Source organism: Micromonospora sp. NPDC049274 (assembly GCF_040678875.1).
Classification (GTDB): Bacteria; Actinomycetota; Actinomycetes; order Mycobacteriales; family Micromonosporaceae; genus Micromonospora.
Genome location: NZ_JBFAQS010000031.1, coordinates 1 through 45,965, shown reverse-complemented (window position 1 = coordinate 45,965; position 45,965 = coordinate 1). Strand labels below are relative to the sequence as shown.

Genomic DNA, 45,965 nt, shown 5'->3' with positions numbered 1-45,965 from the left:
GGCGGCTGCCACGCAGGGCCGGCCAGTGGTGCTCGGCCGTGCGGGGGATGTAACCGTGGCGGCCGGTCGGGTGTTCCCGGCGGCTGCCGTGCGCCGCGGCCCGGGGGTCGCGGCGGTCTGCCAGGTATAACGACCCCGCCCGGCCCACGATTCCGCCGCCCGGGTGGCACCGACCACGGGACACGACGGCCGATACCGGACAAATCACCCAGCCGGAAACGGGCATCCGCCCCCCGGCCGGGGTGATCGACTCGGCTTCCGTGAAGTCGGGGTGTCCGGGCGCGTTGGACACCGCGACTTCACGGAACCCGAGTCGATCATGTCCGCGCAGCCCGTGCCGTGGCGAGGTGCGTCGGGGTGCGTCGGGTGTGGGCCCTGTGGTGGCTGTCTGGCGACTGGCCACAGGGGAGGTTTGACCGGCCGGATGGTCAGGCGGGGTCGGCGGGCTTCGCGGCGTCGCCGGCCTGGGCGTGCCGTTCCAGCAGCCGCTGCCTGATCTCCTCCGGCGTGTACGCGCGCCGGCGCCGCTCGGCCCGGGCGATCACCACGCCGGACGCCGCGACCCCGGCCAGGCCGGCGAGCCCGAGGACCTTCCACCACCGCATTCCTTGCCGCATCGGCCTAGGCTAGTCCCTCATGAGCATCAGCCTGGATGAGGCCGTCGAGTTGACCCGCACCGGTGACGTGTGGGTGTTCCGGGGTCGCAGCGTGCCGGACCGGGCGATCCAGTTCACCACGAACAGCCCGGTCAACCACGTCGGGATGGCGGTGGTGCTGGACGACATGCCGCCGCTGATGTGGCACGCGGAGTTGGGCAGGTCGCTGCCGGACCTGTGGTCGGGCACGCACCAGCGCGGTGTGCAGTTGCACGACCTGCGGGACGCGGTCTGCGTGTGGGCCAACCGGTACGGGCAGCGGGCCTGGCTGCGGCAGCTCGACCCGCCGGCGGCCGGGGAAATGGAGCGGGCGGTGCTGCGGACGGTCGCGCGGTTGGACGGCACACCGTTCCCGTCGACCGCGCAGTTGGCGTGGCGGTGGGTACGCGGACGGGTGCCGTCGCTGCCGGGTCCCGGCCGGGCCGCGCTGCGAGCCGTCTCGCGGGCCGCCCAGGCAACCCGGGGCGACTCTGCCGCTCCGGCCAGCGCTGCTGCGCGGGAGCGGGCGTTGGAGACGGCGTACTGCGCCGAGGTGGTGGCGGTGACCTACGAGGCGATGGGCCTGCTGCCCGCCGGTAAGCGTCCGAACTGGTACGACCCGGGGCGGTTCTGGAGTGGTGACGATCTGGGGTTGACCGGTGGCGCCCGGTTGGGTGCGGAGATCGAGGTCCGGGTTCCGCCCCGCTGAGGTTTGGCCCGACGGGTGAGCGGCAATTGCTGTGGTCGTGAACGCCTCCACGGATCTCGACACGCTTACCGGCTTCTTCGACCGGTACGGCGCCGCGATGACCTCGGGCGACCTGCCGTCCCTCGCTGGTTGTTACGCCCTGCCCGGGTTGGTGGTGGCCGACACGTACAGCTTCTCGTTCACGTCGTTGGCAGCGGTCGCGCTGTCCTTCGTGGGCGCGGCACCCGACTACCAGGACCGGGAGCTGATCGCCGCGCACGCCCGTATCGAGGACGTGCAGCCGGTGTCGGCGCTGCTGACGATGGTGTCGGTGGAGTGGGAGTTCCTGGACAGCCGGGGGCACTCGGTGCCGGGGGAGCGGTACCGCTACCTGCTGCGTACGTCGGGTGAGGGTCCGCTCATCTGCACGGTCATCCGGACGGCCTGATCGCGGGCGGACCGTCCACGGGGGTGAGCCGTTTTCCGCATCATGTGGGCCGGTCGGTCCGATCCGTACCCGCCAGGTTTTCGTTCTGGCCGCCGCTGGCTACGCTGTCGCGTCGGTGGGACGAGGGGAGACCTGATGGCGGTGGAGCCGGACGGCGCGGCGGGTCCGCGGACGGCGCGGGTGCTGCTGTCGGTGCCGTGGATCGTGGTGCTGCTCGGCAGCGGGGCGCTTGTGGTGCTGCTGGTGGTGGCGCTGTTGTCGTTCCGCACCCGGGAGCGGGAGAGCGCGCCCCAGGCCGCGCCACCGGTGTTCCTGCCGACCACGCCGGCCACGGCGTCGGCGGCGCCGACGCCGGGCGGGCTGGAGCGGCGCACGGCGTCGCCGCGGCCGTCGCGCAGCAGCCGGACGCCGTCACCGCGCGCCACCACGGGTTCGCCGTCGGCGGCCCGGACGAGCGCCCCGGCGGTCGCGGCGGCGAACGGGGCGGTCACCGCCCGGTACCAGGCCGGTACGGACGGCTGGAACGCGACCGAGGCTGTGCTGTCGCTGACGAACGAGTCGGCCCGGTCGACGGACTGGCGGGTGGAGTTGGCGTTCGAGGACGACATGCGGGGCCTGCGGGTCAGCGGTGAGGCGGGGATCTCGGTGTCGGCGCGGGGTGACGGTGAGTTCGTGCTGAGCGGCGGGGCGGCGCTGGATCCGGGCGACACGCAGACGGTGCGGTTGCGCCTGGCGTGGGACGGGTCGGCGCAGCGGCCGGTGCGGTGCACCGTCAACGGGGTCGACTGCCGCTTCGGCTGAACGGGCCCCGGTGCCGGCGGTGGGCGCTTCCGAGCCGCGCCGTCGGTCGCTACGCTGCCCGGACGGCCCGCTGAGGGAGGTACATGTCCGGCATGCGTCGCGCGCCGCGACCGTCGCGCGGTCCGGCCGCCATCGCGTCGTCGCCGTGGATCGTGGCGTGCGCCGGCCTGGTCGTGATGCTGGTTCTGCTCTTCGTGGCGCTGGGCGCGTACCGGGGGCGTAGTCCGGCTCCCGACGACGGGCCGCCGCCGGCGGGGTTGCCGTTGCCGCAGGTGCCGGTCGTGCCGTCGGATCCGGCGTCGACGCCGCTGGCGGAGCGCTCGCCGGTGCTGCCGGGGCTGTCGCCACGGGCGAGCGGGCTGCCGCTGAACACGCCGGCCATGTCGCGGCCACCGGTTGTCGGTCCGACGGTGGCGCCGACCTCGGCGCGGGCGTCGACCCGGGCGCCGCAGCGGCCGTCCGCGGTGAGCGGGCGGTACCGGGTCGTGCAGAGCTTCGACGGGGGTTTCATCGGCGAGGTGCTGATCGTCAACGCGTCGGGTGCGGCGCACGGCTGGACGGTGCGGTTCGACTTCACCGGCGGGCGGCTGGTGACCGTGTGGGTCGAGGGGGCACCACAGGGGACGCTGCGACAGTCCGACGGGAGCTTCACGTACGTCAGTGGGGTGGACGTGCCGGCCGGTGGGTCGGTGCCGCTGCGGTTCCACCTGGAGCGGGCGTCCACGACACCGCGTGGGTGCACTGTCGACGGGGTGCGCTGCGGCGGGTTCTGAGCTGTGCTTCCGCAAGGATGCTGCTCGGTTACGACTATGTTTGCAAGGTATTGCAGATTGTTTCGGCAAGGGTTAGCGTGCGGCCAATCACGACCAGAGGAAGGCCGTCGATGAAACCCCCGCCGATCCCGCGTACCGCCCTGCTCGCGTTCGTCTGCCTGCTCACCTTCACCCTCGTCGGTACGCCGGATGGCGTGCACCTCGTCGGCGCCGACGCCGACCCCCGACCGTCCGGTGTCGACTCCCTCGCCGCGGCCGGTGCTGTGCAGTGGCGCGACGAGCCCACCGCCGAGGCGCTGCTGTCCGCCGGCGCGGACACCGCGCGTGCCGAGCAGTTCTACTTCGTCCTGCCGGACCGTTTCGCCAACGGTGACCGGCGTAACGACTCCGGTGGCCTGACCGGCGACCGGCTGCGCACCGGACTCGACCCGACCGACAAGGGCTTCTACCACGGCGGTGACCTCAAGGGCGTCATCGACAAGCTGGCCTACATCCAGGGTCTGGGCACCACCGCCATCTGGCTCGCCCCGATCTTCAAGAACCGGCCGGTGCAGGGCACTGGGAATGACGTCTCGGCCGGATACCACGGCTACTGGATCACCGACTTCACCCAGGTCGACCCGCACTTCGGCACCAACGCGCAGCTCAAGGAGCTGGTCTCGCTCGCGCACCGACGCGGCATCAAGATCTACCTCGATGTGATCGTCAACCACACCGCCGACGTGATCAAGTACGCCGAGAACACGTACGCGTACGTGGACAAGGCGACCTCGCCGTACACGGACGCGCAGGGGCGGGCCTTCGAGGACCGCAACTACGCCGACGGCAGCCGGGACTTCCCGACTGTCGACCGGAACTCCGGCCCGTACACGCCGGTCCTTCCCGAGCCGGGTGACGCCACCGTGAAGGTGCCCGCCTGGCTGAACGACGCGACCATGTACCACAACCGGGGTGACTCCACCTTTGCCGGCGAGAACAGCGAGTACGGCGACTTCTTCGGCCTCGACGACCTGTGGACCGAGCGCCCCGAGGTGGTGCGGGGGATGACGAAGGCGTACGGCGACTGGATCGGCGCGACAGGCGTCGACGGGTTCCGGTTGGACACCGTCAAGCACGTCAACATGGACTTCTGGCCGCAGTTCACCCGGGGCGTCGAGCGGGCCGCCGAGAAGGCCGGCAAGAAGGACTTCTTCCTGTTCGGCGAGGTGTACAGCGCCGATCCGGAGATCAGCTCCAGCTACGTCCGTCGGGGCGGCCTGCCGGCCACCCTCGACTTCGCGTTCCAAGAGGCCGCGCGGGGTTACACGGCGGGCGCCGGCTCGGCGAAGGCTCTCGCCGACGTGTACGCCCGCGACGACCTCTACGCCGCCCGGGACACCGACGCGGGCCGGCTGACCACCTTCCTCGGTAACCACGACATGGGCCGGATCGGGTCGTTCATCGCCGGCGGCGGCACCGACCCGACCAGTCACCTGCGCCGCGATCAGCTCGCCCACCAACTGATGTTCCTCACCCGGGGCCAGCCGGTGGTCTACTCCGGTGACGAGCAGGGCTTCACCGGCCCCGGCGGCGACAAGGACGCCCGGCAGGACATGTTCGCGTCCAAGGTCGCCGACTATCTTGACGACGACCTGCTCGGCACCGACCGTACCCACGCCAGCGACCAGTTCGACACCGGCCACCCGCTGTACCGGACGATCGCCGAGCTGGGCCGACTGCGTCAGGCGCACCCGGCGCTGCGCGACGGCATCCAGGTCACCCGGTACGCCGCCGACGGCCCCGGCGTGTTCGCGGCCTCCCGGATCGCCCCCGCCGACCGGACCGAGTACGTGGTGGCGGTGAACAACGCCGCGACCGCGCAGACTGTCACAGTGGACACCTGGTCGGCCGGCGCCACCTTCACCGGCATCTACGGCGGATCGAACCTTGAACAGGCCGGCGGCGACGGCAGGCTCACCGTGACCGTGCCGCCGCTCTCGGCGGCCGTGTACCGGGCGGGCACCCCCATCGCCCGGCCGACCGGCAACCCGGCCGTCACCATCACCACTCCCGCACCGGACGCGTCGGTGGCCACCCGCGCGGCGGTCACCGCGAAGGTGACAGGCGACCCGCTGGCCACCGTCACCGTGGCGGCCCGGGTGGCCGGCGGCAGGTGGACGTTGCTGGGCAGCGCCGACCACGCGCCGTACACCGTGCACCACGACCTCAACGGGTTGGCAGGCGGCACCCGGATCGAGTACCGCGCCGTCGTCCGCGACGGTCGTGGCCGCACCGCGACCGCGCGGTCCGTCGCCGTGGTCGGAACACCCGAGCGGGGCGGGTCCCGGGAGTGGGCGGTGGTGCACTACGAGCGTCCGGCCGGGGGGTACGACGACTGGGGCCTGTACGCGTGGGGTGACATCGACCCGGCGTACGTCACCGAGTGGCCGAAGGGGCAGCCGTTCGCCGGTGAGGACTCCTACGGCCGGTTCGCCTGGGTGAAGCTCAAGCCGGGCGCGAGGTCGGTCGGCTTCGTGGTGGTCGACTCCGACGGCACGAAGGACATCGCCCAGGATCGCAGTATCGACGTCACGGCCACCGGTGAGGTCTGGCTCAAGCAGGGCGACCCGGCGGTCTACCCGACCAGGCAGGCGGCCACCGGTCAACCGGACCCGCCGGTCGAGGAGGGCACCGCGGTCATCCACTACCGGCGGGCCGACGGCAACTACGACGGGTGGGGCCTGCACCTGTGGGACGGGGCGGCCAACCCGACCGAGTGGGCCACCCCGCTCAAACCGACCTCCACCGACGCGTTCGGCGCGGTGTTCCGGGTGCCACTGGCGGCCGGGGCCACCGGGCTGAACTACATCATCCACAACGGCGACACCAAGGATCTGCCCGACGACCAGCGGCTCGACCTCGCCGCCGGCCGGGAGATGTGGTTGCTCGCCGCCACCCCGGGGCGGCTGCTGCCGTCGACCGCGACCAGTGCAGGCGGGGACACCGACATCGGCAAACAGAAGGCGCACTGGATCGACAGGTCCACGGTGGCCTGGCAGACCCCACCGACCGACGGCCGGGTGTACGCCCTGGTGGCCGCCCCGACCGGCGGGGTGAGCGTCGTCGACGGCGAGCTGTCCGGGACGTACACCAGCCTGCCGTTGCGGGCGCAGCGCAACGGGCTCACCGAGGCCCAGCGCGCGGCGTTCCCGCATCTGTGGTCCTACCGGGCCTTCACCCTGGACCGGGGTGACCTGGCGAAGGTGCCGGCGGCGCTGCGGGGGCAGCTGCTGGTCACCGAGCGCGACGCGTCGGGGGCCCTGCTCGCCGCGACCGGCGTGCAGATCCCCGGCGTGCTCGACGACGTGTACTCCCGGGCCACCCAGGTCGCCCTCGGCCCGACCTTCGCCGGTCGGACGCCGAGCCTCGCGCTCTGGGCGCCGACCGCCCGGACGGTGGCGCTGCAACTGTTCGACTCGCCGACCGCCACGCCGAAGACGGTGCCGATGCGCCGCGACGACCGCACCGGCGTCTGGTCGGTGCGCGGCAGCCACGCCTGGACGGGGAAGTACTACCGCTACCAGGTGCAGGCGTGGCAGCCGGCCGCGCAGCGGATGGTCACCGCGTCGGTGACCGACCCGTACTCCGTGGCCCTCGCCGCGGACTCCACGCACAGTCAACTGGTCGACCTGAACGACCCGGCGCTGGCCCCGCCGGGCTGGCGGACGCTGCGCAAACCGGCGGCCGTGCCGGCGTCGAAGGCGCAGATCTCCGAGCTGTCGGTACGCGACTTCTCCATCGCCGACGACACCGTGCCTGCCGAACGCCGGGGCACCTTCCTGGCCTTCACCGACCCCCGAACCGCCGGGATGACCCACCTGCGGGCGTTGGGCGACGCCGGTGTCACCCACCTGCACCTGCTGCCGGCGTTCGACTTCGCGACGATCCCCGAGAGGCGGGCCGACCAGCGCCAGCCGGCCTGCGATCTGGCGGCGCTCCCGCCGGACTCCGAGGAACAGCAGAAGTGCGTCGCGGCGGTCGCGGAGACCGACGGCTACAACTGGGGGTACGACCCGCTGCACTACACAGTCCCGGAGGGCGGGTACGCCGTCGACCCGGTCGGCGCGGCGCGGACCACCGAGTTCCGGCGGATGGTCGCCGGCGTGAACGAGGCCGGCCTGCGGGTGGTCATGGACGTGGTCTACAACCACACCTCGGCGGCAGGCGTCGACGACACGTCCGTGCTCGACCAGGTCGTGCCCGGCTACTACCACCGGCTGTTGGAGGACGGCACGGTCGCCAACTCCACCTGCTGCGCCAACACCGCCCCGGAACACGCGATGATGGGCAAGCTGGTCGTCGACTCGCTTGTCACCTGGGCGAAGCAGTACCGGGTGGACGGCTTCCGCTTCGACCTCATGGGTCACCACCCGAAGGCGAACATCCTGGCCGTACGCGCCGCGCTGGACCGGCTGACCGTCGCCCGCGACGGGGTGGACGGCAAGGCGATCATGCTCTACGGCGAGGGCTGGAACTTCGGCGAGGTCGCCAATGACGCTCGGTTCGTGCAGGCCACCCAGGCCAACATGGCCGGCACCGGCATCGGCACGTTCAACGACCGGCTGCGCGACGCCGTGCGCGGCGGCGGACCGTTCGACGCCAACCCCCGCGTGCAGGGCTTCGCCTCCGGGCTCTACACCGACCCCAACGGCGACCCGGTGAACGGGTCGGCGGCCGAGCAGAAGGCCCGCCTGCTGCACGCCCACGACCTGATCAAGGTGGGTCTCACCGGCAACCTGCGGGACTACCGGTTCACCGACACCGCCGGGCGGCAGGTCACCGGCGCGCAGGTGGACTACAACGGCCTCCCCGGCCGGCTACACGGCGGCGCCCGGGGAGGCCGTCACCTACGTCGACGCGCACGACAACGAGATCCTGTACGACGCGCTGGCGTACAAGCTGCAGCAGGCCACCACCGCTGCGGACCGTGCCCGGATGCAGGTGCTGGCGCTGAGCACCGTGGCGCTGGGGCAGGGCACCGGGTTCGTCACCGCCGGCACCGAACGGCTGCGGTCGAAGTCGTTGGACCGCAACTCGTTCAACTCCGGTGACTGGTTCAACCAGATCCGCTGGGACTGCGCGCGGGGCAACGGGTTCGGTGCCGGCCTGCCGCCGGCGCCTGACAACCAGGACAAGTGGCCGTACGCCAAGCCGCTGCTCGCCGACGCGGCCCTGGTGCCCGACTGCGCGGCAATCACCACCACCGACGCCCGGTACGCCGAACTGCTGCGCATCCGGGCGTCCTCACCGGTGTTCGGGTTGAGCACCGCCGAGCAGGTGCAGCGGCGGGTGGCGTTCCCGCTGTCCGGGGAGCAGGAGACCCCGGGTGTGCTGACCATGACCCTGGACGCCCGTGGCCTGGGCGGGGCGTGGACGTCGCTGACAGTGGTCTTCAACGGCACGCCGGAGACGGCGACGCAGACCGTTACCGGTCTGCGGGGTGCGGACGTGGTGCTGCACCCGGTGCTGGTGAACTCGGCCGATCCGGCGCTGCGGAAGGCGTCGTTCGACCGGGCGGCCGGCACCTTCACCGTACCGGCGCGCGGCGTGGCGGTGTTCGTCCAGAAGTAGCGACGTGAACCGGCCCCCTTCCGCCTGGTGCGGAAGGGGGCCGGCCCGTCGTGCTGGCGCTGCGCCTTGATCAGGCGAAGCAGTTTTCGATGGTGCCGCCCGGGATGGCCAGGCAGTTCGTCGGACGGTTCGCGGTGATCGCGGACTTGTCGTCCACGTTCACCTCGCCGAAGAAGCTGAAGACCCCGCCCGGCTCGAGCGTGGAGAAGTTGTAGGCGACCTTCGACTTCGACAGGTTGACCTCGCCGAAGATGTTGAAGATGCCGCCACCGACCCCGATCGGACCGATCGCCCGGTTGCCGACGACCTCGGTGTCGCGCAGCGTGGTGAGGCTGCCGGCGTTGAAGAGCCCGCCGCCGAAGAAGCCGGCGGTGTTGTCCTTGATGGCACCCTTCTCGAACGTGACAGCGCTGTCGAACGCGATGGCCACGCCGCCGCCGACACCGGCGGTGCTGTTCTTCTCGACCGTGCTGTTGTAGAGGTTGAGCTGGCTGTCCGCCGCAGCGAGACCGCCACCGGCGAGGACTGCGGTGTTCGAGGCGAACTTCGTCTCGTACGCCGTGGTGTTGCCCTCGATGTCGAGGTAGCCACCGCCGAAGCCCAGCGTCTCGTTGTCGGTGATCTCAGCCTTCTTCAGCTCGACGGTCCCGCCGTCGACGTCGTCGGTGAAGATCTCCGCGGCGCCGTTGGAGATACCGCCACCACCGATGACCGCGGTGTTGTCGGTGATCTTCGACTCCTCGACCTTGAGCAGTCCGGCGTTGAAGACACCGCCACCGAAGAAGAAGGCCGTGTTGCGGGTGACGGTGCTGTGCCAGATCTTCGTGGTGCCGAAGTTGGCCACGCCACCGCCGTTGCCGCCCGACTGGTTGAGGACGACCTCGGACTCGAGGATCTCGGCCGTGCCACCCGGCTGGACCAGGATGCCGGCACCGTCGTTCTCGTCCGGCTCCTCGACCAGCGGCGTGACAACGCCAGGCGCCGCCTTCGGCGCGGCCTTCGGCGTCACCTTCGGCGCGGCCTTCAGGCCCGCCTTCGGGTTGGCCTGCCGCGTCGCGAGCGCCTGGTTCAGCGGAACGCCCGCCTTCACCTGCGCCGCGATCGCCTCGGAGTCCGAGTAGGACGCCCAGACGGCCGCCGGCTCGACGGCGTTGTCCAATTCGAGGGTCTGGCCACCCTTGATGGTCAGGCCCTTGATGGTGAGGTGCCCACCGCTGCCGACGTTCAGGATCCGGAAGTAGTCTGCCGTGGCTTCCCGGACGATCGTCGTGTGCTCACCCTTGAGCGTGATGTTCTCGGTGATGATCGGCAGGCCGTTGCCCTCGTAGTCGTTGCGGCTCAGGTTGTAGGTGCAGCCCTTGGCCAGCTCCAGCACACCGCCGTGCTTGTTGTTGGCGAACACGATCGCCTGAATCAGCTTGTCGGTGTCGCAGGGCACCTCCTTCCCGCGCTCGTGGTCCTTGTCGCGGTCCTTGCCCTTGTCCTGGTCCTTGTCCTTGTCCCAGTCGCGGCCCTCGTCGCCGTGCTGGTCGCCGTCCTTGCTGACCTGCGCGGTGTTCCAGTTCAGGCCAACCGCTCCGGCGCTGCCCGCGACGCCTACCGCCGCGAGGCTGATCACGCCCGTCAGACCGGCCACGCCGCTGGCGAGCCAGAGCTTGCGGCGGCTCTTGGCCGTCGCCCGCCCGGAGGCTTCGTTGTTCGTTAGGTAGTTGGACATCGGAGCTCTCTGCCCTCTCCTCGTACCAGACAGGGTCGCCGCCCCCAGGCGGTCGTCCCCTGCTACAAATCGGTTGTAGCTCCCAAAAACACCGTATGAGAATGTTCCTCGCCTCGCGGGCGTATCCGAAACAACCCCACATTAGGTTCATGTTCGCGTTCGCCGGCCGGGAAACCCCGGCCGGACACGCCGCCCCCAAGCCGGGCCGCCGACCCTCTGACCAGCCCAAATGGGTACGCCCCTCCGTGCCGTGACCGGCTCGGAGGGGCGCGCCCTCTATGTGGTTCAGCCCCACCCGATCAGGCGAAGCAGTCCGAAACGTTGAAACAGTTGGTCGGTCGGTTGGCAGTGACCGCGGACTCGTCGTCCAGCAGCACCGTGCCGCCGATGCTGTTGAAGATGCCCCCCGGCTCAAGGGTGGAGAAGTTGTACGCCACAGTCGTCCGGTGGAGTCTGACCTCGCTCCCGTCGGCGTTGACGATGCCGCCGCCGCGGGCGGACGAACCGACGGCCCGGTTGCCCACCACTTCGCTGTCGCGCAGCGTGGTGACGCCGTCGTCGTTGTAGAGGCCGGCGCCCCACAAGACCGAGGTGTTGTCCTTGATCCTGCTGCTCTCGATCGTCGCGACGCTGTCGGAGCTCACGAACAGGCCGCCACCCTCGCGAGCGGTGCTGTTCCTGACCACCGTGGCGTCCTTGAGGGTGAGCTGGCTGTCCGCCACCGCGATGCCACCGCCCTCGAGCACCGCGGTGTTGTCACCAACCGTCGTCTGGTGCAGCGTCGTGGTGCCCTCGACATCCAGCACGCCGCCGCCGAAGCCGAGCGTCTCGTTGTCGGTGACCTCGCTCTTGTAGACCCAGACCGAACCGCCCACAACGCCCTCGCTGCGAATCGCCGGCGCGCCGTTGGAGATGCCACCGCCACCGATGATTCCGGTGTTGTCCTTGACCTTCGACTCGTCGACCTGGAGTACGCCGGCGTTGAAGATGCCGCCGCCGACGAAGAACGCGGTGTTGTGCGCAACCGTCGTCTTGCTGAGCCTGGTGCTGCCGAAGTTGGCCAGCCCGCCGCCGCTGCCGCCGGACTGGTTGTAGAGCAGCTCACTGTCCAGGATCTCCGCCCGGCCCCCGGGCTGTACGAGCACCCCGGCACCGTCGTTGAACCCGGGCTCCTCGACCAGCGGCACGACCGCCGCCGTGCTCGCCGCGGCCGGCGGGGCCTTGGCGATTGTCGCTCCCTGCTGGGCCGGTGCGGTCGCTGACTTGGCCGCTGCCTGCTTGGCGGTTGCCTGCCTGGCTGCCGCTGCCTGCTGGGCCGCCGCCTGCTGGGCCGCCGCCTGCTTGGTCGCTGCCTGCTTGGTCGCTGCCTGCTGGGCCGCCGCCTGCTGGGCCGCCGCCTGCTGGGCCGCCGCCTGCTGGGCCGCCGCCTGCTGGGCCGCCGCCTGCTTGGTCGCTGCCGTGGCCTGGCCGGTTGCCGCCGTCGGCTTGGTTGCCGCTGCCGCTGCCGCTGCCGGTGCCGTCGGCTTGGCTGCCGCTGCCGTGGCCGGGGCGGTTGTCGCCGCGGGCTTCGCTGCCGTGGCCGTTGCCGGCTTGGCTGCGGTGCCGGATGCGGTGGCCGTCGCCGGCTTGGCCGTCGCAGCGGCGGCCCGGACCGAGGCCGAGTACGGCCCCCACACCGTCGCCGGCTCCACGGCCATCGCCTGCTGGATGGTCTGCCCACCCTTGATGCTCAGGCCCTTGAGGGTGAGTTGCCCGCCCGCGCCGACGTTCAGGATGCGGAAGTAGTCGGCGGTGGCCTCACGTCCGATTGTCGTGTGCTCGCCCTTGAGGGTGATGGGCTCGGTGATCACCGGGAGGCCGTTGCCGTCCTGGCTGCGGGTCAGGGTGTACGTGCAACCCTTGGCCAGCTCCAGCACACCGCCGTCGCCGCTGTTGGCGAAGGTGATCGCCTGGATCAGCTTGTCCGAGTCGCAGGGCACCTGCTTGGTGCGGTCCTTCTCGTCCCGTTTGTCGTCCGTGCCGGCGCGGTCCTCGAAGCCGCTCCACTCGCCGTCGCTCCACTCGTCGCCGTTGCCGGCGCTCTCCTTGCCGCTGCTCTCCTTGCCGCCGCCGGTGTTTCCGCCGGCGTCGCTGACGTTCTGCCGATTGGTCGACGGCTGGGCGTCGGACACCCGGTCGGGGGTGGGCTTGTCGTCTCGGGCGGCCACACCACCGAGGGCGGCCAGTCCGACCACCCCGGTCAGGCCGGCGACGCCGGCAACCCACAGGGCCCGTCGTCGTCGTGTCGGCGGAGCCGTCGAGGCTCCGCCGTCGGTACTCGTTACGTCGTTTGACATCAGAGCCTTCCGCCCTTCCTGCTACCAGACGGGGTCGCACCGCCCGCAGCGCCACGACCAGCCACAAATAGGTTGTAGCCTCCGATGCTCACCGTATGAGAACTATCTTCGCGAGGCGGACGTATCCGAGAAAACCCCGCATACGCCTCACGTTAGGTCAGGGACCCGGTAACCGTCCGGGGTGACAGGAAGGGGTGTGAGCAGCCCAAACGCGGGGTCGCGACACTCGTCGCGGGCGGAGCGTGAGGCGCGAGGCACTGTCGCTGCCACCAAGCTGCCACGCGCTGCCGCGGAGCGCCGCCGCGGAGCGCTGCCGCCGAGCGTGATCGACTCGGGTTCCTGGAAAGCGCGCTGTCCGAGCGGGTCGGAGGCCCCGGATTCAAGGAACCCGAGTGGATCTAGGCGAATGCGAGGCGTGACCCACTCCGTTGCGCCGATATCGCGGTATCCCGGCGCCCGGACACCGCAACGTCGGCGATCTGGAGTGGATCAATGCGCCCAGCCGACGTCGGTGGGTCCCGGGCCCGCCAGGCAGGCGCGACCAGATGTGCTGGCGACCCAGGTTCAGCCCGGTCAGCCCAGCACTGGCCGATGGGGCCGGTGCTGGTCCGGCGGGGCCGAGGGCTGGCCGGTGGGGCGGCGCCGTTCTCGGGCGTGATCGACTCGGGTTCCTTGGAAGCGCGCTGTCCGAGCGGGTCGGAAGCCCCGGATTCAAGGAACCCGAGTGGATCTAGGCGAGTGCCTGGGGTGGGGGCAACGCCGCGCCCCTCCCGCCGACGCCCGGAGGTCGGGGTCGAGGGAGGGGCGCGGCTGGCGGCAGGAGGTCAGGCGGGCAGGCGGGGACCTGCTTCGCGCTGCTCGGCCAGCCACGTCTCCACCTCGTCGGCGGTACGCGGCAGGCCGGCGGACAGGTTCACGGCGCCGGTGGCGGTGACGAGTACGTCGTCCTCGATGCGGATGCCGATGCCGCGCAGCTCGGCGGGGACCAGCTCGTCCTCCGGCTGGAAGTACAGGCCCGGCTCGACGGTGAGCACGTAGCCCTCGCCCAGCGCGCCGTCGCGGTACGTCTCCTTGCGGGCGTTCGAGCAGTCGTGCACGTCGATGCCGAGCATGTGGCCGAAGCCGTGCAGCGTCCACCGCCGGTAGACCGAGGACTTCTCGTCCATGGCCTCGTCCACGCTCACCGGCAGCAGGCCCAGGTCGGCCAGGCCCTCGGCGAGCACCCGCATGCAGGTCAGGTGGACGTCCTTGAACTTGACGCCGGGGCGGATGGCGTCGATGCCGGCCTGCTGCGAGGCGTACACGATGTCGTAGACCTGGCGTTGCAGGGCGGTGAACCGGCCGGTGACCGGCAGCACCCGCGTCACGTCGGCGGTGTAGAGGTTGCGGCCCTCGACGCCCATGTCCATCAGCAGCAGGTCACCCGGACGGGTGGCGCCGTGGTTGTGCACCCAGTGCAGGATCGTGGCGTGTTCGCCCGCGCCGACGATCGAGCCGTACCCGACGTCGTTGCCGTCGTGGCGGGCGCGCAGCGCGAAGATTCCCTCCAGCAGACGCTCCGAGACGGCGCGGTCGGCCGGCAGGATCCGGGCCACGTCCTCGAAGCCGCGCACCGTGGCGTCGATGGCGTCCTGGAGCTGGCCGATCTCCCACTCGTCCTTGACCAGCTTCTGCTCCGAGATGGCGATCGCCAGCTCCCGGTCGCGGGGCGGCTGCCCCTCGGCGCGGACCCCGTCGTACGGGCGGACGGCAGCGTCGACCTGGGCGTCGAAGCCGCGCAGCACCCGCGTGCGGCCGGGCGCCAGGTCGGCGAGCGTCGCCTCCAGGCCGGTCAGGTCGGCGGTGGGCAGGCCCAGCTCGGTGGACTTCTCGCCGAGGGTGTGCCGGCGGCCGACCCACAGCTCGCCGTGCCGGCTGCGGAAGAACTCGTCGGTCTCACGGGACGATCGGGGCCGCATGTACAGCGTCGCGTCGTGCCCCGAGCCGTTGGGGCGCAGCACCAGCACGCTGTCCGGGTCGTGGTCACCGGTCAGGTAGGCGAAGTCGCTGCCCGGCCGGAACGGGTAGGCGGTGTCGTTGGCGCGGACCTTCTCGCCGCCGGTCGGGATGACAAGTGTCTCGCCGGGGAAGGCCGCCGACAGCGCGGCGCGGCGCTTGGCGTAGTTGGGCGCCTCGGGACGGGGCGTGACCGGGAGGTCGGTGTCCCGCCAGCCCTGCCGCATGAAGGACAGGAACGCTTCCGGAAAGTCCGGATCGTGCGATTCCGTGCCGTCTGTCGGCGTACCGTCGGTGCGTTCCTCGGTCATTGCGCCGCTCCCTCCGCGTCGTTGCTGGTCCCGACGGTACCGCGTGGCCGGTTCGTGTTGGTGGCGGCCGGGAGCGCTCCGGATCGACGGACGGCTGCGACGGGCCGACGGACCGCGTGGAAAGATGACCACCATGTGCGGACTCCTGGCCTTCTTCAGCGCGAACGGTAACGCCGCCGCGCACCGCGACCACATCGCCGGAGCATTGGAATGCCTGCACCACCGCGGCCCCGACGAGACAGGGGTCGAGGTGGTCGGTGACGCCTCCGGCCGGTACGCGGACGGCGTGTTCGCCCACAAGCGGCTCGCCATCATCGACGTCGCGTCGAGTCACGAGCCGCTGCCCTACGCGAACGGCCGTTACCTGCTCACCTTCAACGGTGAGATCTACAACTACATCGAGCTGCGCGACGAGCTCGTCCGGAACTTCGGCGCGCAGTTCGCCACCGCCGGTGACGGCGAGGTGATCGTCGCCGGCTACCACTTCTGGGGCGAGCAGGTGCTCACCCGCCTGCGCGGCATGTTCGCCTTCGTCATCTGGGACCGGCAGGAACGGCGCGCGTTCGGCGCCCGCGACTACTTCGGCATCAAGCCGCTGCACTACCTGGAGACCGCCGACGGCCTGTACCTGGCGTCGGAGAAGAAGGCGCTGCTGCCGTTCGCGCACAGCAACTACCAGGGCGACGCGGGTGTCGACGCGGCGAACCTGAGCCACTACCTGACCCTGCAGTACGTTCCGGAGCCCGGCACCCTGCACAAGGGCATCAGCCGTATCGGTTCGGGGGAGTACCTGAGCTGGACCCCGGGTGGGCGCATCGACGTACGCCGGTGGTACCGGCCGGTGTTCCGGCCCGCGCCTGTCGACGACGAGCAGAAGCTGTACCACGAGATCCGGGAGACGCTGCGCGAGAGCGTCCGCATGCACATGCGCTCCGACGTGCCGGTCGGCTCGTTCCTGTCCAGCGGCATCGACTCGACGGCTGTCGTCGCGCTGGCCCGCGAGTTCAACCCGAACATCCTCACCTTCACTGTCGGCTACGACGTGCCGGGCTATTCGGAGATCGACGTCGCGCAGGAGTCGGCCCGGCACCTGGACGTCACCACCATCCCCACCAAGATCGGTCCGCAGGACATGATCGACGCGCTGCCGAAGATCGTCTGGCACCTGGACGACCCGGTGGCGGACCCGGCGCTGGTGCCGCTCTACTTCGTGGCGAAGAAGGCCGCCGAGCACGTCACCGTGGTGCTCTCCGGTGAGGGCGCGGACGAGTTCTTCGGCGGTTACACGATCTACCGGGAGCCGTTGTCGCTCGGCACCGTCAACGGCCTGCCCGGTGGGGTGCAGAAGGGGCTGCGCGCCGTCTCCAAGGCGATCCCGCAGGGGGTCAAGGGCAAGAGCTTCCTGGAGCGCGGCACCACCCCGATCGAGGAGCGCTACTACGGCAACGCGCGGATGTTCACCGAGGAGGAGAAGCAGCACCTGATGCGGCGCTACGACCCCTCGGTGCGCTACACCGACGTGACCGCCCCGATCTACGCCGAGTGCACCGAGCTGGACGACGTCACCAAGATGCAGTACGTCGACCTCTACACCTGGTTGCGCGGTGACATCCTGGTCAAGGCCGACCGGATCTCGATGTCGCACTCGCTGGAGGTGCGGGTGCCGTTCCTCGACCGTGAGGTCTTCGACGTCGCGGCGAAGATCCCGGTGGACCTGAAGCTGCCGCCGCGCTCGGACGCCACCAAGTACGCCATGCGTCAGGCGTTGCAGGGTGTCGTGCCGCCGGCGATCGTCAACCGCAAGAAGCTGGGCTTCCCGACGCCCACCCGGGTCTGGCTGCGCGGCGAGATGTACGAGTGGGCCCGGCACGTGCTGAGCACCTCAGGCGCGGGCGACCTGCTCGACCTGTCGTACGCGCTGCGGTTGCTCGACGAGCACAAGCGGGAGGAGGCCGACCACTCCCGCAAGGTGTGGACGGTGCTGATCTTCTGCATCTGGCACGCCATCTTCGTGGCCAAGACGCTCGACCCGGGCATCCAGCGCAACCAGTCCGCCCTGCTGACGAAGCCGGTGGTCGGTTCCATGGTCCGCTGACCCCGTCCCACCCTGTCGATCAAGAGGTTTGCGTCACCCGGAATCGCTCGGGTGACGCAAACCTCTTGATCATTTCAGGGAAACCTCAGCGGCGAGCGCAGCTGACGGTCGGAATGCCGTTCGTTCCTGTGCTGCTCGCCAGGAAGCCGAACGTGGTGGTGCCCTCCGGTGCGATGGTGCCGTTGTACCCGACGTTCGTCGCCGTCACCGAAGCGCCGGACGTCGTCTGGGTGGCGCTCCAGATCTGATTGATCGCCTGCCCGTTGGGCCAGGTCCAGCTCGCGGTCCAGCCGGCGAACGGCGTACTGCCGTGGTTCATGATCGTGACTTCCCCCTGGAAGCCGCCCTGCCAGGCGCTTGTCACCTTGTAGACGGCCATGCAGTCGCTGCCACCCGGCGGCGGGGTGGTCGGCGGCGCGGTGGTCGGTGGCGCCGTCGTCGGCGGAGCGGTCGTCGGCGGAGCGGTCGTCGGCGGCGCCGTGGTCGGGGGCGCGGTGGTGGGCGGCGGAGTGGTCGGGTTCGAGCCGCCCGGACCCACGCCTGTCACCTGACCGCTGCCGCCGTCGAAGGTCACGTCGGAGCAGCCGAAGAAGTTCTCCTGCGAGTCCGAGCGCACCCAGCGGGAGTAGATGATGTGCCGGCCGCTCTTGCCCGACGGGAGGTTGCCGCTGAAGTAGTAGTGCCCGTCGTTGGTGCCGACGCTGCCGCGCTGCGGCGGGTTGGTCACCGTCAGGAACGGCTCCTCCAGGTCACTCCAGGCCAGCGCCCGGGTCGGGCTCCAGCTGTCCTTGGTGACGTAGAAGTAGAAGGTGCCCGGGTGGTGCGCCCAGTTGCTGTACCGGAAGTCCAGCCGCGCGCCGGAGGTCAGGTGGGTCAGCGGCCAGTCGGTGCGCGCCAGGTCGTAGCCCTTGTAACCGGGGTTGCCGCCACTGCACAGTTGCCCGTCCGGAATGAAGCCGGTGGTCCGACCGCCGGCGTCCGAGCGCAGCACGCTGAACCAGTTGTAGAGCGAGTTCGCCCCGCTCTGCGCCACCGCGGCGGAGCACGCCGGGTTGTTCGGCCTGACCTCGCCGGTCTGGCTCAGGCCGTCCTGCCAGCAGAGGTAGGTACGGCTGCCCGGTGTCATCGCCGCGCCGTGCGCGGCTGCCGGTTGCGGACTGGACGCCAGGGCGACGGCGCCCAGAGCGAAGGTTAGGGCCGCGGTGAGCACTGCGGCCGTACGGGAACGGTTCACGGGTTCTCCTGACTCGCGAGGCGTGCCGCCCAGGCCGCCCCGCCGCAATCGGGTGGGGTGTGGTGTCGTCGCAGCGCCGTGGGGGCGGGTACGACGATCACCGTGACGTGCCCCGGCAGAAGATCGGCCAGCGGACACACGCCATCAACGGTCCTGTCCTGGACCGGTGCCCTCGCGTTGAACTCAACCCGGCAACCGGCGGCGCGGCAGCCCTCGCACCGCCCGGTACGCGTCATCCCATCACGCCACCGCCGTCAGCGCAATAGTCGATCCTCGATGTGTCAAACACGGCTGGTGCGGCCCGCGGGCTCGCCCGTCTCCCGATCGGATCGACGGGTTCTCTCCTATAGTGATGATCTGCATCCCCACGGCGACGAGGACCGTCCGGGCAGATCTCCCGCCTCGGCGCGGCGCACCTCGCCCCGTCGGTCGTACGACGGGACCGGCCGGCGGCGAGACGAAGGAGGCGGCAGCGCGTGCCCGACGTGTTCGACGAGCTGCACCGCCGCTGCCGCGCCGGCGAGACGGTGGCCCTGGCTACCGTCGTGGCCACCTGGCGGTCCGCGCCGCAGCCGCCCGGCGCCGCCATGCTCGTGGCCGCCGACGGCACGGTCACCGGCAGCGTCTCCGGCGGCTGCGTCGAGGCCGACCTCTACGAGCGCGCCCGCCACGTGCTCGACACCGGCGTACCTGAGTTCGTCCACTACGGCGTCAGCGACGACGAGGCGTACGCCGTGGGGCTGACCTGCGGCGGGATGCTCGACGTGTTCGTGGAGCGGATCGACGACGGCGCCCTCGCGCAGCTCGACGCGGTCGCCGCCGCGCGGCGGGCCGGCGAACCCGCCGCGGTCGTCACCTGCGTGGCGGCCGACGCCGGCGACTCCCCGGGCGGGACGCCTACCGACCCGGCGGGGCGACTGGGTCGACGGCTGGCGCTCACCGGGGGGCAGGTGACCGGCTCGCTCGGCGACGACCGGCTGGACGACGCCGCGGCCGACGACGCGCTCGGGCTGCTCGCCGCCGGGCACAGCGGCGTGCTCCGGTACGGCTACCACGGGCAGCGCCGGGGCGCCGGCCTCAGCCTCTTCGTGGCCGCGTACGCCACCGCGCCCCGGATGATCGTCTTCGGGGCGATCGACTTCGCGGCCGCGGTGGCCCGGATCGGCGCGTTCCTCGGCTACCGGGTGACCGTCTGCGACGCCCGGGCCGTCTTCGCCACCGGCCGGCGCTTCCCGGACGCGCACGAGGTGGTGGTGCAGTGGCCGCACCGCTACCTGCGGGCCGAGGTCGACGCCGGCCGGATCGACGCGCGCACAGTCGTCTGCGTGCTCACCCACGACCCGAAGTTCGACGTGCCGCTGCTGGCGCTGGCCCTGCGCCAGCAGGTGGCGTACGTCGGTGCGATGGGGTCGCGGCGCACCCACGACGAGCGGCACAAGCTGCTGCGCGAGGCAGGGCTCAGCCCGGAGCAGCTCGATCGGCTCGCCTCACCGATCGGGTTGGACCTCGGTGGGCGTACACCCGAGGAGACCGCGGTGAGCGTAGCCGCGCAGATCGTCGCGGCCCGCTGGGGTGGCAGCGGCCGGCCCCTGTCCGCGCTCGACGGGCCGATCCACCACGCCGGCTGATCGCGGCGCCGCGTCTTCGCCGCTCACCGGGCCGCGCGCTGTGCCAGCCTGGTTCCAGGCGGCCGTCGTGGCCGGCGGCGGGCGACGACGAGGGGGCTCCGATGGGGTACGCGGTGGTGCTCGGCGAGGCGCTCGTCGACCTGCTCGACACCGAACGTGACGGGGAACGGGTCTACCGGCAGGCGATCGGCGGTGGGCCGCTCAACGTCGCCGTCGGGGTGACCCGGCTCGGCGGTGCGGCGCAGTTCGTCGGCTCGCTCGGCGACGACGTGCTGAGCGGGCGCATCCGCGGCTTCCTGACCGAGGTCGGCGTCGGTGTCGCCGGTGCGGTCACGGTGCCGGCGCCGACCACGCTCGCGGTGGTCACCTACGCCGGGCCGGAACCCGACTTCCGCTTCTACGGCGAGCCGCCCTCCTACGGCCTGCTCGGCCCCGACGACCTGGACGTGACGCTGGTCCAGGGCGCGGACGTGCTCTACTGCGGCTCCGTCGTGCTGCTGCGACCCGACACCCTGGCCGCCGCGCGCCGGGCCTGGTCGCTCGCCGCCGGGCTGCGCGTCTTCGACCCGAACGTACGCCCCCGCCTGCTGGACGGGCCGGCCGCGCTGGACGGGCTGCGCGAGGTGGTGGCCGAGTTCGCCGCGGGCGCGCACCTGGTCAAGCTGAGTACCGCCGACGCCGAGCTGCTCTACCCGGGCGAGCCGGTCGAGGGGGTGGCCGCGTACCTGCGGGAGCTGGGCGCGGCCACGGTGGTGGTGACGCTCGGCGCGGCCGGCGCGGTGCTGGCCGCCGCCGGCGCCGACCCGGTACGGGTGCCCGCCCCCAAGGTCAACGCGATCGACGCCACAGGCGCCGGCGACTCGGTCATGGCCGCGCTGATCGCCGACCTGCTCCTCGACGGCGAGCCGGACGACCCGGCGGCCTGGGTCGAGCGGGTGGCCTTCGCGCTGCGGGTGGCGGGCCTGGTCTGCGAGTCCCCGGGCGGTGCCACCGCCATGCCCACCCGCACCGACGTCACCCGCCGCTTCGGTCGTTAGGACGTGCCGTTGAGTTCGATGTAGCCGCGGCGGGCGGCGATCAGGGCCGCGCGGGCGCCGAAGGGCGCCTCGGCGGCCACCCGCTCCGGCGGCGCGTCGCCGGTGTGCGCGGCCCGGATCAGCCAGGCCAGTCGCACCAGCTCGGCGTGCTGGGCGTGGACGAACCCGACGTCCACCGGGTCGCCGTGGCCCGGCACGACCACGGTGCGCGCTGTCGTCAGCCGCAGCAGGTCCGCGACCGCGTCCGGCCACTGCAGGGGGTACGAGTCCTCGAAGGCGGGCGGGCCGCTCTGCTCCACCAGATCACCGGCGACCAGCACGTCCGCGTCGGGCACGTGCACCACCAGGTCGGCGTCGGTGTGCCCGCGCCCCGGGTGCCGCAGCAGCACCCGCCGGCCGCCCAGGTCGAGCGTCGTCTCGGTGTGCACCGGGTGCGTCGGAGCGAGCAGCGGGGTGTCGGCCAGCTCGGCAGCCAGCTCCGGGTGCTCCGTACGCACCTCCTCGTACGCCTCCCGGCGCAGCCGCTCCGGCTCCTCGCGCAGGGCCGCGGCGGCCCGCTCGTGGGCGTACACCGGGCGGGGTGGGTCCCCGGCCAGGACGGCGTTGCCGAAGCAGTGGTCGTAGTGGTGGTGGGTGTTGACAAGCGTCAGCGGGCGATCGGTGACCCGCCCGACGGCGGCGGCCAGCTCCGTGGCCTGCCGGGCGGAGGAGAGCGTGTCCACCAGCAGCGCCTCGTCGTCGCCGACGACCAGTGTGACGTTGACCCGCAGCAGGGGTTCGCGCAGCACGTACACCCGGTCGGCGACCTCGGCGAACCCGGCGCTCATGACGACCGCCCGGCCCGGTCGACGAAGCGTTGCCGATCCACCACGATCCGGTCGACCCGGCCCCGGGCCACCGTCTGGTCGCCGTCGGCGACGGTGACCTCGAACGACAACCGGCGACCGTCGACAGTCGCCAGCAGCGCCTGCGCCCGCACCGTGCGCCCGACCACTGTCGGCGCGAGGTGCTCCAACTCGACCCGGGTGCCCACCGTGGTCGACCCGGCCGGCAGGGTGGCCGCCGTGGCCGCGACGGTGGCCGCCTCGGCCAGCGCGAGCACCCGGGGTGTGCCCAGCACCGGTACGTCCCCCGAACCGACCGCCTGGGCGGTGTCCGTTTCGGTGACTGTCAGTTCGACCTGGGCGGTCAGACCCGGCGCGAGGGCCGGCTCGGGCTGCTCCTGCATGGTCGTCAGCCTAGGTGTTCGCCGGATGCGTCGGGCACGCGCCCGGCGATCCGGGCGCACCCGTGGACAGCCGCTGCGGGTGGTCCCCGTCGGTCGATGCCGTACCCGTCGTTAACCTTGACCGCGATGGCCGTCGTGACTGACCCCCAGCCCCCCGCCCGGACCGACCCGCCCGCGTCCCCGGACGGGGGCCGTCGGCGCATCGTCGCCATGACGGTCTGGGCGGTCGCCTTCGTCGCCGCCTGGCTCGCGATCGGGCTGCCCACCGACCCGGCGTACGCCTTCGTCTGGATCTGGTTGGCGACGATCGCCTGGAACAGCGAGCGGCCGTGGCGCAGCCACCTGCGCTTCGCCCGGGACTGGGTGCCTGTGGTCCTGCTGTTCGTCGTCTACAACCTGTCGCGCGGGTTCGCCGACAACGGCTCCACCCCGCACGCGATGGAGTTGATCGTCGCCGACCGGTTCATGTTCGGCTGGGCCACCGGCGGGGAGGTGCCCACCGTCTGGTTGCAGGAGCACCTCTACTTCCCGCAGGTGCACTGGTGGGACGTCGCCGCGAGCTGGGTGTACTTCTCCCACTTCGTGGTGACGCTGGCCGCCGCCGCGGTGCTGTGGCTGCGGGACCGGCACCGCTGGGCCGCGTACATGCGTCGCTGGGGTTTCCTGTGCGCCGCCGGCCTGGCCACGTACTTCCTCTACCCGGCCGCCCCGCCCTGGTGGGCCGCGCAGAACGGCCTGCTCACCGAGGTCGCCCGGATCTCCACCCGGGGCTGGAAGGCGTTCGGCATGCACGGCGCCGGCAACGTGCTCAACGCCGGCCAGATCGCTTCGAACCCGGTCGCCGCGATGCCGTCGCTGCACACCGCCTGGGCGCTGTTCGTGGTGCTGTTCTTCCTGCGCACCACCCGCCGCCGCTGGTGGCCGCTGCTGCTCGCGTACCCCCTGGCGATGACCTTCACCCTGGTCTACTCCGGTGAGCACTACGTGATCGACGTGCTGGTGGGCTGGACGTACGTCGGGCTCACCTACCTGGTAGTCGGCCTAGCCGAGCGAGCCTGGCGCGCCCGCCACCCCCGCCACCCCGAACCCCCCACCCACGACCCCGTCGATCATGAAGTTATTGCCGTCCCGACCGGCGTGTCGAGGCAATAACTTCATGATCGACGCGGTCTAGGGGGTTGCGCGGGCCGCGTGCGCGCGGGTTGTCAGCTCGGCTGCCAGGGCCCATGCCTCGGACAGGTCGCGGTCCTGGGCTGTCGCGCCCGAACCGCCCGCCGTGTCCGCGTGTACGGTCGCCAGGCCCAGCCGGCGCTGCACCGGCCCCTGCACCACCCGCACGCTCTGGATCCGCGCGTACGGCACGATCGCCACCTGCCGGGTGAGAAGTCCGGACCGGGTGGCGAAGACCCGGTCGAACAGGCCCGCACCGAGCGCGCCGCGCCCGAGTGGATGCAGCCAGCGCGTCCGGGGCGGTGGTGGGCTCAGCGCCAACGCGTCCAGGCGTACGCCCGGCAGCACCTCGGCGACGATCATCGTGGCGGTCGGCAGGTCGCCGACCGGCAGCAGTCGGTCCGGCCGGTTGCGGTCGTCGGCCTCCGCCACGGAGTAGCCGGCCACCTCCAACCGCAGGCGCAGCCAGTCGTTGACCCGCCACAGCAGCGGCCAGGTGGCCCGCACGGTCTGGACGCGGTCCAGTGGCACGGTCTGCGCGCGCGTCTCCAGCAGGCCGTTGTGCACCCGCAGGATGCCGCCGTCGCGGGCCAGTCGGAAGTTCCAGTCGTCGAGGACCCGGCGGATCGGTTGCAGCAGCACGCCGGCCATCGCGGTCAGCGTGCTCGCCACCGCGACGAACGACCACGAGCCGGCGGTGACGAACTGCAGCACGACGAAGGCCAGGCCGAACGGCAGCAGGAACGCCTGCGGGGTGAGCAACTGACTGACCAGCAGGTTCCTGTTGCGTACCGCGTGCAGCGGCCGGCCCGGCGCGGCCGCCGCTGTCCCGGGTTCCGTCGGGACGGCGGTGACGCCGGGCGGGGGTGGCGGCGTCGTCCGCCCGGCGAGCGCCAGCAGGCGCTCGCGCAGGCGGGCCGCGTCGGCCACCAGAAGGTACGCCAGCGGCGCCTCGGTCTTGCCCCCACCGACCACCTCCAGGCGCAGCTCGGCCAGGCCGGTGAGCTGGGCGAGCAGGGGCCGGACCACCTCCACGGCCTGCAACCGCTCCAGCGGGATGGCCCGGGTACGCCGCCAGAGCAGCCCCTCGTGCACCCGCAGTTCGCGGCCCACCACGTGGTAGCCGGTGTTGTACCAGCTGATCACCGACAGCACTGTCGCGCCGATCGCCAGCACCGCCACCATCGCCGCGAACCAGCCGAAGCCCACCCGCGACAGTGTCGACCAGGACAGGCCCGCGATCACCACGACAAGCGACTTGGCACCGTGCAGCAGGGGGCTGAGCGGGTGCAGTCGCTGCCGTGGCTCGCCGTCACCTCCGCCCGGCGACGCCGGCCAGCTGTGTGCCGCCCCGGGCGGTCCGGCGGGGTGCGGTGGGCCAAGCGGTCCTGCCGGTAGCGGCGGCCGGGTGCCCGGCTCGGCGGGGCCGTCGCTCATCGGGCCGGCTCTCGTCGGCGCCGACGGTCGCCCGCGCGGGCGGTCACAGGCCCTCCGCCCGGTCCTCGCCGAGCGCGGTGAGCCGGTCGCGAAGCCGGGACGCCTCCGCCGGACGCAGGCCCGGCACCCGCGCGTCGCTGGCGGCCGCCGCCGTGTGCAACTGCACGGTGGCTAGGTCGAAGGCACGCTCCAGCGGGCCGGCGCTCACGTCGACGAACTGCATGCGGGAGTACGGGACGATGGACAACCGCCGGACCAGCAGCCCGTGCCGCACCAGCAGGTCGTTGTCGCGCTCGGCGTAACCCCAGGCGCGTACGGCGCGGACGACGGCCGTGGCCCGCCACACGCCGAGCACCACCACGAGAGCCAGGGCGAGCCCGAACAGCCAGTGGCCGCTCAGCGCCCAGCCGACCGCGGTCACCGCCAGACCGACGGCCACCACGACGGCGAGCCGGATCAGCTCCACCCAGATCAGGTCGGTGGAGATCGGCTGCCACTGGACGGTGTCCGGCCAGGGCTCCAGCGGCCCCCGCCCCGACGACTGGGGGCCGGAACGGGTCAGCATGCCGGGGTCGGGCGGCAGCAGACCGGGGGACGGCAGGTCGGGCGGGGGTGATCCGGCGGCGGTTCCGCCGGGCGGGGGCAGGGCGCTCGGCGGCAGCGGGGCCGGCGACGACACGTCCGGCGGGGAAGGGTCCGGGCCGAGCGTGCCGGGCGCCGGGAACGCGCCGGGCGGCGGTGCGGGGGCCGGGGTGGGTGGCCAGGGCGGGGAGGCGTCCCCGGGGAACGTCGCCGGGTCGACGCGGTCCTCCGCGCTCACCGACGGCCGCCGTTCCGCGCGCTGCTGTGCCGCGCGCGGTGTGCACCGTGCGTCGCGGCCCTGCCCTGCCCGTCGGCGGCGCGAAGCGCCACGCTGCCGTGCGTCATCGGTCGCTCGCTGCGCTCGCTCACGTGTCGAGGGTAGGCGATCCGGGCACCGCGGTGACGGCACGAAGGAAGCCGCGAGCCTCCAGGAATTCGCCGAGACTGCCGCGGTGCTGGGCGCAGGCCAGCCAGGTCTTGCGCCGATCGGCGGCGTGCAGGCGGGGATTGTTCCACTCCAGCGCCCAGACGGCCGGGGCGCGACAACCACGGGCCGAACAGACCAGGGGCTCGTCGGCAGGGGAGGGAAGGCTCATCCGGGCCAGTCTAGGGCGGCCGGGCGGAGAGCTTGAGCGCCGGGCGGCCACGGGGGGAGCCGCCCGGCGACGGGGTGAATCGTACACACGGCGGGCCGGTTCCTGTCCACCCGTGATGCGCGATTCGGCTGCCGGGACGGCGCGACGAAAATCGGCTTCTCCCCCCCTCGACACTCAGGAAGGCATGCGAGTCTTGATACCGCACCAGCCGCGACGACCGACAAACGCTGTGGAGGACCGGTGGCCCAGCCGACCATGCCCGACGCTCCGACGCCGAACGGGGCGGCACCGGAGACTCCCGCGCCGGTGACCACACCGGCGCAGGACGCCACCCTGCTGGAGAAGGCGCTGTTCGAGATCAAACGGGTGATCGTCGGGCAGGACCGGATGGTCGAGCGGATGTTCGTCGCGCTGCTCGCCCGCGGCCACTGCCTGCTCGAAGGCGTGCCCGGCGTGGCCAAGACCCTGGCCGTGGAGACCCTCGCCAAGGTCGTCGGCGGCTCCTTCGCCCGGGTGCAGTTCACCCCGGACCTGGTGCCTGCCGACATCATGGGCACCCGGATCTACCGGCAGTCGAGTGAGAAGTTCGACGTCGAGTTGGGCCCGGTCTTCGTCAACTTCCTGCTCGCCGACGAGATCAACCGCGCTCCGGCCAAGGTGCAGTCGGCGCTGCTGGAGGTCATGAGCGAGCGTCAGGTGTCCATCGGCGGCGAGAGCCACCGGGTGCCCGATCCGTTCCTGGTGATGGCCACCCAGAACCCGATCGAGCAGGAGGGCGTCTACCCCCTTCCGGAGGCGCAGCGGGACCGGTTCCTCATGAAGATCGTCGTGGGCTACCCGACCGACGCCGAGGAGCGGGAGATCGTCTACCGGATGGGGGTGACCGCCCCGGAGCCGACGGCGGTCTTCGACACCCCCGAGCTGATCGCCCTGCAACGCAAGGCCGACCAGGTATTCGTGCACAACGCGCTCGTCGACTACGCGGTGCGTCTGGTGCTGGCCACGCGCGCGCCCGCCGAGCACGGCATGCCGGACGTCGCCCAGCTGATCCAGTACGGGGCCAGCCCGCGCGCCTCGCTCGGTCTGGTCCGGGCAACCCGCGCGCTGGCGCTGCTGCGCGGGCGCGACTACGCCCTGCCGCAGGACGTGCAGGACATCGCCCCGGACATCCTGCGCCACCGGCTGGTGCTCAGCTACGACGCGCTCGCCGACGACGTACCGGCCGACCACATCGTGCACCGGGTGATGTCGACCATCCCGCTTCCGGCGGTCGCGCCCCGGCAGCAGGCCACCCCACCGTCGAGCACCCCGCCGCCGGGCGCCGGCTGGCCCGGGCAGCGGCCGTGACCTCACCCACCCCTCGTCCCGCCCCCGACCGCAGCGAGGCCGTGCTGTCCCGACTCCAGTTGCTTGTCACCCGCAAGCTCGACGGTCTGCTCCAGGGTGACTACGCTGGCCTGCTCCCAGGGCCGGGCAGCGAGGCGGGCGAGTCGCGGGAGTACCGCCCCGGCGACGACGTACGCCGGATGGACTGGCCGGTGACCGCACGGACCACGACCCCGCACGTGCGGCGGACGGTCGCGGACCGGGAGTTGGAGACGTGGCTGGCTCTGGACCTCTCGGCCAGCCTGGACTTCGGCACCGGGCAGTGGCTCAAGCGGGAGGTCGTGGTGGCAGCCGCGGCCGCCATCACCCATCTGACCGTCCGCGGCGGCAACCGGATCGGCGCGGTGATCGGCACCGGTGGTGGCGCGTCCGCGCCGGCGCGACGCTTCAGGGGTGGCCCGCCGCCGGTCGGCCCGGGGGTGCTCACCCGGCTGCCGGCCCGCTCCGGACGCAAGGAGGCGCAGGGCCTGTTGCGGGCCGTCGCCGGTACCGCGATCCAACCCGGCCGGGGCGATCTGGGCGCGCTTGTCGAGATGCTCAACCGCCCGCCCCGGCGGCGCGGTGTGGCGGTCGTGGTCTCGGACTTCCTGGCACCGACCGAGCAGTGGGCACGGCCGATGCGCAAGCTGCGCGTCCGGCACGACCTGCTGGCGATCGAGGTGGTCGACCCGCGCGAGCTGGAGCTGCCCGACGTGGGGGTGCTGCCGGTGGTCGACCCGGAGAGCGGTGAGCTGCACGAGGTGCAGACCGCCGACCCGCGGCTGCGGCAGCGCTACGCCGAGGCCGCCACCGCCCAACGGGCCGCGATCGCCGCTGCGCTGCGTGGCGCCGGGGCGGCCCACCTGCGTCTGCGTACCGACCGAGACTGGCTGCTGGACATGGTGCGTTTCGTGGCCGCGCAGCGGCACGCGCGCACCCGGGGGACGACACGATGATCCGTTTTCTGCAACCGTGGTGGCTGCTGGCCGTGCTGCCGGTGTTCGCCCTCGCCGCGTTCTACGTGTGGCGGCAGCTGCACCGCCGGGCGTACGCGATGCGGTTCACCAATGTGGACCTGTTGCGGACCGTCGCGCCAAAGGGTCTGGGCTGGCGGCGGCACGTGCCGGCGACCGCGTTCCTGCTCTGCCTGCTGGTGCTGGCGACGGCGCTGGCCCGTCCGGCGGTGGACACGAAGGAGCCGTTGGAGCGGGCGACGGTGATGCTCGCCATCGACGTGTCGCTGTCCATGCAGGCCGACGACGTGGCGCCGAACCGGCTGGAGGCCGCGCAGGAGGCGGCCAAGCAGTTCGTCGGTGAGCTTCCGGAGAGCTACAACCTGGGCCTCGTCTCGTTCGCGAAGGCGGCCAACGTGCTGGTGCCGCCGGGCAAGGACCGGGACGCGGTGACCACGGCCATCGACGGGCTGGTGCTGGCCGAGGCGACCGCGACGGGTGAGGCGGTGTTCACCTGTCTGGAGGCGATCCGGTCGGTGCCGGCCGACGGCGCGGCGGGCATCCCACCGGCGCGGATCGTGCTGCTGTCCGACGGGTTCCGCACCTCCGGCCGTTCGGTGGAGGAGGCCGCGGCCGCCGCGCAGGCGGCAAACGTGCCGGTGTCCACCATCGCGTTCGGCACCGACACCGGTCAGGTCGACATCGGCGGGCAGCTCCAGCGGGTGCCGGTGGACCGGTTGGCCCTCGCCGAGCTGGCCGAGACCACCGAGGGCTACTTCTACGAGGCGGCCTCGGTGAGCGAGCTGAAGCAGGTCTACCAGGACATGGGCAGCTCGATCGGGTTCCGCACCGAGCCGCGCGAGGTGACCCAGTGGTACGCGGGGTTGGCGCTGCTGCTGGCGCTCTGTGCCGGCGCGCTCAGTCTGCTCTGGTCGTCGCGGATCGTCTGAAGCCGGCTCAGGGTTTCATCAATGGGTCCAGGGCCAGGCGGGCGGGCAGGCTGAGCGCGGCGCGGGCCAGGACGGGTGGCGTGGGCCGGCGGGTAACCAGGTGAAGCATGAGCCGACCGGCCACCGCTACGGCCCCGACCCGTTCCTGCGGTTCGGCGTAGGCGAGGCCCATTCCCCGGGGCAGGACGACCGGGCACCGCAGCAGACGGCCCATTCGTACGGCTGTTTCGGCAGTGGCTGCCGCGCGTGGTCGAGCACCCAGTTCGGAGAGCCGCCGGTGCAGCGCAGCCGTGGACATGTCGTAGGTGTACGCGATGACGTCGAGTCCGGCGAACGGCCGACGTCCGGCACGGAGCGTCAAGTCCGGCGGGGTGAGTACGGCCAGCCTGTCGGCGCCGACAGGCAGCGCGCTCACGGTGCCGGGCAGCCGCATCTGATTGGCGATCGCGACGAAGGCCGCATCCAGTGAGCCCTCGCCGACCCAGTCGACCAGTCGGTCGCCATGGTCGGTGACCTGGTGCACGTTTCTTCCGGCCAACAACTCCTCCAGCGCCGGAAACAGCCAGGGAGCGAGGCTGCCGAAGGTGCCGATCGTGAGCGTCCCGGTGTGCGCTGCCACTCGGGTGCGATCGAAGATCTCTTCCAGATGGGCGAGGACGTGTGCCGCCTCTGCCGCGAGGGCCCTGCCGGCCGGGGTGGGCCGCGCCCCGGTGGTGTCCCGATCGAAGAGCCGTTCGCCGATCCGCCGTTCCAGCGCCGCCAGCCGGTTGCTGGCGGCCGGCTGGCTGATCAGCAGTTCCCGCCCCGCCGCTCCGAGCGAGCCGTGTCGGGCGAGTGCCTCGACGAGCCGCAGGTCCTCGACCGATGGGGATGAGTTCATAAGCCAAGATTATGAGCTACTCGGCCGATCCGCGATCTACCCGACGGTCCCAGGCAAGATCAGGATTGGTTCCATGACCGCTCGACGTGACATCGCCGTCATGCTGACGACGACATTCCTGACCTGGATGGGGCAGCGCACGACAGCCCTCGCGCTGCCCCTCGTGGCGCTCGCCGAGACCGACTCCACCTGGGCCACCGGGCTGGTCGGCGGGGCGGTCGGGTTACCCATGCTCACCTCGGCCTGGTGGGCTCGCCGTATCCGGCAGCGGTTGACAACCGGCCGTGCGCTGGCCGGCGTGCTCGCCGTCCAGGTGATCGGGTTGTTGGTCGTGCCCGTCGGCGCCGTGCTCGGCACCGTCGGCCCGATCCACCTGATCGCCGCGGGCTTGATCACCGGCTGTGGCACCGCGCTCAGCGGCCCGGCCCAGCGGGCGTTGCTCGCCGACATCTGCGACGGACTGGGCACCGAACTCGCCGCCCGGATGCTCGCCTGGCAGGACTTCGCCCATCGCGCCACGATGATCCTGGCACCGCCGCTGGCCGGCTGGGCGATCACGCTCGACGGTCCGTTCCGGCTGCTCTGGGCCGAGGCGCTCGGCGTCGGGCTTGGTGTGGTCGCGCTGCTGACCGTACGGGGCCGTGCCCCCGTCGCCCCGGGTGGGGCAACGAGCGACGCTCCTGCCCTGCGACACGTCCTGTCCCGACATCCCGATGTGCGTCGCGCTGTGGTCATGGGTGGGATCGGAGGGCTGGCCTGGTTCGCCTTCACGCTCGGCCTGGCGATCCTCGGCGCCGAGACAGGCCGGCCGGGTCTGCTCATCGCGGCCGGTATGACCGGGTACGGTGCGGGCTCCGTCGTCGGCGCACTGCTCGCGCCGATGCTCGTACCCCGGCTGCCGCCACTGGCGACCATCGCCGCCGGTTGGGCCGTTCTTGGTGCGACCTTCATGGTTCTGCCGCTGTTCACCGCGTCGCTGGCGTCGATCGCCTACCTGGCGGCGGTCGGCGGCTTCGCCATGCCCCTCGGTATCGCGGCGGTGAACCGGTTGATCAGTGTTCGCACCGACGGCGCGGAACGACGAGCGGCCTTCGCCGCAGAGAGCTTGGTGCACGACGGGGCTGTGTCGCTCGGCCTGCTCGCCGGCGGAACGATCATCGGCCTGGTCGGCACGGGAACAACGCTGGTCGTCGCCGGCGTCGCGCAGATCGGCGTCGCGCTCCTCGCCGGGCCCTGGCGGATTCCCGTAGCGTTACGGGTCAGCCGGGCAGGCACCCACGCCGGCAACCGACAACCTCGGACGAGCGGCGGTCAGTGACCGCCGCCGGCCAGGACGAAGACGACGGCCACCCAGACGGCGGCGAGGGTGAAGCCCAGCGGGGCGACGTAGCGGCTCATGACGGCTCCGAGTGGCGGCTGGACGGTCCGCGTGCGGGGGCGGACCGCAGGGGGTGGGGACGCGCACACGAAGTCGTGACCGGGCGGCTCCCGACGACCGTCCGGTGGTCGGACGGCGCGGCGCACGCGCCTCGGCGTCAGCCGAGGCGGTGGGGGAGCGGAGCGGGGTCAGCTCGCCAGACTGAGTCGTGGCTCAGCGGGGCTGACCATCGGCCCGGCCACGACTGGGAGGATCGCTATCTCGCACAGCGATCACCTCCTGCAAGTCGGCCCGGCCGGAACGTCGATGATCGTACACCTGCGCCGACGCCGGGACGCACTCGGCCGACCGGTCGGCGACCGCTCCACCGCCCGGCCGGCGCCACCGGTCCGGGCGGTCCGCCGACCCGCTCCGGCGACCCGTGCGCACGATTGTCACCAGCACCGCGGCGAGCAGCGGCAGCCAGCAGAACCGGGCCAGCACCCAACCCGGGCCGTCCGGCGCGGTGTGCAGTCCGGGCAGGGCCAAACCACCCCGGGCGGTGAGCGCGGTCACCGTGATCAGCACCGGTTGGTGCCACAGGTAGATCCGCACCGCGTTGTGGTTAACCGCGGTCACCGCCCGGCTCGGCAGCGGTCGGGCCAGCAGCCGTTCCCAGCCGGGCCGGGCCAGCAGACCCAGCCCGACCTGGGTGACGGCCAGGGCCACCGCCAGCAGCGACGGCGGGTTCAGGTTGGACACCCCGTCCCCGGGCACACCGACCGCGCTGACCGGGTAGCCAACCGCCAGCAGCACGGCCAGCACCGCGCCCCCACCGGCCGCGAGCAGGCCGGCCGTCCGCCGCCCGGCCAACCGCCCGTCGGCGTACGCCAGGCCGAGCAGGTACGGCACGGCCCACGCCGCCACCACGCTTACCGGAGCCACGGCCACACCGTCCGGCAGCAGGCGCACCGCCACGTCACTCGCCGCCACCACGGCCACCGCCGGGACGACGCAACGCGCCACGCCCCACCGGCTTACGGCGGCGCGCAGCGGGCCGCTCGCCGTCACCAGGAGCAGCAGCGGCACCAGGAACCAGAGCGGGCTGACCGCCAGGTGCAGTCCGACAGTGAGCGTGTCGTCCGGTGCGCCCGCCACGGTGGCGGCCAGCAGCACGGCCGCGCCGGCGCCCAGCAGTGCCACCGTGGGCAGCAGCAGCCGGCGCAACCGGCGGGCCAGCCAGCGACCCGTCCCGCCCCGATGCCGGGCCAGCGACCGGGCCGAGCCGAAGCCGGCGGCGAAGAAGAACAGGCCGAGCGTCTGCAACACCCAGGTCATCGGGGCCAGGTCGGGCATCGTGGTCAGCGGGCTGGCCTGGTGCAGCCCGCCGTCGCCGGCCAGCACCAGGCCGGTGACCAGCCAGTGCCCGAGCACCACCCCACCGATCGCGTACGCCCGCAGCGCGTCGACCGCGCGATCGCGGGTCACCGGGCGTCCTCGACCGGGCCGCTGCCGAGCACGACCGCCGTGACCGCGACCAGGGTGCCGCTGCCGGCCACCAGGTAGCCGTCGTGCCCGGCCACGCCGTCCACCGGCAGCGGCCGGGCGCCGAACGCCGGATCGCCGGGGCGACGCCCGTAGCCGAGGCCGGGCAGCCGCACCGGTGGCACCCGGCGGATCCAGTCCGACGGCGCCTCGGCAGCCCAGAACCGCAGACCGTCGCGCAGGTCGGCGGCGCGCTGCGCCCCGGCGCCGACGCCGCCGAGGCTGACCACATCGGCGACCTGCGCCGGGGCGTGCGTCGCCGCCAGCGCCGCCACCAACGCCCCGTAGCTGTGCCCGATCACCGTGATCGTCGCGGCGGGACGGCGTGCGGCCAGCTCCCGCAGCAGCCGGGCCAGGCCGGCCGCCCCACGCCGGGCGCTGGCGTCGCTGACGGCGGTCAGCACCCCGTCGGGCGGGTCGTAGCCGAGCCAGGCCAGCACCGCGACCCGCGCCGTCGGGTCGGTCGACCGCACCTGCGCGTAGAGCTGCGTGGCCTGCACCGCCGGCGCCCGCCGGGCCACCCCGCCCAACCCGCGGTCGAAGTCCGCGAGGGTGCTGCCCACCCCGGGCACCAGCACCGCGATCCGGTCCGCGTCGGCCAGGTCGCCGAGCACCTCCACGGCGCGGCCGTCACCGCGCGGGTCGAAGACCAGGAACCGGCGTCCGTCGGCCGCCCAGTCCGCGTACGGGGGGCCGGCCGCGCGCATCGCCGCCGCGCTGACCGGGTACGCCTCGACGAACCCCGCCGCGGCGACCGGCTCGGGTCGGCTGGGCAGGACCAGGTTCACGCCGAGCAGTGCGCTCAGTGCGAAACGGGCGGCACCTCGTCGTCGCATCACGTTCTCCCTCCGGATATGTCGTCCGGAGGAGAGTGCGGGGACGCACGGGTCGCGGTCGTCGCACCGGGGAGCCGTTTCCCGGGTGGCTCCGGGGGACTACTCGCCGGCGGCGACCAGACCCGTCTCGTACGCCAGCACCACGGCCTGGGCACGGTCGCGCAACCCCAGCTTGCCGAGGATCCGCCCGACGTGCGTCTTCACGGTCTGCTCGGCCACCACCAGGTCACCGGCGATCTCCGCGTTGTTGCGGCCCCGGGCGATCAACCGCAGCACCTCGGTCTCGCGGGGTGTCAGTCCGGCCAGGTCGGTGGGGCGGGGCCGGCGTCGGTCCGGGCGGGCCGCGAACTCGGCGATCAACCGGCGGGTCACCGCCGGGGCGAGCAGCGCGTCCCCGGCCGCCACGATCCGCACCGCCTGCACCAGGTCGGCCGCCGGGGCGTCCTTGAGCAGGAAGCCGCTGGCCCCGGCGCGCAGCGCCTCGTACACGTAGTCGTCCAGGTCGAACGTCGTCAGGATGAGCACCCGGGGGCGCTGCGCCGACCGGTCACCGAGCAGCTTGCGGGTGGCCTCCAGCCCGTCCATGACCGGCATCCGCACGTCCATCAGCACCACGTCCGGGTCGAGCCGGCGGGTGGCGGCGACTGCCTGTGCGCCGTCGGCGGCGTCACCCACCACGAGCAGGTCCGGCTGGGCGGCCAGCAACGCGCCGAAGCCCTGCCGGACCATTGCCTGGTCGTCGGCGATCAGCACCTTGATCATGCGTCTCCGCTCTCCGCCTCGTACGGCAGTTCGGCCGCCACCGCGTAACCGCCCTCGGGCAGCGGCCCGGCGGTGAACGTACCGCCCAACGAGGTGGCCCGCTCCCGCATGCCGGTCAGCCCGTGCCCCGGACCGCCGTCGGTGGTCGGTCGGGCGTCGGCCGGGGAGTTCTCGACGCGTACTCCCAGACCGGACCCTCCGGCGCGGACGGTGACGCGCACCGCGGCGCCGGCCGCGTGCCGGGCCGCGTTCGCGAGCCCCTCCTGCACGATGCGGTACGCGGCCAGCCCGACCGGCGCGGGCACCCGTCCGTCGATCGACGGGTCGACGTCAAGCGTCACCGGCAGCCCGGCGCGGCGGGCCACGTCCACCATCGCGCCCAGGTCGCCCAGGTCGGGTTGTGGTGCGGTCTGCGGACCGGTGGCCTCGCTGCGCAGCACCCCCAGCAGCCGCCGCATGTCGGTGAGCGCGTCGCGGGCCGAGCCGGCGATGGCGGCGAACTCCGCGGCTGCCGGCGCCGGCACGTCGGTCAGCCGGTACGGCGCGGTCTCGGCCTGCACCGCGATCAGCGACATGTGGTGGGCCACCACGTCGTGCAGTTCGCGGGCGATCCGGGTGCGCTCCTCCAGCACCGCGCGGCGCTCCTGCTCCCGCTCGCTCAGCTCGGTCTGCGCGGCCAGCGCCCGCCGGGACAGCCTGTTGCGCCGGATCAGGTCACCGACGATCGCCAGCGCACCGAGCAGCAGCAGGACCGGAACCCGATTGTCGGGGTGGACGAAGGTCAGCACCGGCACCGTGCTGATCACCACCAACCAGACCAGCACCGGCCTGTCGACGCGCGCGACGACCACCGCGACCACCGCGACCGATCCGAGCACCAGCGGTGGGGTCCACGGCCAGGACCGGTTGGCTGGCGCGTTGAACGTGCAGATCAGCAGGGCCAGCACCGTCAGCCGCCAGGCCAGCAGCGGACGCCGGGGCAGCGCCAGCAGCGGCGCCACGGTCATCCCCGCGAACAGGAGCGCGACTGGCGTGGGCAGGCCCCAGCTGCTCTCCACGTTCAGTGTGATCAGGAAGAGGCCGAGCGCGGCGAGCAGCCCGACCGGGGTGGCGTACGGGGCCACCCGGGGCCAACGGGCCAGCAGCTGTCGACCGGGCGGGGCGTCGGGGCCCCACAGGGTCTGCCGCAGCGCCCGCAGCGCCATGACGATCGGTTGCCGGTTCACCACCCGGAGGCTACGGGCCGACCCCGTTGCGAGGCGTGCCACCAGGGGTTGATTCCGGTGTCGTACCCCAGTGTGACGCGACGCCCGTTAGCGCTTACCTGCGGGTAACGCCTAGGCTCCGACGCGTCCGTGCTGACCATTCGCAAGGAGGAACCGTGTCCCGAACCGTGCTGGTGACCGGGGGCAACCGGGGGATCGGCCTGGCCATCGCGCAGGCCTTCGCCAAGCAGGGCGATCGGGTGGCGGTCACCCACCGCAGTGGCGACGCCCCCGACGGGCTGTTCGGCGTACGCGCCGACGTCACCGACGCGGCCTCCATCGACGCCGCGTTCGCCGCCGTCGAGGCCGAGCTGGGGCCGGTCGAGGTGCTTGTCGCCAACGCCGGCATGACCGCCGACACGCTGCTGCTGCGGATGTCCGAGGAGCAGTTCACCGACGTGGTGGACACCAACCTCACCGGCGCGTTCCGGGTCGCGAAGCGCGCCTCCGGCAAGATGCTCCGCGCCAAGTGGGGCCGCATGATCTTCATCTCCTCGGTGGTCGGCCTCGCCGGCGGCGCCGGGCAGGTCAACTACGCCGCCAGCAAGGCCGGCCTCGTCGGCGTCGCCCGCTCGATCACCCGGGAGCTGGGCAGCCGCAACATCACCGCGAACGTGGTGGCACCCGGCTTCATCGACACCGACATGACCGCCGGCCTCTCCGGCGACCGCAAGGCGGAGATCCTCAAGTCCATCCCGGCCGGCCGGATGGCCAGCCCGGACGAGGTCGCCGCAGTGGTCACCTGGCTGGCCTCGGACAGCGCCGGGTACGTCTCCGGCGCCGTGATCCCGGTCGACGGCGGCCTCGGCATGGGCCACTAACCCTTTTGACTACGGAGGAAATCAGCGATGTCCGGACTGCTCGCCGGTAAGCGGCTGCTCGTCACCGGTGTGATCACCGAGGCTTCGATCGCCTTCTCGGTGGCGAAACTCGCCCAGGAGAACGGCGCGCAGGTCGTGCTGACCGGCTTCGGCCGGCTCTCCCTGGTCGAGCGGATCGCCAAGCGGCTGCCCGAGCCCGCGCCGGTGATCGAGGTCGACGTGACGAACACCGAGCACCTGGCCAGCCTCGCCGACCGGGTCCGCGAGCACGTCGACGGCCTCGACGGGGTCGTGCACTCGATCGGCTTCGCCCCGCAGAGCTGCCTGGGCGGCGGTTTCCTCGACGCGCCCTGGGAGGACGTGGCGACCGCCCTGCACGTCTCCACCTACTCGTACAAGTCGCTGGCCATGGCGGCGCTGCCGCTGATGTCGGCAGGCGGCGCGGTGGTCGGCCTGACCTTCGACGCGACGAAGGCGTGGCCGGTCTACGACTGGATGGGCGTGGCCAAGGCCGGCCTGGAGTCCGCGTCCCGCTACCTCGCCCTGCACCTGGGCAAGCAGGGCATCCGCAGCAACCTGGTCGCCGCCGGGCCGCTGCGGACGATCGCCGCGAAGTCGATCCCCGGCTTCGACCAGTTCGAGGAGGCCTGGGCCGAGCGGGCGCCGCTGGGCTGGAGCCTCACCGACCAGGAGCCGGCCGCCCGGGCCTGCCTGGCGCTGCTCTCCGACTGGTTCCCGGCCACCACCGGCGAGATCGTGCACGTCGACGGCGGCTACCACGCCATCGGTTCCTGACGCCGCGCCGCGCCGCTCCCTGGCCGCCGGCCGCGTGATCCACGCGTCCGGACCAGGGGGCGTCGCCGGGCCGTCACGGCCGAGGGGCAAGAATGACCCCATGGCGTACGACGCGGTGGTGCTGGTGTCCTTCGGCGGGCCCGAACGGCCCGAGGACGTGATGCCGTTCCTGCAGAACGTGACCCGCGGCCGAGGTGTGCCGCCCGAGCGGCTGGCCGAGGTCGCCGAGCACTACCAGCACTTCGGCGGGGTGTCCCCGATCAACCAGCAGAACCGCGAGCTGCTGGCCGCCGTCCGCGCCGACTTCGCCGCGCACGGTCTCGACCTGCCCCTCTACTGGGGCAACCGCAACTGGGACCCGATGCTCGCCGACACCGTGACGCGGATGCGCGACGACGGGGTGACCCGGGCGCTGGCCTTCGTCACCAGCGCGTACGGCGGCTACTCGTCCTGCCGGCAGTACCAGGAGGACATCGCCGCCGCCCGCGCCGCCGTCGGCCCGGACGCCCCGGTGATCGAGAAGCTCCGCCAGTTCTGGGACCACCCCGGCTTCATCGAGCCGCACACCGACGCCGTCCGTGTCGCGCTGGGCCAGCTCGACCCGGCCAAGCGGGACACCACCCGACTGGTGTTCACCGCCCACTCCATCCCCAGCTCGATGGCGGCCAACGCCGGCCCGCACGGCGGCCGGTACGAGGCGCAACTGCGCGAGGCCGCCCGGCTGGTGGCCACTGCCGCCGCCCCCGGCCTCGCGTACGACCTGGTCTGGCAGAGCCGTTCTGGCCCACCACAGGTGCCGTGGCTGGAGCCGGACATCAACGACCACCTGGCCGCCCTCGCGCAGGGCGGCACCACGAGCGTGGTGGTCAGCCCGATCGGTTTCGTCTCCGACCACCTGGAGGTCGTGTGGGACCTCGACACCGAGGCGCTGGAGACGGCCAAGCAGCTCGGCCTGGACTTCGTCCGGGCCGGCACCCCGGGCACCGATCCGCGCTTCGTGACCTTGGTCCGGGAGCTGGTCACCGAGCGGACCGACCCGGACGGCGCGCAGCTACGTCGCCGGCTCGGCGAGCTGCCGATGTGGGACACCTGCCCCACCGTGTGCTGCGTACCGACCCGCCGCCCGACGCCCGCTGGGAGCACCGATGCATGACCGTAAACCCGTGCAGAGCTGGCTCACCGACATGGACGGTGTGCTGGTGCACGAGGGCCAGCCGGTTCCCGGCGCACCGGAGTTCATCAACCGGCTGCGCGCCTCCGGCAAGCCGTTCCTGGTGCTGACCAACAACTCGATCTACACGCCGCGGGACCTGACGGCCCGGTTGAGCCGGATGGGCCTGGACGTTCCGGAGGAGTCGATCTGGTCGTCCGCTCTGGCCACCGGCCAGTTCCTCGCCGACCAGCGGCCGGGCGGCACCGCGTACGTCATCGGCGAGGCCGGCCTGACCACGGCGCTGCACGCGGTCGGCTACGTGCTCACCGACTTCGCCCCGGACTACGTGGTGCTCGGCGAGACCCGCACCTACAGCTTCGAGGCGATCACCAAGGCGGTCCGGCTGATCAACGACGGGGCGCGGTTCATCTGCACCAACCCCGACGTGACCGGCCCGTCCGTGGAGGGCGCGCTGCCCGCCGCCGGCTCGGTCGCCGCCATGATCTCCAAGGCGACCGGGGTGGAGCCGTACTTCGTCGGCAAGCCCAACCCGATGATGATGCGCTCCGCGCTGAACACCATCAACGCGCACTCGGAGACCACCGCGATGATCGGCGACCGGATGGACACCGACATCCTCTGCGGCCTGGAGGCCGGGCTGGAGACCATCCTGGTGCTCACCGGCATCAGCAGCCGTACCGAGGCGGAGCGCTACCCGTACCGCCCGTCCCGGATCATCAGCTCGGTGGCGGACCTGCTCGACGAGATCTGACGCCGCGCGGCGGGGGGTGGGTCAGGGGCGTAGGGGGGCGTTGCAGGCGGCCACCAGTGCCTGCCGGCAGGCCGTGGTGAGCGGGCGCAGCGCGGCGTCGCGCTGCTGGGCCTCGTAGTTGTTGATCGCGCCACCGGGGGCGGCGTGCCCGGCCAGCGCGAGCACCCGGTCCAGCACGGCGGCCCGGGCGAAGAGCCGGCGGGCCCGCGGGTCGAAGCCCGGTGGCAGGTCGGTGGCGCCGTCCGGGCGGCGCAGCGCAGCCAGCGCTCCGGCCAACTCGGGCCGCCACTGGGCCACGTCGAGACGGGTCAGCGCGGCCGTCGTCTCGGCCAGCGCGGCAGCCAGCTCGGCCTCCGCCTCGGCGGCGCCGGGCAGCGACAGCGAGGCCGCCGGGGCGTTGGCCGGCAGCGGGTAGACCCGCCACAGCACCGTCTCGAAACAGTCCCCCGAACCGGACGTGTGGCTGCGGACCTGCGGGATCAGGCCCAGCCCACCGGCCACCACCGCCTCGCCCGCCACCAGCGCCGCCCCGGCGAAGTCCCCGGGACCGGGCAGACCCCGCGGGTCACCCGGCGCGGGCAGCACCAGACGGATCTCGTCGGGGGAGAGCTTGGCCAGGGTGGGCAGCGCGGCACCCAGCGGGACGTCGGTCCAGGTGCCGGGGGCGTCCGCGACGAGGTGCTCCTCGTCACCGGCGATGGCGTCGGCGACCTCGTCGAACGGCACCAGCCCGGCGCGCCACGCGCGCACCCAGGCAACGAACCGGCTCGACCGGCGCGGCGCAAGCGTGGCCGCGCCCGTTGCGGGGGTGGACATGCCGAAAGGGTACGTGGTCATCGGTGGCCCTGTCTCGACTGCCGCTCCGGCTGCCCTGCCTGCCCCGAACTGCCCCCTTCGCCCCATCCGCTCCCCGCCTGCCCAGCCGTGGGCACGCCTCGGCTCAGGCGCGGGTCCCGCCAGTTGACGGGTGCCTGCCTCGTCCGTCCGGGGCGGTGGCAGGTGACGGTGTGTCGGGATGACACGGGCCGGCGGCGTGGGGTTAGCGTGATCGACATGGCGGGGCGATACGGCGAGGACGTGCTGGCGGGAGACTGGCGGCGGCGGAAGGTCACCCCCGAGGTGGACGCCGAGCCGGATCTCGTGGTGGAGGACGCCGACTCCGGGTTCTGCGGAGCGGTGGTGGGCTTCGAGGCGGGCGCGGTGGTGTTGGAGGACCGACACGGAAAACGGCGCAACTTCCCGCTGCTACCCGCGGCGTTTCTGCTCGACGGCCGTCCGGTGACACTGCGCCGCCCGAGCCGCGCCCCGGTGCCGGCGGCCCGTCGGCGTACCGCGTCCGGTTCGGTGGCGGTGGACAATGTGCGCGCCCAGGTGGCCAAGGCCAGCCGGATCTGGGTGGAGGGCATCCACGACGCCGCGCTGGTCGAGCGCATCTGGGGCGACGACCTGCGGATCGAGGGCGTGGTCGTGGAGCCCCTGGACGGCATCGACGACCTCGACGCCGCGGTTCGCGACTTCGGCCCCGGCCCCACCCGGCGGCTGGGTGTGCTTGTCGACCATCTCGTGCCAGGCAGCAAGGAGAGCCGGATCGTGGCGCGGGTGACCTCGCCGTACGTGCTGGTGACCGGGCACCCCTACGTCGACGTGTGGCAGGCGGTCAAGCCGGCCAAGCTGGGCATCGCGGAGTGGCCGGTGGTGCCGCCGGGGCGTCCGTGGAAGGAGGGGGTCTGCGCGGCCCTCGGGGTGGCCGAGCCGACCGACATGTGGCGACACATCCTGTCCCGGGTGAACAGCTTCGCCGACGTCGAGACTCCACTGATCAACGCCATGGAACGCCTCATCGACTTCGTCACCGAACCAGCCTGATCCGCCCCCGCCCCCGCCCCCGCCCCCGCCCCCGCCCCCGCCCCCGGCACCGTCCCCGCCCCCGGCACCGTCCCCGGCACCGCCCACAAGATCCGCGCACTTTCCCTGACGTTGCTGCCTCCGAGCGCTCCGAGGCAGCAACATCAGGGAAGTTGCGCGGATCTTGGGTCCGACGACGCGAGGCGAGGCGAGGCGACGCGACGCGAGGCGAGGCGAGGCGACGCGACGCGAGGCGAGGCGACGCGAGGCGACGCGAGGCGACGCGACGCGAGGCGACGCGGGCGGTCGGCGCGGGCGGGCGGTGCGGCGCGGGAGGCGCTCAGGGCTCCTGGTCGGGGGTGCGGGAGTAGAGGAAGGTGGCGATGTCCAGCGCGACCGCGCGGCCCTGCTCGTCGCGGCGCACCGTGAGGATCTCGCCGTCCTGTCCGCCGGCCCGGCCCCGCCAGCGGTCCGTGCCCTCGGCGACGAAGAGGTTCGGCGTGCCGACCGGTCCGGCGTGCAGGTCGCCGGCGGCGTCCGCGTACACCTCGATGGTGGTGCCCATCCACCACCAGCGGCCGGTCAGCTCGGCGAGTTCGGCGGACGGCGGGGCGGCGGTCGGTCGCCACGGGGTGACCGGGGCGGGTTCGGCGTCCAACACCAGTGTGAGCAGTTGCCGGCTCAGCCCGCCCAGGCTGCCGGTGCGGAAACCGTACGAGTTGGCGAAGCCCACGACCGCGGTGCGGCTGGGCCGGTGCACGGCGAGCGAGGCGACGTAGCCGGGCATGGAGCCGCCGTGTCCGACGTAGATCCGGTCGCCCTCCCGGAAGAGTTCCAGCCCGAGTCCGTGGCCGTGGGTCCAGGACTCCTGGTCGCTGATCACCACGGGTGAGCACATCTCGGCAAGCGTCTCGGCGGCGAGCACCGACGGGTCGGGATCGGCCAGGAAGGCGGCCCAGCGGGCGAGATCCTCGATCGTCGACCAGAGCTGGCCGGCCGGGGCCATCGCTCCGGTGTCGGTGCGCGGCTCCTCGCGCAGGGTGTCGTGCCAGGGGTGTACGACGTAGCCACGGGCGAACGGCTCGGTGGCCGCGTACGTGGTGCGGCGCAGGCCCAGCGGGGTGAGGATCCGCTCGCCGAGCAGGTTGGCCCAGGGCGTCCCGGTGAGTCGTTCGAGGACGCCGCCGAGCAGCCCGTACGCCAGGTTGGAGTAGTGGTAGGTGGCGTGCGGCGGATAAGCGATCTTGTCGGGGGTGACCCCGGCGAGCAGGGTGGTGAGGTCCACGCCGGCCGCGCGTTCCCACCAGTCGCCCTCGGGTTCACGCTGCATGCCGCTGACGTGCGCGAGCAGTTGGCGCAGGGTGAGCGCGCCGACGCCGGTACCCGGCAGGTGGCGCTCCAGCGGGTCGTCGAGGGCGAGCCGGCCGGCGTCGCGCAACTGCATGATCAGGGTCGCGGTCATGGTCTTGCTGATCGAGCCCAGACGGTACTGGAGATCGACGTCCGGGCGGGGATGCTCGCCGGCCAGGGCCAGGTGCACCAGCGTGCCGTCGCGCACGACGCCCAGCACCAGCGAGGGGACGTGGCCGTCCGCCTGGGCCTGCGCGACCCGGGCGTCGATCTGACGGGCGGTCTCGGGCAGCAGGGTCAAGGGGGACCTCCTCGGGTTGGGCGCCGATTGGTGGCGTTTCGGCGGGCCGGAAAGGGCGTCGATGAGCCTACTGATCTTCCTGGGGAGGCCGCGCGTGCGTTTGCGTGTCACGATCGTGGTGTGGACGCGGTGGTGTGGATCGTTTTGGGTGTGGTGCTGGCGGTCGCCGAGATCTTCACGACGACGCTCTTTCTCATCATGTTCGGGCTCGGTGCGTTCGCCGCGGCCGGTGCCGCCGCCCTGGGCGCGCCGGTTGCCGTGCAGGCTCTGGTCTTCGCGGTGGTGTCCGCGTTGAGTCTGCTGGTGGCCCGTCCGGTGATTCGGCGGCATCGCCGTTCGGCGCTGGAGAGCGGCGAGCAGCCGTTCGGCGTGGAGGCGATCGAGGGCTCCACGGCCCTGGTGCTCGAGCGGGTGGACGCCGACCACGGCCTCGTCAAGATCGACGGGGAGCTGTGGACCGCCCGGCCGTACGACACGACGCAGACTTTCGAGCCCGGTGAGCGGGTTCGGGTGATAAAGGTCCGGGGCGCGACCGCCCTGGTCTGGCAGGACGACGTTTCTTCCGCCGGCGAGCTGCCGGAAGCGAGAGGGTGAACGGGATGACGATATTGGGTGTGCTGGTGATCGCGGTGGCGTTGATCGCCGTGATAACGCTGGCGAAGGCGGTGCGGATCGTGCCGCAGCAGCGCCAGGACGTGGTGGAACGGCTCGGCAAGTACAAGCGCACCCTCAACCCCGGCCTCAACCTGCTGGTGCCGTTCATCGACGCCGTACGCACCAAGGTCGACATGCGGGAGCAGGTCGTCAGCTTCCCCCCGCAGCCGGTGATCACTTCGGACAACCTGGTGGTCTCGATCGACACGGTTCTCTACTTCAAGGTGGTCGACTCGGTCCGGGCGACCTACGAGATCTCCAGCTTCCTGCAGGCCATCGAGCAGCTCACCGTCACCACGCTGCGTAACGTGATCGGCTCGCTCGACCTGGAGCGGGCGCTGACCAGCCGGGACGAGATCAACCGGCACCTCTCCGGCGTGCTGGACGAGACCACCGGTCGGTGGGGCATCAAGGTGACCCGGGTGGAGATCAAGGCGATCGAGCCGCCGGCCAGCATCCGCGACTCGATGGAGAAGCAGATGCGCGCCGAGCGGGACCGCCGCGCCGCGATCCTGACCGCCGAGGGGCACAAGCAGTCGGTGATCCTCACCGCCGAGGGTGACAAGCAGTCGGCCGTGTTGCGGGCCGACGGTGACCGGCAGGCCCGGATCCTGCAGGCCGAGGGTCAGGCGAAGGCGATCCGGACGGTCTTCGACGCGATCCACCAGGCCAACCCGAGCCAGAAGGTGCTCGCCTACCAGTACCTGCAGGCTCTGCCCCAGATCGCTCAGGGCAGCGCCAACAAGGTCTGGATCATCCCGGCCGAGCTGACCAAGGCCCTGGAGGGCATGGGTGGCGCGCTCGGCGGGCTGAGCCAGATGGTGGGGGACCTGCCCTCGCCGGAGGCTGCCGACCACGCCAGCCAGGTGGAGCGCGAGGCCGCGGAGGCGGCGCAGGCCGCGGCGGATGCCGCCCAGCAGATCCACGACGAGGTACGCGTCGCCGAGGCGCAGGCCACCGGCGGCAACAAGCCGCAGGGGCTGCCCGCTCCGGAGCCGGTCACCGCGCCCAGCCTGACCGAGGACCCGGCCGACCAGCGCGAGCGCGGCTGATCCGGCACGCCGGCCGACCGGCCGGCCAGGGGCTTCGATGCGGGCCCTGAATGCGAGAAACACTCATGGGGCGCTCCGATGCCTGCCACGATCGGTCCTAGGACGGGTGGTGACCAGGCAATCGGGGCGCCCCGGCGCGTTCCGCACCGCTCGTGGACGAGCGAGGTGACGCATGAAGGATCCGGCGAATCGGATGTGGTCCTCGGCCCCGGTGCCCGGCGCGCACGACCCGGCCGCCCCACTGGGCTCCCGCAGCACCGGCGGCGGGTTCGGCGTACTCCCCTTCGTGGGCGAGCCGACCCCGGCCGGGCCGGCCACGAACGCCAGCTGGGCCTGGTCGGTACGCCGGTTCGCGCGGGCCGCGGTGTGGCTGCTGCCCGCGTACGCCATCCTCTACGGCGCGGTGGCGATGGCCAGCGACGGCGGGGTGGGCAACGACCCGTATCCGGCCGACGGCCGGGCCGTGTACCTGATCGGCTGGGTGGCCGCGGTGTGGCTCGGCCTGCTCGCGCTGCTGGCCCTCACCGGTCTGTTGGCGGCCACGCGCAGCCGCCGGGTGGCCGCCGCCGGGCTGCTGGTCAGCATCGCCGGGACCGTGCTGATGCTGCCGTTCGCCGGGCTGGAGGAGCAGACGCCCGTCTTCGGGACCACCGCACGGTCGCTGGTCCTGCTCGGCGCGACGTTCTACAGCGTGGGCTGGTTCCTCACCGGCTGGGCGGTGGCCCGCTCGGGCACCTTCAGCCTCGGTGACGGCATCATGCTGATCATCGCCGCGCCGCTGCTCGGCCTGGGAGGTGCCCTGATCGGCTCGCTGCAGACGTTCGGCGCGATCTTCGTGCTGATCGCCGGCATCGGCATCGGCTACCGCTCCGGCCGCCTGATGCCCCGAGAAACCGCCAGAGACGCAGCCAGCGCCAGCCTGAGCACCCCAACCCCCTAAACCCACCCACCCACCCACCCACCCACCCACCCACCCACCCACCCACCC

39 protein-coding genes and 1 pseudogene are annotated in these 45,965 nt (G+C 72.4%); 21 read left to right on the top strand and 19 right to left on the bottom strand.

The features are described 5' to 3' along the window. Positions 1-428: 428 nt before the first annotated feature. Complete coding sequence (locus tag AB0K10_RS32740; protein WP_363690035.1) at positions 429-617, bottom strand: hypothetical protein; 189 nt, start codon at positions 615-617, stop codon at positions 429-431. A gap of 19 nt (positions 618-636) precedes the next feature. Here AB0K10_RS32740 and AB0K10_RS32735 point away from each other — a divergent pair, with 19 nt between their 5' ends. The 5 genes and pseudogenes from AB0K10_RS32735 to pulA all read left to right on the top strand — a co-directional run bounded on the left by AB0K10_RS32735 (position 637) and on the right by pulA (position 8,955). Beyond that, positions 637-1,344 carry a hypothetical protein gene (locus tag AB0K10_RS32735; protein WP_234588231.1) on the top strand — a complete coding sequence of 236 codons (708 nt, stop codon included), beginning with the start codon at positions 637-639 and terminating at the stop codon, positions 1,342-1,344. 37 nt (positions 1,345-1,381) lie between these two features. Next, on the top strand, positions 1,382-1,771 hold the full coding sequence (locus AB0K10_RS32730) for a hypothetical protein (RefSeq protein WP_363690029.1): 390 nt from the start codon (positions 1,382-1,384) through the stop codon (positions 1,769-1,771). A gap of 135 nt (positions 1,772-1,906) precedes the next feature. Next, complete coding sequence (locus AB0K10_RS32725) at positions 1,907-2,572, top strand: hypothetical protein (RefSeq protein WP_363690027.1); 666 nt, start codon at positions 1,907-1,909, stop codon at positions 2,570-2,572. A gap of 83 nt (positions 2,573-2,655) precedes the next feature. Continuing rightward, positions 2,656-3,345: a cellulose binding domain-containing protein gene (locus AB0K10_RS32720; protein ID WP_363690025.1), complete on the top strand. Its 690-nt coding sequence runs from the start codon at positions 2,656-2,658 to the stop codon at positions 3,343-3,345. A 110-nt stretch (positions 3,346-3,455) separates the two neighbouring features. Continuing rightward, positions 3,456-8,955, top strand: a pseudogene (pulA, locus tag AB0K10_RS32715) (pullulanase-type alpha-1,6-glucosidase). 70 nt (positions 8,956-9,025) lie between these two features. Here pulA and AB0K10_RS32710 read toward each other — a convergent pair. The 3 genes from AB0K10_RS32710 to AB0K10_RS32700 all read right to left on the bottom strand — a co-directional run bounded on the left by AB0K10_RS32710 (position 9,026) and on the right by AB0K10_RS32700 (position 15,314). Beyond that, a complete protein-coding gene (locus tag AB0K10_RS32710) occupies positions 9,026-10,672 on the bottom strand; it encodes a hypothetical protein (RefSeq protein ID WP_363690023.1) in 1,647 nt (548 codons plus the stop codon). 299 nt (positions 10,673-10,971) lie between these two features. Continuing rightward, a complete protein-coding gene (locus AB0K10_RS32705) occupies positions 10,972-13,008 on the bottom strand; it encodes a hypothetical protein (RefSeq protein WP_363690021.1) in 2,037 nt (678 codons plus the stop codon). A gap of 824 nt (positions 13,009-13,832) precedes the next feature. Continuing rightward, entirely contained in the window at positions 13,833-15,314 is a 1,482-nt protein-coding gene (locus AB0K10_RS32700) for an aminopeptidase P family protein (protein ID WP_363690019.1), read from the bottom strand. 133 nt (positions 15,315-15,447) lie between these two features. Between AB0K10_RS32700 and asnB the strand changes: the two genes are divergently transcribed. Beyond that, the gene (gene asnB, locus AB0K10_RS32695) at positions 15,448-17,409 is read left to right on the top strand and encodes an asparagine synthase (glutamine-hydrolyzing) (protein WP_363690017.1); all 1,962 of its coding nucleotides are present in this window, start codon (positions 15,448-15,450) and stop codon (positions 17,407-17,409) included. A gap of 85 nt (positions 17,410-17,494) precedes the next feature. On the opposite strand, the gene AB0K10_RS32690 is transcribed toward asnB, so the two are convergent. After that, entirely contained in the window at positions 17,495-18,643 is a 1,149-nt protein-coding gene (locus AB0K10_RS32690; protein ID WP_363690015.1) for a lytic polysaccharide monooxygenase, read from the bottom strand. A gap of 476 nt (positions 18,644-19,119) precedes the next feature. Between AB0K10_RS32690 and AB0K10_RS32685 the strand changes: the two genes are divergently transcribed. Together AB0K10_RS32685 and AB0K10_RS32680 are read left to right on the top strand one after the other, a co-directional pair. Beyond that, on the top strand, positions 19,120-20,271 hold the full coding sequence (locus tag AB0K10_RS32685) for an XdhC/CoxI family protein (protein WP_363690013.1): 1,152 nt from the start codon (positions 19,120-19,122) through the stop codon (positions 20,269-20,271). Positions 20,272-20,372: 101 nt separating this feature from the next. Next, on the top strand, positions 20,373-21,308 hold the full coding sequence (locus AB0K10_RS32680) for a carbohydrate kinase (protein WP_363690011.1): 936 nt from the start codon (positions 20,373-20,375) through the stop codon (positions 21,306-21,308). On the opposite strand, the gene AB0K10_RS32675 is transcribed toward AB0K10_RS32680, so the two are convergent. Both AB0K10_RS32675 and AB0K10_RS32670 read right to left on the bottom strand, forming a co-directional pair. Then, on the bottom strand, positions 21,305-22,135 hold the full coding sequence (locus tag AB0K10_RS32675) for an MBL fold metallo-hydrolase (RefSeq protein ID WP_363690009.1): 831 nt from the start codon (positions 22,133-22,135) through the stop codon (positions 21,305-21,307). The two genes, AB0K10_RS32680 and AB0K10_RS32675, sit on opposite strands and share 4 nt — an antisense overlap. Then, complete coding sequence (locus AB0K10_RS32670) at positions 22,132-22,536, bottom strand: hotdog domain-containing protein (protein WP_363690007.1); 405 nt, start codon at positions 22,534-22,536, stop codon at positions 22,132-22,134. Before AB0K10_RS32670 ends, AB0K10_RS32675 begins: the two co-directional genes overlap by 4 nt. Before the next feature lie 126 nt (positions 22,537-22,662). On the opposite strand from AB0K10_RS32670, the gene AB0K10_RS32665 reads away from it, so the two are divergent. Beyond that, a complete protein-coding gene (locus AB0K10_RS32665; RefSeq protein ID WP_363690005.1) occupies positions 22,663-23,688 on the top strand; it encodes a phosphatase PAP2 family protein in 1,026 nt (341 codons plus the stop codon). 18 nt (positions 23,689-23,706) lie between these two features. Here AB0K10_RS32665 and AB0K10_RS32660 read toward each other — a convergent pair whose 3' ends face one another. From AB0K10_RS32660 to AB0K10_RS32645, 4 genes are all read right to left on the bottom strand, one after another. Beyond that, entirely contained in the window at positions 23,707-25,143 is a 1,437-nt protein-coding gene (locus AB0K10_RS32660) for a PH domain-containing protein (protein WP_363690003.1), read from the bottom strand. A 43-nt stretch (positions 25,144-25,186) separates the two neighbouring features. Further along, a complete protein-coding gene (locus AB0K10_RS32655; protein ID WP_363690033.1) occupies positions 25,187-25,708 on the bottom strand; it encodes a PH domain-containing protein in 522 nt (173 codons plus the stop codon). 251 nt (positions 25,709-25,959) lie between these two features. After that, the gene (locus tag AB0K10_RS32650) at positions 25,960-26,094 is read right to left on the bottom strand and encodes a hypothetical protein (RefSeq protein WP_363690001.1); all 135 of its coding nucleotides are present in this window, start codon (positions 26,092-26,094) and stop codon (positions 25,960-25,962) included. Then, a complete protein-coding gene (locus tag AB0K10_RS32645; RefSeq protein WP_363689999.1) occupies positions 26,091-26,321 on the bottom strand; it encodes a hypothetical protein in 231 nt (76 codons plus the stop codon). The genes AB0K10_RS32650 and AB0K10_RS32645 overlap by 4 nt, the downstream gene beginning before the upstream one ends. 240 nt (positions 26,322-26,561) lie before the next feature. On the opposite strand from AB0K10_RS32645, the gene AB0K10_RS32640 reads away from it, so the two are divergent. The 3 genes from AB0K10_RS32640 to AB0K10_RS32630 are packed head-to-tail and all read left to right on the top strand — an operon-like array spanning position 26,562 to position 29,589. Continuing rightward, complete coding sequence (locus AB0K10_RS32640; protein WP_363689997.1) at positions 26,562-27,668, top strand: MoxR family ATPase; 1,107 nt, start codon at positions 26,562-26,564, stop codon at positions 27,666-27,668. Then, positions 27,647-28,642 carry a DUF58 domain-containing protein gene (locus tag AB0K10_RS32635; protein WP_363690031.1) on the top strand — a complete coding sequence of 332 codons (996 nt, stop codon included), beginning with the start codon at positions 27,647-27,649 and terminating at the stop codon, positions 28,640-28,642. The genes AB0K10_RS32640 and AB0K10_RS32635 overlap by 22 nt, the downstream gene beginning before the upstream one ends. Beyond that, complete coding sequence (locus tag AB0K10_RS32630; RefSeq protein WP_007462563.1) at positions 28,639-29,589, top strand: VWA domain-containing protein; 951 nt, start codon at positions 28,639-28,641, stop codon at positions 29,587-29,589. Before AB0K10_RS32635 ends, AB0K10_RS32630 begins: the two co-directional genes overlap by 4 nt. 7 nt (positions 29,590-29,596) lie before the next feature. Here the strand turns inward: AB0K10_RS32630 and AB0K10_RS32625 are convergent, their stop codons facing one another. Next, positions 29,597-30,469, bottom strand: coding sequence for a LysR family transcriptional regulator (locus AB0K10_RS32625; protein ID WP_363689995.1), 873 nt, complete (start codon positions 30,467-30,469; stop codon positions 29,597-29,599). Positions 30,470-30,542: 73 nt separating this feature from the next. Here AB0K10_RS32625 and AB0K10_RS32620 point away from each other — a divergent pair, with 73 nt between their 5' ends. Next, positions 30,543-31,787 carry an MFS transporter gene (locus tag AB0K10_RS32620; protein ID WP_358107999.1) on the top strand — a complete coding sequence of 415 codons (1,245 nt, stop codon included), beginning with the start codon at positions 30,543-30,545 and terminating at the stop codon, positions 31,785-31,787. Here AB0K10_RS32620 and AB0K10_RS32615 read toward each other — a convergent pair. From AB0K10_RS32615 to AB0K10_RS32595, 5 genes are all read right to left on the bottom strand, one after another. Beyond that, a complete protein-coding gene (locus AB0K10_RS32615; RefSeq protein ID WP_363689993.1) occupies positions 31,781-31,993 on the bottom strand; it encodes a hypothetical protein in 213 nt (70 codons plus the stop codon). The two genes, AB0K10_RS32620 and AB0K10_RS32615, sit on opposite strands and share 7 nt — an antisense overlap. A 67-nt stretch (positions 31,994-32,060) precedes the next feature. Further along, positions 32,061-33,314, bottom strand: a complete 1,254-nt coding sequence (locus AB0K10_RS32610) for an acyltransferase family protein (protein ID WP_363689991.1) — start codon at positions 33,312-33,314, stop codon at positions 32,061-32,063. Beyond that, a complete protein-coding gene (locus AB0K10_RS32605) occupies positions 33,311-34,207 on the bottom strand; it encodes an alpha/beta hydrolase (protein WP_363689989.1) in 897 nt (298 codons plus the stop codon). The genes AB0K10_RS32610 and AB0K10_RS32605 overlap by 4 nt, the downstream gene beginning before the upstream one ends. Before the next feature lie 99 nt (positions 34,208-34,306). Then, positions 34,307-34,969: a response regulator transcription factor gene (locus tag AB0K10_RS32600; protein WP_363689987.1), complete on the bottom strand. Its 663-nt coding sequence runs from the start codon at positions 34,967-34,969 to the stop codon at positions 34,307-34,309. Then, complete coding sequence (locus AB0K10_RS32595; RefSeq protein ID WP_363689985.1) at positions 34,966-36,195, bottom strand: histidine kinase; 1,230 nt, start codon at positions 36,193-36,195, stop codon at positions 34,966-34,968. The genes AB0K10_RS32600 and AB0K10_RS32595 overlap by 4 nt, the downstream gene beginning before the upstream one ends. A gap of 155 nt (positions 36,196-36,350) precedes the next feature. Here AB0K10_RS32595 and fabG point away from each other — a divergent pair, with 155 nt between their 5' ends. From fabG to AB0K10_RS32575, 4 genes are all read left to right on the top strand, one after another. Continuing rightward, positions 36,351-37,055 carry a 3-oxoacyl-ACP reductase FabG gene (fabG, locus tag AB0K10_RS32590; protein ID WP_363689983.1) on the top strand — a complete coding sequence of 235 codons (705 nt, stop codon included), beginning with the start codon at positions 36,351-36,353 and terminating at the stop codon, positions 37,053-37,055. 27 nt (positions 37,056-37,082) lie between these two features. After that, a complete protein-coding gene (gene fabI / locus AB0K10_RS32585; protein WP_363689981.1) occupies positions 37,083-37,850 on the top strand; it encodes an enoyl-ACP reductase FabI in 768 nt (255 codons plus the stop codon). A gap of 100 nt (positions 37,851-37,950) precedes the next feature. After that, the gene (locus tag AB0K10_RS32580; RefSeq protein ID WP_363689979.1) at positions 37,951-39,003 is read left to right on the top strand and encodes a ferrochelatase; all 1,053 of its coding nucleotides are present in this window, start codon (positions 37,951-37,953) and stop codon (positions 39,001-39,003) included. Continuing rightward, entirely contained in the window at positions 38,996-39,775 is a 780-nt protein-coding gene (locus AB0K10_RS32575; protein ID WP_363689977.1) for an HAD-IIA family hydrolase, read from the top strand. The genes AB0K10_RS32580 and AB0K10_RS32575 overlap by 8 nt, the downstream gene beginning before the upstream one ends. A gap of 21 nt (positions 39,776-39,796) precedes the next feature. Here the strand turns inward: AB0K10_RS32575 and AB0K10_RS32570 are convergent, their stop codons facing one another. After that, positions 39,797-40,591: a hypothetical protein gene (locus AB0K10_RS32570; RefSeq protein ID WP_358107977.1), complete on the bottom strand. Its 795-nt coding sequence runs from the start codon at positions 40,589-40,591 to the stop codon at positions 39,797-39,799. Between the two features lie 237 nt (positions 40,592-40,828). On the opposite strand from AB0K10_RS32570, the gene AB0K10_RS32565 reads away from it, so the two are divergent. Continuing rightward, a complete protein-coding gene (locus AB0K10_RS32565) occupies positions 40,829-41,641 on the top strand; it encodes a DUF3097 domain-containing protein (RefSeq protein ID WP_363689975.1) in 813 nt (270 codons plus the stop codon). A gap of 319 nt (positions 41,642-41,960) precedes the next feature. Here AB0K10_RS32565 and AB0K10_RS32560 read toward each other — a convergent pair whose 3' ends face one another. After that, positions 41,961-43,271, bottom strand: coding sequence for a serine hydrolase domain-containing protein (locus AB0K10_RS32560; protein ID WP_363689973.1), 1,311 nt, complete (start codon positions 43,269-43,271; stop codon positions 41,961-41,963). 120 nt (positions 43,272-43,391) lie between these two features. On the opposite strand from AB0K10_RS32560, the gene AB0K10_RS32555 reads away from it, so the two are divergent. The 3 genes from AB0K10_RS32555 (at position 43,392) to AB0K10_RS32545 (ending at position 45,917) form a co-directional block, all read left to right on the top strand. Beyond that, positions 43,392-43,865, top strand: coding sequence for an NfeD family protein (locus AB0K10_RS32555; RefSeq protein WP_363689971.1), 474 nt, complete (start codon positions 43,392-43,394; stop codon positions 43,863-43,865). Between the two features lie 5 nt (positions 43,866-43,870). Continuing rightward, positions 43,871-44,977, top strand: a complete 1,107-nt coding sequence (locus tag AB0K10_RS32550) for an SPFH domain-containing protein (protein WP_363689969.1) — start codon at positions 43,871-43,873, stop codon at positions 44,975-44,977. 172 nt (positions 44,978-45,149) lie between these two features. Next, positions 45,150-45,917, top strand: coding sequence for a hypothetical protein (locus AB0K10_RS32545; protein WP_363689967.1), 768 nt, complete (start codon positions 45,150-45,152; stop codon positions 45,915-45,917). Positions 45,918-45,965 lie beyond the last annotated feature (48 nt).

Bases quoted from the DNA above. Each gene is read 5' to 3' on its own strand.
- AB0K10_RS32600 (WP_363689987.1), bottom strand. From the start codon at position 34,969: ATGATCAAGGTGCTGATCGCCGACGACCAGGCAATGGTCCGGCAGGGC.
- AB0K10_RS32675 (WP_363690009.1), bottom strand. From the start codon at position 22,135: ATGAGCGCCGGGTTCGCCGAGGTCGCCGACCGGGTGTACGTGCTGCGC.
- AB0K10_RS32670 (WP_363690007.1), bottom strand. From the start codon at position 22,536: ATGCAGGAGCAGCCCGAGCCGGCCCTCGCGCCGGGTCTGACCGCCCAG.
- AB0K10_RS32660 (WP_363690003.1), bottom strand. From the start codon at position 25,143: ATGAGCGACGGCCCCGCCGAGCCGGGCACCCGGCCGCCGCTACCGGCA.
- AB0K10_RS32625 (WP_363689995.1), bottom strand. From the start codon at position 30,469: ATGAACTCATCCCCATCGGTCGAGGACCTGCGGCTCGTCGAGGCACTC.
- asnB (WP_363690017.1), top strand. From the start codon at position 15,448: ATGTGCGGACTCCTGGCCTTCTTCAGCGCGAACGGTAACGCCGCCGCG.
- AB0K10_RS32580 (WP_363689979.1), top strand. From the start codon at position 37,951: ATGGCGTACGACGCGGTGGTGCTGGTGTCCTTCGGCGGGCCCGAACGG.
- AB0K10_RS32735 (WP_234588231.1), top strand. From the start codon at position 637: ATGAGCATCAGCCTGGATGAGGCCGTCGAGTTGACCCGCACCGGTGAC.
- AB0K10_RS32570 (WP_358107977.1), bottom strand. From the start codon at position 40,591: ATGTCCACCCCCGCAACGGGCGCGGCCACGCTTGCGCCGCGCCGGTCG.
- AB0K10_RS32575 (WP_363689977.1), top strand. From the start codon at position 38,996: ATGCATGACCGTAAACCCGTGCAGAGCTGGCTCACCGACATGGACGGT.
- AB0K10_RS32740 (WP_363690035.1), bottom strand. From the start codon at position 617: ATGCGGCAAGGAATGCGGTGGTGGAAGGTCCTCGGGCTCGCCGGCCTG.
- AB0K10_RS32620 (WP_358107999.1), top strand. From the start codon at position 30,543: ATGACCGCTCGACGTGACATCGCCGTCATGCTGACGACGACATTCCTG.
- AB0K10_RS32700 (WP_363690019.1), bottom strand. From the start codon at position 15,314: ATGACCGAGGAACGCACCGACGGTACGCCGACAGACGGCACGGAATCG.
- AB0K10_RS32705 (WP_363690021.1), bottom strand. From the start codon at position 13,008: ATGTCAAACGACGTAACGAGTACCGACGGCGGAGCCTCGACGGCTCCG.
- AB0K10_RS32725 (WP_363690027.1), top strand. From the start codon at position 1,907: ATGGCGGTGGAGCCGGACGGCGCGGCGGGTCCGCGGACGGCGCGGGTG.
- AB0K10_RS32630 (WP_007462563.1), top strand. From the start codon at position 28,639: ATGATCCGTTTTCTGCAACCGTGGTGGCTGCTGGCCGTGCTGCCGGTG.
- AB0K10_RS32545 (WP_363689967.1), top strand. From the start codon at position 45,150: ATGAAGGATCCGGCGAATCGGATGTGGTCCTCGGCCCCGGTGCCCGGC.
- fabI (WP_363689981.1), top strand. From the start codon at position 37,083: ATGTCCGGACTGCTCGCCGGTAAGCGGCTGCTCGTCACCGGTGTGATC.
- AB0K10_RS32565 (WP_363689975.1), top strand. From the start codon at position 40,829: ATGGCGGGGCGATACGGCGAGGACGTGCTGGCGGGAGACTGGCGGCGG.
- AB0K10_RS32655 (WP_363690033.1), bottom strand. From the start codon at position 25,708: ATGCTGACCCGTTCCGGCCCCCAGTCGTCGGGGCGGGGGCCGCTGGAG.
- AB0K10_RS32550 (WP_363689969.1), top strand. From the start codon at position 43,871: ATGACGATATTGGGTGTGCTGGTGATCGCGGTGGCGTTGATCGCCGTG.
- AB0K10_RS32680 (WP_363690011.1), top strand. From the start codon at position 20,373: ATGGGGTACGCGGTGGTGCTCGGCGAGGCGCTCGTCGACCTGCTCGAC.
- AB0K10_RS32710 (WP_363690023.1), bottom strand. From the start codon at position 10,672: ATGTCCAACTACCTAACGAACAACGAAGCCTCCGGGCGGGCGACGGCC.
- AB0K10_RS32665 (WP_363690005.1), top strand. From the start codon at position 22,663: ATGGCCGTCGTGACTGACCCCCAGCCCCCCGCCCGGACCGACCCGCCC.
- AB0K10_RS32605 (WP_363689989.1), bottom strand. From the start codon at position 34,207: ATGCGACGACGAGGTGCCGCCCGTTTCGCACTGAGCGCACTGCTCGGC.
- AB0K10_RS32720 (WP_363690025.1), top strand. From the start codon at position 2,656: ATGTCCGGCATGCGTCGCGCGCCGCGACCGTCGCGCGGTCCGGCCGCC.
- AB0K10_RS32645 (WP_363689999.1), bottom strand. From the start codon at position 26,321: ATGAGCCTTCCCTCCCCTGCCGACGAGCCCCTGGTCTGTTCGGCCCGT.